This window comes from Achromobacter sp. 1L-A-4-B-C2 (assembly GCF_057291955.1).
Window position 1 is genome coordinate 1,530,873 of sequence record NZ_JBXAWP010000001.1, and the last position, 57,671, is coordinate 1,588,543.

At 65.2% G+C, this 57,671-nt stretch carries 49 protein-coding genes (2 of these 49 cut by a window edge); 14 read left to right on the plus strand and 35 right to left on the minus strand.

Going from position 1 to position 57,671, the window contains the following annotated elements:
• Positions 1–954, minus strand: the 5' portion of a protein-coding gene (gene aroB, locus AC0Z35_RS07050) for a 3-dehydroquinate synthase (protein ID WP_046802912.1). Its footprint begins 123 nt before the window's first position; 954 of the gene's 1,077 nt are visible here — the first part of the coding sequence; the start codon lies at positions 952–954; the stop codon falls past the left edge of the window.
• Complete coding sequence (locus AC0Z35_RS07055; protein WP_046802911.1) at positions 951–1,592, minus strand: shikimate kinase; 642 nt, start codon at positions 1,590–1,592, stop codon at positions 951–953. Before AC0Z35_RS07055 ends, aroB begins: the two co-directional genes overlap by 4 nt.
• 114 nt (positions 1,593–1,706) lie before the next feature.
• On the opposite strand from AC0Z35_RS07055, the gene AC0Z35_RS07060 reads away from it, so the two are divergent.
• Positions 1,707–4,154, plus strand: a complete 2,448-nt coding sequence (locus AC0Z35_RS07060) for a penicillin-binding protein 1A (protein ID WP_485131047.1) — start codon at positions 1,707–1,709, stop codon at positions 4,152–4,154.
• Between the two features lie 58 nt (positions 4,155–4,212).
• On the opposite strand, the gene AC0Z35_RS07065 is transcribed toward AC0Z35_RS07060, so the two are convergent.
• The 6 genes from AC0Z35_RS07065 to hydA all read right to left on the minus strand — a co-directional run bounded on the left by AC0Z35_RS07065 (position 4,213) and on the right by hydA (position 12,334).
• Positions 4,213–5,865 (minus strand): ABC transporter ATP-binding protein, encoded by a 1,653-nt coding sequence (locus tag AC0Z35_RS07065; protein ID WP_485131046.1) that lies wholly within the window; start codon positions 5,863–5,865, stop codon positions 4,213–4,215.
• Position 5,866: 1 nt separating this feature from the next.
• A complete protein-coding gene (locus AC0Z35_RS07070) occupies positions 5,867–6,763 on the minus strand; it encodes an ABC transporter permease subunit (protein WP_314359256.1) in 897 nt (298 codons plus the stop codon).
• Positions 6,764–6,773: 10 nt separating this feature from the next.
• Positions 6,774–7,715, minus strand: a complete 942-nt coding sequence (locus tag AC0Z35_RS07075) for an ABC transporter permease (RefSeq protein WP_104142492.1) — start codon at positions 7,713–7,715, stop codon at positions 6,774–6,776.
• 6 nt (positions 7,716–7,721) lie between these two features.
• The gene (locus AC0Z35_RS07080) at positions 7,722–9,326 is read right to left on the minus strand and encodes an ABC transporter substrate-binding protein (protein WP_104142491.1); all 1,605 of its coding nucleotides are present in this window, start codon (positions 9,324–9,326) and stop codon (positions 7,722–7,724) included.
• A 68-nt stretch (positions 9,327–9,394) separates the two neighbouring features.
• Complete coding sequence (locus AC0Z35_RS07085) at positions 9,395–10,837, minus strand: amidohydrolase family protein (RefSeq protein WP_485131045.1); 1,443 nt, start codon at positions 10,835–10,837, stop codon at positions 9,395–9,397.
• A 48-nt stretch (positions 10,838–10,885) separates the two neighbouring features.
• Entirely contained in the window at positions 10,886–12,334 is a 1,449-nt protein-coding gene (gene hydA, locus AC0Z35_RS07090; protein WP_485131044.1) for a dihydropyrimidinase, read from the minus strand.
• A gap of 329 nt (positions 12,335–12,663) precedes the next feature.
• Between hydA and AC0Z35_RS07095 the strand changes: the two genes are divergently transcribed.
• Complete coding sequence (locus AC0Z35_RS07095; protein WP_046802905.1) at positions 12,664–13,344, plus strand: GntR family transcriptional regulator; 681 nt, start codon at positions 12,664–12,666, stop codon at positions 13,342–13,344.
• Positions 13,345–13,478: 134 nt separating this feature from the next.
• On the opposite strand, the gene cyaY is transcribed toward AC0Z35_RS07095, so the two are convergent.
• Positions 13,479–13,808, minus strand: coding sequence for an iron donor protein CyaY (cyaY, locus tag AC0Z35_RS07100; RefSeq protein ID WP_046802904.1), 330 nt, complete (start codon positions 13,806–13,808; stop codon positions 13,479–13,481).
• Between the two features lie 55 nt (positions 13,809–13,863).
• On the opposite strand from cyaY, the gene lptM reads away from it, so the two are divergent.
• Entirely contained in the window at positions 13,864–14,016 is a 153-nt protein-coding gene (gene lptM, locus AC0Z35_RS07105; RefSeq protein ID WP_082134345.1) for an LPS translocon maturation chaperone LptM, read from the plus strand.
• Positions 14,013–15,305: a diaminopimelate decarboxylase gene (gene lysA / locus AC0Z35_RS07110; RefSeq protein ID WP_046802903.1), complete on the plus strand. Its 1,293-nt coding sequence runs from the start codon at positions 14,013–14,015 to the stop codon at positions 15,303–15,305. The genes lptM and lysA overlap by 4 nt, the downstream gene beginning before the upstream one ends.
• Before the next feature lie 87 nt (positions 15,306–15,392).
• Here the strand turns inward: lysA and AC0Z35_RS07115 are convergent, their stop codons facing one another.
• Genes AC0Z35_RS07115 through tssJ form a run of 6 tightly spaced genes read right to left on the minus strand, consistent with a single transcriptional unit; the run spans position 15,393 to position 24,497 of the window.
• Positions 15,393–16,898, minus strand: a complete 1,506-nt coding sequence (locus AC0Z35_RS07115) for a serine/threonine-protein kinase (protein ID WP_485131043.1) — start codon at positions 16,896–16,898, stop codon at positions 15,393–15,395.
• A 26-nt stretch (positions 16,899–16,924) separates the two neighbouring features.
• Positions 16,925–17,641: a type VI secretion system-associated protein TagF gene (gene tagF, locus AC0Z35_RS07120; protein WP_046802901.1), complete on the minus strand. Its 717-nt coding sequence runs from the start codon at positions 17,639–17,641 to the stop codon at positions 16,925–16,927.
• A 13-nt stretch (positions 17,642–17,654) separates the two neighbouring features.
• Positions 17,655–21,281 carry a type VI secretion system membrane subunit TssM gene (gene tssM / locus AC0Z35_RS07125; protein ID WP_485131042.1) on the minus strand — a complete coding sequence of 1,209 codons (3,627 nt, stop codon included), beginning with the start codon at positions 21,279–21,281 and terminating at the stop codon, positions 17,655–17,657.
• A complete protein-coding gene (locus tag AC0Z35_RS07130; RefSeq protein WP_485131041.1) occupies positions 21,278–22,570 on the minus strand; it encodes a DotU family type VI secretion system protein in 1,293 nt (430 codons plus the stop codon). Before AC0Z35_RS07130 ends, tssM begins: the two co-directional genes overlap by 4 nt.
• A 14-nt stretch (positions 22,571–22,584) precedes the next feature.
• Positions 22,585–23,919: a type VI secretion system baseplate subunit TssK gene (gene tssK / locus AC0Z35_RS07135; protein ID WP_485131040.1), complete on the minus strand. Its 1,335-nt coding sequence runs from the start codon at positions 23,917–23,919 to the stop codon at positions 22,585–22,587.
• Positions 23,920–23,954: 35 nt separating this feature from the next.
• Positions 23,955–24,497, minus strand: a complete 543-nt coding sequence (gene tssJ, locus AC0Z35_RS07140; protein ID WP_485131039.1) for a type VI secretion system lipoprotein TssJ — start codon at positions 24,495–24,497, stop codon at positions 23,955–23,957.
• Positions 24,498–24,643: 146 nt separating this feature from the next.
• Here tssJ and AC0Z35_RS07145 point away from each other — a divergent pair, with 146 nt between their 5' ends.
• Together AC0Z35_RS07145 and AC0Z35_RS07150 are read left to right on the plus strand one after the other, a co-directional pair.
• Positions 24,644–25,015 (plus strand): TssQ family T6SS-associated lipoprotein, encoded by a 372-nt coding sequence (locus AC0Z35_RS07145; RefSeq protein WP_120157313.1) that lies wholly within the window; start codon positions 24,644–24,646, stop codon positions 25,013–25,015.
• A gap of 27 nt (positions 25,016–25,042) precedes the next feature.
• Positions 25,043–25,816 (plus strand): FHA domain-containing protein, encoded by a 774-nt coding sequence (locus AC0Z35_RS07150; RefSeq protein WP_485131038.1) that lies wholly within the window; start codon positions 25,043–25,045, stop codon positions 25,814–25,816.
• A gap of 4 nt (positions 25,817–25,820) precedes the next feature.
• Here the strand turns inward: AC0Z35_RS07150 and tssH are convergent, their stop codons facing one another.
• The 10 genes from tssH to tssA all read right to left on the minus strand — a co-directional run bounded on the left by tssH (position 25,821) and on the right by tssA (position 37,409).
• The gene (tssH, locus tag AC0Z35_RS07155; protein ID WP_104142476.1) at positions 25,821–28,445 is read right to left on the minus strand and encodes a type VI secretion system ATPase TssH; all 2,625 of its coding nucleotides are present in this window, start codon (positions 28,443–28,445) and stop codon (positions 25,821–25,823) included.
• Positions 28,446–28,460: 15 nt separating this feature from the next.
• Positions 28,461–29,528 carry a type VI secretion system baseplate subunit TssG gene (gene tssG / locus AC0Z35_RS07160; RefSeq protein WP_104142475.1) on the minus strand — a complete coding sequence of 356 codons (1,068 nt, stop codon included), beginning with the start codon at positions 29,526–29,528 and terminating at the stop codon, positions 28,461–28,463.
• A gap of 4 nt (positions 29,529–29,532) precedes the next feature.
• Positions 29,533–30,189 carry a DUF3540 domain-containing protein gene (locus tag AC0Z35_RS07165; RefSeq protein ID WP_485131037.1) on the minus strand — a complete coding sequence of 219 codons (657 nt, stop codon included), beginning with the start codon at positions 30,187–30,189 and terminating at the stop codon, positions 29,533–29,535.
• A 29-nt stretch (positions 30,190–30,218) separates the two neighbouring features.
• On the minus strand, positions 30,219–32,159 hold the full coding sequence (tssF, locus tag AC0Z35_RS07170; RefSeq protein ID WP_314359294.1) for a type VI secretion system baseplate subunit TssF: 1,941 nt from the start codon (positions 32,157–32,159) through the stop codon (positions 30,219–30,221).
• Positions 32,159–32,653, minus strand: coding sequence for a type VI secretion system baseplate subunit TssE (gene tssE / locus AC0Z35_RS07175; RefSeq protein WP_120157674.1), 495 nt, complete (start codon positions 32,651–32,653; stop codon positions 32,159–32,161). Before tssE ends, tssF begins: the two co-directional genes overlap by 1 nt.
• Positions 32,654–32,745: 92 nt before the next feature.
• On the minus strand, positions 32,746–33,615 hold the full coding sequence (locus AC0Z35_RS07180; protein ID WP_104142471.1) for a type VI secretion system accessory protein TagJ: 870 nt from the start codon (positions 33,613–33,615) through the stop codon (positions 32,746–32,748).
• A 12-nt stretch (positions 33,616–33,627) separates the two neighbouring features.
• On the minus strand, positions 33,628–34,113 hold the full coding sequence (locus AC0Z35_RS07185; RefSeq protein ID WP_046807432.1) for an Hcp family type VI secretion system effector: 486 nt from the start codon (positions 34,111–34,113) through the stop codon (positions 33,628–33,630).
• 50 nt (positions 34,114–34,163) lie between these two features.
• A complete protein-coding gene (gene tssC / locus AC0Z35_RS07190) occupies positions 34,164–35,666 on the minus strand; it encodes a type VI secretion system contractile sheath large subunit (protein WP_046807433.1) in 1,503 nt (500 codons plus the stop codon).
• A 31-nt stretch (positions 35,667–35,697) separates the two neighbouring features.
• Entirely contained in the window at positions 35,698–36,246 is a 549-nt protein-coding gene (gene tssB / locus AC0Z35_RS07195) for a type VI secretion system contractile sheath small subunit (protein WP_046807434.1), read from the minus strand.
• 41 nt (positions 36,247–36,287) lie between these two features.
• Positions 36,288–37,409 (minus strand): type VI secretion system protein TssA, encoded by a 1,122-nt coding sequence (gene tssA / locus AC0Z35_RS07200; protein WP_485131634.1) that lies wholly within the window; start codon positions 37,407–37,409, stop codon positions 36,288–36,290.
• 546 nt (positions 37,410–37,955) lie between these two features.
• Between tssA and AC0Z35_RS07205 the strand changes: the two genes are divergently transcribed.
• The 5 genes from AC0Z35_RS07205 to AC0Z35_RS07225 are packed head-to-tail and all read left to right on the plus strand — an operon-like array spanning position 37,956 to position 44,898.
• Complete coding sequence (locus tag AC0Z35_RS07205) at positions 37,956–40,343, plus strand: type VI secretion system Vgr family protein (protein ID WP_046807436.1); 2,388 nt, start codon at positions 37,956–37,958, stop codon at positions 40,341–40,343.
• 7 nt (positions 40,344–40,350) lie between these two features.
• Entirely contained in the window at positions 40,351–40,803 is a 453-nt protein-coding gene (locus AC0Z35_RS07210; protein WP_485131036.1) for a hypothetical protein, read from the plus strand.
• A 3-nt stretch (positions 40,804–40,806) separates the two neighbouring features.
• Entirely contained in the window at positions 40,807–43,434 is a 2,628-nt protein-coding gene (locus AC0Z35_RS07215; RefSeq protein ID WP_485131035.1) for a DUF2169 family type VI secretion system accessory protein, read from the plus strand.
• Positions 43,431–44,489 (plus strand): pentapeptide repeat-containing protein, encoded by a 1,059-nt coding sequence (locus AC0Z35_RS07220; RefSeq protein WP_485131034.1) that lies wholly within the window; start codon positions 43,431–43,433, stop codon positions 44,487–44,489. Before AC0Z35_RS07215 ends, AC0Z35_RS07220 begins: the two co-directional genes overlap by 4 nt.
• Before the next feature lie 25 nt (positions 44,490–44,514).
• Positions 44,515–44,898 (plus strand): DUF4150 domain-containing protein, encoded by a 384-nt coding sequence (locus AC0Z35_RS07225; protein ID WP_046807439.1) that lies wholly within the window; start codon positions 44,515–44,517, stop codon positions 44,896–44,898.
• A gap of 15 nt (positions 44,899–44,913) precedes the next feature.
• On the opposite strand, the gene ccsB is transcribed toward AC0Z35_RS07225, so the two are convergent.
• The 3 genes from ccsB to AC0Z35_RS07240 form a co-directional block, all read right to left on the minus strand.
• Entirely contained in the window at positions 44,914–46,281 is a 1,368-nt protein-coding gene (ccsB, locus tag AC0Z35_RS07230) for a c-type cytochrome biogenesis protein CcsB (RefSeq protein WP_223264736.1), read from the minus strand.
• Between the two features lie 8 nt (positions 46,282–46,289).
• Complete coding sequence (locus AC0Z35_RS07235; RefSeq protein WP_046807441.1) at positions 46,290–48,368, minus strand: cytochrome c biogenesis protein ResB; 2,079 nt, start codon at positions 48,366–48,368, stop codon at positions 46,290–46,292.
• A gap of 119 nt (positions 48,369–48,487) precedes the next feature.
• Positions 48,488–49,189 (minus strand): c-type cytochrome, encoded by a 702-nt coding sequence (locus tag AC0Z35_RS07240; protein WP_104142798.1) that lies wholly within the window; start codon positions 49,187–49,189, stop codon positions 48,488–48,490.
• Positions 49,190–49,410: 221 nt separating this feature from the next.
• Here AC0Z35_RS07240 and yihA point away from each other — a divergent pair, with 221 nt between their 5' ends.
• Entirely contained in the window at positions 49,411–50,034 is a 624-nt protein-coding gene (gene yihA, locus AC0Z35_RS07245; RefSeq protein WP_006216506.1) for a ribosome biogenesis GTP-binding protein YihA/YsxC, read from the plus strand.
• A complete protein-coding gene (gene hemB, locus AC0Z35_RS07250; RefSeq protein ID WP_104142463.1) occupies positions 50,031–51,047 on the plus strand; it encodes a porphobilinogen synthase in 1,017 nt (338 codons plus the stop codon). The genes yihA and hemB overlap by 4 nt, the downstream gene beginning before the upstream one ends.
• Here the strand turns inward: hemB and AC0Z35_RS07255 are convergent.
• The 3 genes from AC0Z35_RS07255 to cutA form a co-directional block, all read right to left on the minus strand.
• Positions 51,044–51,919 carry a DMT family transporter gene (locus AC0Z35_RS07255; protein WP_104142797.1) on the minus strand — a complete coding sequence of 292 codons (876 nt, stop codon included), beginning with the start codon at positions 51,917–51,919 and terminating at the stop codon, positions 51,044–51,046. The two genes, hemB and AC0Z35_RS07255, sit on opposite strands and share 4 nt — an antisense overlap.
• Positions 51,920–52,048: 129 nt before the next feature.
• Positions 52,049–53,875, minus strand: coding sequence for a protein-disulfide reductase DsbD (dsbD, locus tag AC0Z35_RS07260; RefSeq protein ID WP_319309254.1), 1,827 nt, complete (start codon positions 53,873–53,875; stop codon positions 52,049–52,051).
• A 98-nt stretch (positions 53,876–53,973) separates the two neighbouring features.
• Positions 53,974–54,321 carry a divalent-cation tolerance protein CutA gene (cutA, locus tag AC0Z35_RS07265; protein ID WP_046807443.1) on the minus strand — a complete coding sequence of 116 codons (348 nt, stop codon included), beginning with the start codon at positions 54,319–54,321 and terminating at the stop codon, positions 53,974–53,976.
• 178 nt (positions 54,322–54,499) lie between these two features.
• On the opposite strand from cutA, the gene AC0Z35_RS07270 reads away from it, so the two are divergent.
• Positions 54,500–54,937, plus strand: a complete 438-nt coding sequence (locus AC0Z35_RS07270) for an HIT family protein (RefSeq protein WP_104142460.1) — start codon at positions 54,500–54,502, stop codon at positions 54,935–54,937.
• An 81-nt stretch (positions 54,938–55,018) separates the two neighbouring features.
• Here the strand turns inward: AC0Z35_RS07270 and rplQ are convergent, their stop codons facing one another.
• The 4 genes from rplQ to rpsK form a co-directional block, all read right to left on the minus strand.
• A complete protein-coding gene (rplQ, locus tag AC0Z35_RS07275; RefSeq protein ID WP_006216513.1) occupies positions 55,019–55,411 on the minus strand; it encodes a 50S ribosomal protein L17 in 393 nt (130 codons plus the stop codon).
• Positions 55,412–55,594: 183 nt separating this feature from the next.
• Complete coding sequence (locus AC0Z35_RS07280; RefSeq protein ID WP_006216514.1) at positions 55,595–56,581, minus strand: DNA-directed RNA polymerase subunit alpha; 987 nt, start codon at positions 56,579–56,581, stop codon at positions 55,595–55,597.
• 213 nt (positions 56,582–56,794) lie between these two features.
• Positions 56,795–57,418, minus strand: coding sequence for a 30S ribosomal protein S4 (rpsD, locus tag AC0Z35_RS07285; RefSeq protein WP_006216515.1), 624 nt, complete (start codon positions 57,416–57,418; stop codon positions 56,795–56,797).
• An 11-nt stretch (positions 57,419–57,429) separates the two neighbouring features.
• On the minus strand, positions 57,430–57,671 hold the 3' portion of the coding sequence (gene rpsK / locus AC0Z35_RS07290; protein ID WP_006216516.1) for a 30S ribosomal protein S11. The gene runs 160 nt beyond the window's last position; 242 of the gene's 402 nt are visible here — the last part of the coding sequence; its start codon lies off the right edge, out of view; its stop codon occupies positions 57,430–57,432.

The following is a 57,671-nucleotide window of genomic DNA, read 5'->3' on the forward strand; positions in this document are numbered from 1 at the left end:
CTGCATCAGGTCCAGCCAGCGGTCGGCGCCCAGGTCGGGCGCCACCACGGGGCAGCCGATAGCCGCCACCAGCGCGCGCACGCGTTCCACGTCGGCCCGCTGGAAACCGGCCACATCGGCCGACAACTCTGCCGCCTGCACCATGCCGCAACCGACGGCCTCGCCGTGCAGCCAGGCGCCGTAGCCCAGCCCCGATTCAATGGCGTGGCCAAAGGTGTGGCCCAGGTTCAGGATGGCGCGCAGGCCGGATTCGCGTTCATCCTTGCCGACCACCTGCGCCTTCAGTTCGCAAGAGCGGCGAATGGCGTAGGCGACGGCCTGCGGGTCCAGCGCGCGCAGCTTTTGCACATTGTCTTCGCACCAGGTCCAGAAGTCCGGGTCCAGGATCAGGCCGTACTTGATGACTTCGGCCAAGCCGGCGGACACTTCGCGCGCGGGCAAGGTGTTCAGCACGTTGGTGTCGATTTCGACGGCCACCGGCTGATAGAACGCGCCGATCATGTTCTTGCCCAGCGGATGGTTCACGGCGGTCTTGCCGCCTACCGACGAATCCACCTGGGCCAGCAGCGTCGTGGGCACTTGCACGAAGCGCACGCCGCGCATGTAGACGGCGGCGGCGAACCCGGTCATGTCGCCGATGACGCCGCCGCCCAGCGCCACCAGCACGCAGCGGCGGTCCAGGCGATGCGTCAGCAAGGCGTCAAAAATCAGGTTCAGCGATTGCCAGTCTTTATAGGCCTCGCCATCCGGCAGTTCAATGCGCAGCACGCGCTTGCCCGTGCGGGCCAGCGCGGCCTCGGCACGCTCGCCGTACAGGGCGGCCACCGTGGGGTTGGTCACGACCGCAATCGCGGTGGCGTCGGCGGGAATGCACTGGTCCAGGGCATCAAGGCGGCCGGGGCCGATGTGGATCGGATAGCTTCCGCCCGGGGTGTCGACGTCAACAACGTTCATATGCGCTTCTCGAAGGCTTGTAATTGCGGCAGCAGCGCCTTGACCAGCGTGTGGATGGGCATGGCCCCGGTTTCCACGACCAGGTCGGCGACTTCTTTATAGAGGGGTTCCCGCAGGGTCATCAGATCCCGCAGGGTGCCGCGCGGGTCGGCGGTGGCCAGCAACGGGCGGTTGCGGTCGCGGCAGGTACGGCGGAACAATTCGTCCACGCTGGCCCGTAAATAGATGACGATTCCGCGCTCGCGCAGGCGTTGGCGGTTTTCACTTGCCAGGATGGCGCCGCCACCGGTAGCAAGAATAATGTTGCGCCGTTGGGTACACTCCTCCAAGGCGGCGGATTCTCGGCGACGAAAACCGGCTTCGCCCTCGATTTCGAAGATAACCGGCACCCGAACGCCGCAACGCGCCTCGAGCTCATGATCCAGATCCATAAACTCGCGCCCCAGCGCACGCGCCAGGCTTCGGCCTATGGTGGTCTTGCCCGCGCCCATCATTCCCACCAGGAACACGGGCAGGTCATGCGGCAATGGCACGGTCTTGCCTGTGCACTCGATGGCGCAAGGCACGTGGTCAGGCCCCTGGTCGGAGGGCGCTGGGTCCGGGTCAGCCTCCGGACATGAGTGGGCGGAAAAGTTCATGTCGGCATTATCACATCTGCCGCCAGTTGCCCGCGCACCACACAGAACAATCTTGTTACAGAAACCGATCCCTCGCGCTGAGATGGGACCGGAGATACCCGTAAAATCGCCGCGATGAGCAAGCCCCAGAATTCCTCCAAGAAAGACAAGCCCGCCAAGAGCGGCTCCCCGATCCTGCGATTCTTCGTAAAAACCGGCATCCTCTTTGCCGGCCTGTTCCTGTGCGGCGTATTGCTGGCCGGAATGGCGCTGGCGCTGGCCTGGCCGAACCTGCCCGACCTGAACGCCATGACGGACTACCGCCCGCGGGTGCCGCTGCGCGTGTACACGGCCGACCGCGTGCTGATCGGGGAATTTGGCGAAGAACGCCGCAACGTGCTGCGTTTCAACGAAATTCCCGACGTCATGAAGTCGGCGGTGCTGGCGGCCGAAGACGACCGCTTCTACCAGCACGGCGGTATCGACTGGACGGGCGTGGTGCGGGCGGGCCTGACCAACCTGATCAACATGTCCAAGACGCAGGGCGCCAGCACGATCACGATGCAGGTGGCGCGCAACTTCTACCTGTCGTCGGAAAAGACCTATTCGCGCAAGTTCTACGAACTGCTGCTGACGTTCAAGATTGAGTCCGAGCTGACCAAGGACCAGATCCTTGAGCTCTATATGAACCAGATCTACCTGGGTCACCGCGCCTACGGTTTCGCCGCCGCCTCGCGCACGTACTTCGGCAAGCCCTTGTCCGAAGTGACCCCGGCCGAAGCCGCCATGCTGGCCGGCATCCCGAAGGCGCCTTCGCGCTTCAACCCGATTTCGAACCGCCCCCGCGCCGAACTGCGCCAGCGTTACGTGCTGGGCCGGATGCAGTCGCTGGGCTACCTGACCGAGCCGGAATACAAGCAGGCGATGGCGCAGCCCATCATCATGAAGTCGGCGGAAGGCACGCCGGCGGGCGGCTATTCGATTCACGGCGAATACGTGGCGGAATTGGCACGCCAGCTGCTCTACAACGTCTACCAGGACAACGTCTATTCGCGCGGCATCAACATCTACACGACCGTGCAGTCCAAGGACCAGGAAGCCGCGTATCGCGCCGTGCGCGAAGGCGTGCTGGAATACACGCGTCGCGCGCCCTACCCCGGCCCCGAAGAGCAACTGGACCTGCCCCCGGGCACCGAAAACAATCCGGCCGCGCTGGATGAATTCCTGGACGGCGTGTTCGACAAATTCAGCGACAGCGGCGACTTGCTGACCGCCCTGGTGTTGTCGGCCAGCCCCACCGAAGTGAAGCTGGCGCGCAGCTCGCGCGAGATCATCACCGTCACCGACAAGAAGGTGCTGGGCGTCGTCGCCCGCGCGCTCACTGACAAGGCCAAGCCCGAACAGCGCATCAAGCGCGGCTCGGTGGTCTACATCCGCAAGTTCGGCGACAACTGGGAAATCATCAACCTGCCGTCGGTGCAGGCCGCCTTCGTCGCCTTGTCGCCGCAAGATGGCGCCATCCGCGCGATGGTCGGCGGTTTCGATTTCTATCGCGGCAATTTCAACCGCGTAACGCAAGCGTGGCGCCAGCCGGGCTCGAACATCAAGCCGTTCATCTACGCGGCCTCGCTGGAACGCGGCCTGACGCCCGCCACGCAGATTTCCGACCAGCCGTTCGAACTGACGGCGGCGCAAACCGGCTCGAAGGCCTGGAACCCCAAGAACTACGGCAATCAGTACGAGCCCATGCTGACCTTGCGCCAGGGCCTGTACAAGTCCAAGAACATGGTGTCGATCCGCATCCTGCAAGCCATTGGCCCGCAGTACGCACAGGACTACCTGACCCGCTTCGGCTTCGACAAGGCACGCCAACCGGCCGTGCTGCCGCTGGCCCTGGGTGCAGGCAGTGTCACGCCGCTGCAACTGGCCGGCGCGTTCTCGGTATTCGCCAACGGCGGCTACCGCGTCACGCCCTACCTGATCGACCGCGTCACCGACAGCAGCGGCAAGGTCATCATGCAGTCCAAGCCCGTGGTGGCCGGCGACGCGGCGGCCCGCGCCATCGACCCGCGCACCGCCTGGGTCATGGACGACATCCTGCGCGGCGTGGCCACCTACGGCACGGCCGCGCGCGCCCGCGCACTGCTCAAGCGCAACGACATCGCCGGCAAGACCGGCACCACCAACGAATCCGTGGACGCCTGGTTCTCGGGCTACACACCGAACCTGGTGGCAACGGCGTGGCTGGGCTTTGACCAGCCCAAATCGCTGGGCTCGCGCGAGACCGGTGGCGGCGTCGCCATGCCGATCTGGGTCGACTACATGCAAGACGTGCTCAAGGGCGTGCCGGAAGAAAAGCCCCGCCCCCGCCCCGATGGCCTGATCGTGGAAAACGGCGAGTTCTACTTCTCTGAATTCCCGCCCGGACAGGCCGTGGCCCGTCTGGGGTTGGCCGAAGCCGACACCCTTGGCGAGTTCCTGAACGGCCTGGGCGGCAGCAGCAGCCCGGATACGAAGATCAAGGTGGCGCCGGGCGTGGGAACGCAAAACGCGGCTCCGTGGTCGCAGAAGATCCCGTTCTGACGAACAAAGGCCGGCCTGGATAGGCCGGCCTTTCAGTTTTTGGGCAGACCCCGGCGGTTCACTGCAACGCCGCTTGCGCCGGCCTGAACCGCTTGAAATCCCAATGCCGACCCGGCGCGGCATCCAGCAGCTGGCGCGTGTAGCCATCCTGCGGTCGAGTCAGCACCGCAGCCGCCTCCCCCGCCTCGACGATCTGCCCCGACTTCATCACGACGATCGAATTGCATATCTGCGCCGCCACGCGCAGGTCGTGTGTGATGAACAGCACCGCGGTGTCAGTGCGGGCACGTATGTCTTCGATCAGTTCCAGCACCTGTGCTTGCACCGACACATCCAGCGCCGAAACCGCCTCGTCGGCGATCAGGATGTCGGGCCGCAGCGCCAACGCGCGCGCGATGCAGATGCGCTGGCGCTGCCCGCCCGAGAACTGATGCGGATAGCGCTCCATGGTGTCCGCGCCCAGCCCGACAATATCCAGCAGTTCGATCGCCCTCGCTTGCGCCTCATCTTGCGGCACACCGAAGTTGCGCATGCCCTCGATGATGGAATCGCCCACGCGAATGCGCGCATTCAGCGATCGGTACGGGTCCTGGAACACCACCTGGATGCGCTTGCGCACAGGATGGAATTGCCGTTTGCTGGCCGTGGCGATCTCGATGCCGTCCAGACGCACGCTGCCGGAACTGGGATCGATCAAGCGAGCGATGCAGCGCGCCAGCGTGGACTTGCCCGACCCCGACTCGCCCACGATGCCGACGATCTCTTTCTTGCGCAGCGTGAAGCTGACGTCGCGCACGGCGTGCACCGCGCGCTTTGCCTTGAAGAAGCCGCGCTCGTTGTAGGTCTTTTGCAGACCGTTGACCACCAGCACAGGTTCGCCTTCGGGCGCCTGCCGAGCGGACGGCGCAAGGCCCGGCACCGATGACACCAACATGCGCGTATAAGCCTCTTTCGGACGCGCCAGCACCTCGTCGCGCGTTCCCACCTCGACCAGTTTTCCGCGGTTCATCACCGCAATACGATCTGCAATTTCCGCCACCACGCCAAAGTCGTGCGTGATGAACAGCACCGCGGTGTTGTGCGACTTCTGCAGTTCCAGTATCAACGCCAGGATCTGCTTCTGGGTGGTCACGTCCAGCGCGGTGGTGGGCTCGTCGGCAATCAGCAGCTTGGGGTTCAGGATCAGCGCCATGCAGATGACGATGCGCTGGCGCTGTCCGCCGGAAAGCTGATGTGGATAGGACTGGTAGATGCGTTCCACCTCCGGCAAGCGCACCGATTCCAACATATCCAGGATCTTGCGCTTGCGCGAGGCCGCGTCCATCGCGCTATGGGTGCGCAGTACCTCGTCGATCTGCCAGCCAACCGTGCGCACCGGATTGAGCGCCGTCATGGGCTCCTGGAAGACCATGGACATGCGGGTGGCGCGCAGCTCGCGCAGGCGCTCCGGCGTGCATGCCAGCACGTCTTCGCCGTCAAGCAGGATGCGGCCCGCGCTGGGACGCAGCGCATCCGGCGCCAACAGGCCCATTACCGAAAACGACGTGACGGACTTGCCCGATCCGGACTCTCCGACCACACACAGTGTTTCACCGGCGTGTATGTCGAAGCTGATGCCTTCGACCACGTGGCGCGGCTCATCCGCCGGCGTGCCGACGAGCGTCACCGACAGATTCTGCACTTGCAGCACGGGCATTGTGGAATTGTTCATGTCAGACCCTTCGCGCCATCTTGGGATCAAGGGCGTCGCGCATGGCGTCGCCCAGCATGTTCACGCTGAGCACGGTCAGCGCCAGGAACATGCCCGGCAGCAGGATCAGCTCGGGCTTGATCTGGAAGTACATCCGGCCTTCGGCGATCACGTTGCCCCAGGACGGAAACTCGGGCGGCATACCAACGCCCAGAAAGCTCATGACCGCCTCGGACAGCATGGCGGATGCAAAGATGAAAGTGCCCTGCACGATCAGCGGCGCCACCGTGTTGGGCACCAGATGGCGCCGCATCAGCACGTGCGTGGGCGTGCCCAGCGAAATGGCGGCTTCCACATAGGGTTCGTCGCGCAGGCTCAGGATCAGGCCGCGTACCAGGCGCACCACGCGCGGGAACTCGGGCACGGCAATGGCGATCAGCACGGTCAACATGCTGGCGCCCGTCACCGCCACCAGCGCGATGGCAAGCAGGATGCCGGGCACGGACATGATGCCGTCCATGACGCGCATGATGACCATGTCCGCCGTGCGAAAGTAGCCTGCGACCACGCCCAGCGCCAAGCCGGGTATCAACGCGGCCACGGCCGTGCCCGCCCCGATCATCAACGAAATGCGCGCGCCATGGACCACGCGCGACAGCACGTCGCGGCCATACGCATCGGTGCCAAACCAGTGCTCGGCGGAAAAGCCCTTCAGGCGCTGCATGGGATCGATGGCCATGGGATCGGCCAGCCCCAGCAGATTGGCCGAGATGGCGGCCAGGACGATGACCCCAAGCACAGCCAGTGCCGCCATGACCGGCCACGTGGACAGCGTGCGCACCAGCGCGGACGCGGGTCGCTTGCGGATGGCGGGCGCAGCGCCGGCCCCACCCGCGATCGAGTGTATGGAAGTAGACATGCAGGTTCCTTCAATAACGGATGCGCGGATCGAACACCGAATACAGGACGTCGATAGTCAGGTTCACCCCGATGTAGACCAGCGAGAACAGCAGGATCAGCCCTTGGATCAGCGGATAATCGCGCGCCAGCACCGACTCGACCACCAGCCGCCCCAGGCCGGGCAGGTTGAAGACCGACTCCGTGACGACCACGCCGCTGATCAATAACGCGATGCTCACGCCGATCACGGTGATGATGGGCACGGCCGCGGTCCGCAGCGCGTGCGCCATCATCACGGCGCGTTCGGTGATGCCCTTGGCGCGCGCGGTGCGGATGAAGTCCTCACCCATCACCTCCAGCACGCTGCTGCGGGCGATGCGCGCGATCAGGGCCACAAACCCCGTGCTGAGCGCGATGGTGGGCAGCAACAGGTGCATGCCGAAGGCAACAAGACCCGCCGAAGGCGACTTATAGCCCTGCACGGGTAGCCAGCCCAACTTCATGGCAAACAACAGGATCAGCGCATAGCCGGTGACGAAGATGGGCACCGAAAAGCCCAGCACCGAAAACGCCATCACCGCCCGGTCAGTCCGGGTGCCGCGCCGCCACGCCGAGAACACACCCAGCGGCACGGCGATCAACGTAGACAGCAGGATGGTCGACAGCGCCAGCGCCAGCGACGGCCCCACGCGATTGCCGATCATCGCGGTGACGGGCGTGCCCGAATGCAGCGACACGCCCAGATCGCCTTGCAGCACCTGGCCGCTCCACAGAAGGAACTGGGTGGCCAGCGACCGGTCCAGCCCCATGTGCTCGCGAATCTGGGCCAGCTGCGTTTCGGTGGCGGCATCGCCTGCCAGCATCAGCGCCGGATCTCCCGGCGTCAGGCGCAGCAGGCAAAACACCAGCACGGCCACCGTCAGCACCACCGGAACGGTCGCCAGGATGCGCCTGAGTAGGTAGCTGAACATGCTGGCTTACCGGCTGGCTTTCTTGATATTCCAGAACACCGGCGCGGGCGATTCCAACACGCCGGACAGCTTCTTGCTGTAAGCGGCGGCGGTCTCGATCTGGCCCAGTGTGACGGCCACGCCTTCGTCCAGCATCACGTCCTGCAACTGGTCGGCGATCTGCTTGCGTTCCGGTTCCGTCGCCGCCACCAGAAACTGGTCACGCAGCGCTTCGACCTTAGGCACGGTTGGCCAGCCGAACCAGGCCTTCTCGCCGTTGGCGGACACGCCATAGTTGCGCAGCGGGTCCATGATTTCGCTGACGTGCCACGTGGTCACGAAAATGCTCCAGCCGCCCTTGGCGGGCACGTCGCGGTTGGCGCGGCGCGACAGCATGGTCATGAAATCCATGGCCTGCAATTGCACGTTGAAGCCGGCCTGGCGCAGCTGCTGCGCCATCACCACGGGAATGGCGGACGCCATGGCAATGTCGGTGGCATGCAGGATCACGACAGGCGCGCCGTCGTACTTGGCCTCCTTCAGCAACGCCTTCGCCTTCTCGATGTTGGACGGCACGATCATGTCGGCACGGGTATCGCTGGAATACGGCAGGCCGCAGCCGAACACCGCGCCGCAAGTCTTGAAGAATTCCGGGTCGCCCACTTGCGCCTTCAGGATGTCGCCCTGGCCGACCGCATACATGGCCGCCTGGCGCACCAGCTTGTTGTCGAACGGCGCATTAAGTTGGTTGAAGCGGTACATGGGCTGGTAGCCCATCTTGTCCAGCACACGCAGCGTCAGGTCCGGTGAACCTTTCACCATCGGCACCAGGTCGAAAGGCACGGTCTCGATGTAATCGACCTCGCCGCCCAGCAGGGCATTCACAGTCGTCATCGGGTCGGCCATCGCCACCCATTCCACGCGATCCACGTTGACCACCTTGCCGCCCGCCGTCCAGCTGGGCGCTTCCTTGCGCGGCACGTAGTCAGTGTTTTTTTCGTAGACCGTCTTCACGCCCGGCTGGAATTCCTTCTGCACGAACTTGAAGGGACCGGACCCGGTGTAATCGCTGATGGCCTGTGCCACCGGCGTTTGCGCGACCCGCTTGGGCATCATGAAGCTGGGCAGGCCGCTGGGCTTGCCCAGTGCCGACAGCACGTCGGCAGGGGCCGTCAGCACGATCTTGAATGTCTTGTCATCGATGACGTCCATCGAGGCAACCAGCGGCATGAGCTGGCGACCGGTCTTGTCCGACTGCGCCCAGCGCTGGATCGACGCCACGCAATCCTCGGCCTTCACGGCGGTGCCATCGTGCCATTTCAACCCGTCGCGCAACGTGAAGGTGTAGGTCTTGCCGTCCGGCGAGATCTCCCACTTGTCCGCCATCTGTGGCTGGACTTTGTTGTTCGCGTCTGTCGCCAGCAGCGTGTCGTAGATCATGTAGGCGTGGTTGCGCGTCTGGTGCGACGCCGTCAACACAGGGTCCAGCACCGTCAGCTTGCTGGCCATCACCACAGTCAGCGTTTCCGCCTGCGCGGGCGCCCAGGCCAGGGCAGCGGCGCAAGCCACTGCCGCGCCAACGCGGCCCAGGCCATAGCGGGCTTCAAGTCTTTCAGCATTCAGATAAGCCATGTCATTCCCTTGTAATGTTATGGACGAACGGGGCCTGTGCCGGCCCTTCGGATGGAGTGTCGATCAGGTCACACGACGTCGAATGACAGCGGCGACATCTGTTGCGCGCTGCGGCCGGCCACCAGGTCGCGCGAAGGCACCAGCGCCTCGGCGCGGCGCTGGGCCTCGTCTACCTGCTCGGCGGCCTTGCGGTAATCCAGCGTATGCACCTGTCCCTCGTGCAGCACGCGGCGGCCGTCGATATACACGGTGTGCACAGCGCGGTCCGCAGCGGCGTAAACCAGGCTGCGTACCGGATCGCGCGACGGGCGCATCAGGTAATGCGTCATGTCCACCATCACCAGGTCGGCGCGCGCGCCCACCGCGATGCGGCCCAGGTCTTCGCGGCCCAGCGCCTTCGCGCCACCGACCGTCGCGGCGTGGAACACTTCGCCGGTGGTGACCGCGCGCGGCGTTTGCGCCATCAAGCGAGCCAGATAGCCCACGTGGCGCATTTCCTCGATCATGTTGTGCGGATAGGTGTCCGTGCCGATGCCCAGGTTGATGCCCGCGCGGCGATAGCGTCCAAAGTCGCGCAGCGCCATGCCCCGGCGCATGAAGACCGTGGGGCAATGCGCCACGCTGGCGCCCGTCTCGGACAGGATGGACAGGTCGGTCGCCGTACCCCAGTGCGTATTCGGGTGGTCGTCCACGAAGATGCCGTGGCCGACAATGCTGCCCGGGTCCAACACGCCCAGGCTATGCAGCCACTGGACCGGTGTGAGGCCATGGCGGCGCGTGATTTCGTGAAATTCCGGCAGCGACTGCGCGGCATGAGTCTGCCAGCCGATGCCGCGACGCTTTGCCTCTTGATGACTGGCCTTCAGCAGTTCGGGCGTGCAGGTGTCGATCTGCGCGGGCACCAGCATGCCTGTGAGGCGGCCGCACGCGTGCGCCTCGGCCTTGTCGATCAACGTCAGCGCGCGCTCCATGCCCGCCTCGCCGGCCTTCTCGTTCCAGTCGTACTCCACCACATGGCCGTTGCGCGTGTACCAGCGCGCCGAGCGGAACATGGGCGCGATATACGCCCGCAGGCCGCTTTGCACCATGATGTCGATCCAGTGCTCGTGTGCCACCGACATGTCCACCACGGTCGTCACGCCTGACATCAGCAGTTCGGCGGCGGCCAGCGTCAGCTGCGCGGGCGCGGCCTCGTCGTCGCCTTCCATGGTGGGCATGTACTCGTACAGATTCGAGTTGTACAGGCCCGGTGACCCGGTTTCGTCCGTGTAGCCCTTGTTGATGGGCTCATGCACCAGATGGCTGTGGATGTCCACCAGGCCCGGCATCACCATCATGCCGTTGCCGCTGACGATTTCCGCATCCGGCGTGGCCGCCTGCGCCCCCGCCCCGACGTGCGTGATACGGCCGTCCTTAAAGGCCACGTCGGCGTTCTTCATGTAGACGTGCTGCTGGCGCGAGGCGTCCCAGGCAACCACAACGTCGGCGTTCTTGATCAGGGTAGTCTTCAACGTTATTTCCTCTGAAATGAAGGGCGGATATCCATGTGGCGCGCTGCGTTAGCGCCAGTCTGGCCGCGAGCCCTGGCGGGCGCTGGGCGGCGCCAGGCTGGGCAGCCCGCGCGGCAAAAACTTTCCTTGGCCCGGCGTGCCCGTAAAGCGCTCGCCATCCCAAACGACTTGTCCGCGCAACAACGTCATCGCGGGCCACGCCCGCAGCGTCGTGCCCGCGTACGGCGTGTAGTCCACCGCGTGGTGCAGATGTTCATTGGTGAGCGTGAACTCGCGCTCTTCCCAGATCACCAGGTCGGCATCGCTGCCGATGGCCAGCGTGCCCTTTCGCGGGTACAGGCCATAGGCGCGCGCCGGCTGGGTTGCGGTCAGCTCCACGAAGCGATTCACGCTGATGCGGCCGCCCAACACCCCTTCCGAATACAGCAACGGCATGCGCGTTTCGATGCCGGGAATGCCGTTCGGAATATGACGGAACGCCACCTCTTTGCCGCCGGGCGTCTTGCCGTCCTCGCCGGTCAGGTTGAAGGGCGAGTGGTCGGACGAAAACACCGTGAAAAGGCCGTCCGCCAGCCCCTGCCAGATCTGCTCCTGGCTGGACTTGTCGCGCGGCGGTGGGCTGCACACGCAGCGCGCGCCGAAATAGCTGTCGTCCACGCCTAGATCCGCGGCGGTCAGAAAAAGGTATTGCGGGCAGGTTTCGGCATAGACGTTCAAGCCCTTGGCACGCGCCTCGCGGATTTGCGCGACCGCTTCGCCGCCCGAGATGTGCACCAGCAAGATGGGAACGTCGATAAGTTCGGACAGCGCGATGGCGCGATGGGCGCCTTCGCGCTCCACCAGCATCGGCCGCGAAACGGCATGAAAGCGCGGCGCGGTGCGGCCAGAGGCCTCCAGGCGGCGCGTCAGCCATGCGATGCAATCGGAGTTTTCGGCATGAATCATCGCCATGCCGCCATGCACGCGCGCCACGTCCAGCACGTCCAGGATCTGGGCGTCGGACAACTTCAGCGCGTCATACGTCATATACAACTTGAACGAGGTGTAGCCGGCCGCTATCAGGCGCGGCAGCTCGTCGGCCAGCACGGTGGGCGTGGGGTCGGTCAGGATCAGGTGAAAGGCATAGTCCACGCAGGCTCGGCCGTCGGCGCGCTGGTGGTAATCGTCGATGGCGGCCTGCACCGTGGCGCCCTTGCGCTGCGCCGCGAAGGGGATCACGGTGGTCGTGCCCCCGCAGGCGGCCGAGCGCGTACCCGTGAAAAAGTCATCCGCTAACTTCACGGGCGGCGCCATCGGCTGGTCCAGGTGGCAATGGGCGTCGATGCCGCCCGGCGTGACCACGCGTCCGGCCACGTCGATTTCACACATGCCCGCCGCCAAGCCGCGGCCGATCTGCACAATGCGGCCGTCCACGATCCCCAGATCCGCGCGACAGGTATCGCCGGCCGTTGCCAGCACCGCGTCGCGCAGCACCAGATCAAAACCTTGCTTCGTCATATGCGTCAGCCCGTCTGATCCGCCCTTTCCCTGCCGCGAAAGCGTGGCGGGATGGGCATGTTGTGAGCGGATTCTAGGCCGAATACAAAAATGATTACGCTAGTGATTACCCTGAAATATACATTTCAAGGTCAAATTGTTAACATTATTTTTGACGCTGGCTTCTGGACCTTGCCCAATGCCGACGAATGATCGGGTATCTTCACGTTCATCCGCCAAGTTGCGGCCAACGTGCAGTCTATAAGCAACCTACAAGCGGCAAGAGACCGCTCATTACCCGTGGCGGCGATCCCGCCCCGGCTTCCTACGCGCAAACCAAGAACGAGCCCATGGCATCAGACAAACGCGAAAACTCGGTCACCGGCATCTACGAGCGCATCTACCGCGCCATCCTGGACAACCGCCTCAAGCCCGGCACCAAGCTGGTCGAAGAGCGCCTGGCCGAAATCTTTGAAGTCAGCCGGCCGCGCATCCGTGAGGTTCTTGCGCGCCTGGCCCACGAACAGATCGTCGAACTTTTCCCCCAGCGCGGCGCCTACGTCGCCAAGCCGTCCATCGAAAAAGCGCGCGACGTCTTCGAGGCGCGCAGGCTGATCGAGCCCGCCGTCGTGCGCCGCCTGACGCAGAACCTGACTGCCGAGAAGCTGGCGCGCCTACGCGAACACGTGCTGTTGGAACACGATGCCCGCAAGCGCGACGACAAGCGCGCCATCATCCGGCTGGCCGGCGAATTTCATATTCTTCTAAGCGAGCTGGCGGGCAACGGCGAACTGGCACGCACGATGCGCGAGCTGTCCACGCTGACCTGCCTGGTCATCTTCCTGTACAACCTGCCCACCGCCACCAGCTGCCGCGACGACGAACACGAGCTGATAACCGAAGCCATCGCGGCGCGCGACGCCCAGCGCGCCGAGGAATTGACGCTGCATCACCTGGAGCACATCGAACAAAGCGTGAAGCTGGAATCGGTGGAAGAATCGGTGGACCTGGAAGAAGTCTTCAAGTTCTGACCCACATTGACCGAACCCCAAGCGAAAATAAAGAAAAGCCCCGGGGTGTAAAACCCGGGGCTTGGTCGCATCTGAAGGGCTGGCCCATGACGGCCGGCCTTATCAGTCCTTGTTACTTTGCGAGTACGACGGCTTTATAGTTTCAGCGTAACCGGCACGCCGGCCGCGGCCGAGCAGATTTGCGAGAGGGCGTCCGGCAGTTGCGGGCCGCCACGGGTGTCGTTCCAATGGTGGCCGTCGTAGCGGTAGTGGAAGCCGCCACTGCGGGCGGCTACCCACAGTTCCTGCATGGCGGCCTGGCTGTTGACGACGACATGGGTGTTGTCTTCGAAAACCATGGTCAGGACATTGCCGCTGCGGGTGGTTTCCACGTCGACGTCGAGCGAAGCCGCCCAGTCGTCGGCCTGGCTTTCGATGCTGTCCAGCACCTGGTCGATCAACGCAAGAAATTCGGTTTCGGTCATAATCGAGCCTGCAAGAATTACGGAGTTCCCAGTGTTCCAATTGGCATTCAGCCGCATGGCTCTTCGCATTGTAGCCACGCTTGTGGCCTCCGGCATGGTGGCGGCATGCGGCTATAAGGGGCCTTTATACATGCCGACGCCTGACGGCAAGCCGCCGTCGCGTTCGCAGCCCGCGCCGCAGATCCCTCCCCCTCCTTCGATCCCATGACGACAGCCTTTCCCCTGCCGCCGGAGTTGACCGGCCATCCCTATTTCCAGTACCGCAATAACGTACTGTACGCCGAGGATGTGCCGCTGGACCATCTGGCGCATGGGCTAGGCACCCCGCTGTACGTGTACTCCCGCGCGGCGCTCAAGGCCGCTTGGGAAACCTATCGCAGCGCCATCGGGCCGCTGCCCGTGCTGGTCTGCTACGGGATGAAGGCAAACTCCAACCTGGCGGTCCTCAAGGAATTCGTGCGGTTGGGCGCGGGCTTTGACATCGTCTCTGGCGGCGAGCTCAAGCGCGCGCTGGCGGTGGGCGCCGAGCCCTCCAAGATCGTGTTTTCCGGCGTGGGCAAGCAAGCCTGGGAAATGCGCGACGCGCTGGTCGCCGGGGTGAAGTGCTTTAACGTCGAATCGGAAGACGAATTGCGCCGCCTGTCCGAAGTGGCGCAGGACATGGGCTTGCGCGCGCCGGTGTCACTGCGCGTGAACCCCGATGTGGACGCGCAAACGCATCCCTATATCTCCACCGGCCTGAAAGAGAACAAGTTCGGCATCGCCATTGAATCGGCGCTGGACGTTTATCGCGTCGCGCGGGAGCTGCCGGGCCTGGAGATCGTGGGCGTGGACTGCCATATCGGCTCGCAGTTGACCGATATCAGCCCCTATTTCGATGCGCTGGAAAAGCTGCTGGACCTGATCGATGCGCTGGAACGCGAAGGCATCCGCATCGCCCATCTGGATTTGGGCGGTGGGCTGGGCATCCGCTATACGGACGAGACGCCGCCTTCACCCAAGGCGTTGCTGGACCGGGTATTTGAACGGCTGAACGCGCGCGGCCACGGGCATCTGCATCTGGTGCTGGAGCCCGGCCGTTCGCTGGTGGGCAATGCGGGCATGCTGCTGACCACGGTGCAATATCTGAAGCATTCGCCGGCGCGCAATTTCGCGATCGTCGATGCCGCCATGAACGATCTGCTGCGTCCCGCGCTTTACGAGGCCTATCACGGCGTGCAGCCGCTACGCCCGCGCGCCGGTGATCAGGTGGAATACGACATCGTCGGGCCAGTATGCGAAAGCGCGGACTGGCTGGCCAAGGGGCGCGCACTGGCCATCCAGCAAGGCGACGTGCTGGCGGTGGAATCCGCGGGCGCCTACAGCATGACCATGGCCAGCAACTACAACACACGCGCCCGCGCGGCCGAAGTCATGGTCGATGGCGACCACTACCACGTGGTGCGCCAACGCGAGACGCTGGACGATCTGCTCAAGGGCGAGTCCACGCTACCTTGAAGGCGCGCCGGGGCGGCGGCAGGCGTCGCGCCGCCAAGCCGCTTGTCATCCGCCGGCGCGATTTCCGTCGCACGCAACTTTTGCGTATCACTTGAACTCGTGCGAGATCGCGGCCGGTTTGTCGGCCGCAACCGTCAAGGTCATCCGATGCTCGCCCGCCGTCGCATTGCGCACGGTCACCTGGTAGCGTCCTGGCGTCAAAGACAGTTCCCGCAAGGGCGGGCTGACCCCGCGTGAACGGCCGTTGATCAGGACTTCGCCCCAGGGACGCACGGCAACACGCACCGAAACAGGCGCGGCCTTGGGTGGCGCGATTGAGACGGGCGCGGCTGCGGATGCGGGTGCGGGTGCGGGTGCGGGTGCGGGTGCGGGTGCGGGTGCGGGTGCGGGTGCGGGTGCGGGTGCGGGTGCGGATGCGGATGCGGCGTCGATATTGCTTGCACTGCCATCAGACGCCGGCGCAGGCGCGCCGCCGCTGGAGGCCGCTTCAACACGAGCCGACGGCGTTGCAGGCGTGGGCTGAGAAGCCTGCGATGGCTGAGTTGCAGGAACAGGCGAAGACCCCTGCGACGCCTGGGTCGCGCGCGTGGACTGAGAAGCCTGTGGCGGTTCAGGCGCCGTCGCCAGAGGTTGCTGCGGCGCCGGCGCCCTATCCGGGGTCGGCGCGGGGGCAGGCGCGGGAGCGGAGGCTGTCACGGCAGGCGACGCCTGGGGCGTACGTGCCGACGCTTCGGGCGTACCGGCCAGTTCAACAGGCGTAGACGTCATGCGAACCCAGGCGTACCCGCTGCCCGCCAGCAGTAAGGCGCACGCCAAGATCCAAGGCAAGACGCGCGCGCGTTCACGCGGAAGTTCGCGTGCCATCCGCGCTTCGGTCGGCGGTGCTTCGGGCGGCGATGCTGCGGTCGGCGGCGTCTTGACCTCAGCAGGGGTAGCCACCGTCGGCAAGGCCGCGGGCAATATCGGCGACGTACGCAGCAGCGGCGTTCCTATCGCTGCCGCGAACGCTTGCGCCGTTTGCGGTCTTGCGTGCATCGTCATCGCCAAACCGCTATCCACCGCGTCGCAAAACGCCCTCTCGTACTCGTTAGCGCCCCATTCCTCCAGCGGCAAGCAGTCATCGCGCACGCGACGCGCCAGCGCGCTTGGTGGCGCGCTGCCGGTTGCCAGAAAGTAAGCCAGCGCCGCCAGTCCGTACACATCGGTCCACGGCCCACAGGCATACGCCGGATCATCCGTGTATTGCTCGAACGCCGCATAACCGGCATGCCGGGGCGCGTCCTCGGCGTCGGGCGCCGGTGCTACGGGCGGCGGCGTCAACGTGGGCGCGCCCGTTGCGGCCCTGCCGACGATCGGGTCCCACGGCCCGCCCCCATCAAACGCAACCGCCCCCGGATGGATACCGCCATGCACTCGACCCGCCGCGTGCAACGGCGCCAGCGACGCGGCCAGCCCCGCGACGATGCGCGTGATCTCGTCTTGGCGCTTGCGACCCGGCGGCAAGCGCATCAGGTCGGCCAGGCGCGGGTGGCAAGGCGCGGCAGGTATGCCAGCCGTGCCCGGGCTCGGTGGCGTGATGGAAGCGGTAGTCATGCGCGGTCCTCCGGGGTCGATCAGACTCATGGCCGCCACGTGGGCAGGGACGAGAACAGCCTGGCGAACAACGTGGCGTTCAGCGCGCCGCCATGCACATAGGTTTGCAACGCCGCGCCGTCCGCCTGGTTGGTCCACCAATAGCTCGTGTGCGAACTGGGGTTGAAGCAAAACGGCAGATCGGGCCACGCATTCAACGCGCGGCGCGCCAAGGGCGCGGATTCCGCGTCCAGCCCCGCCCGCAAGATGTCCATGATGTCGTTGCCCCCTCGCGGCGCGGCAGGGCCGGGCGCGGCAGCGGGCATGCGCACTTGCTGAAGACTGCGGTCAAACTGTTCGGGCGCGCAGCCATGGCGTACGGCGGCCAACATGCTGGAGCCCACTTGACGGTAGTAGTCGCCGGCGCCATCCAGCATGCTGCTGTGATATTGCGCGGGCGGCAGCGCCGCGACGACACACAGCGGATACCCGCGCCCCACGCGGTCGCGGCTGGGGGTGATGCAACCCAGCTGCGCCACGCCGGCGCCGGGCCCTGCCGGAATGGCAAAGTTCCAGATAGGCGCCGAAGCAAAACTGCGCGCCGCGGCCGCGTCCGGCGCCTGCTTCAACGCCACCAGCCCGAACTGCAACCAGTGGTCCCACCACGCAATCAGTTCACGCGGCAGACGCCGATGCACGAAGTCGCCCGCGGCCGGGATCTTTCCGTACCAGCCCACCTGCCCGTTCTCCACTCCAAGCTCCATGTCGATGTCCTGGTCACGACGCGCCGGGGCAGGCGAAACCCTGCATCTCGGCTAGATGAAAAGGGCTTTTGACGCTGCTGGCCGTGATCTCCAACACCACCTTGCGACCGCCCAGGTCGAAGGTGGCCAACGTGATCTCCGGCGAGGGGCCGCGTTGCAATTGCGCGCGGTCCAGCATGCGATTCAGCGCCCATGGGCCCGACGTCGTCAGGCCTGCCGCGCCGACTTGCGGCGTCAATTCGATACGCACCTGGTTGCTGCCACGCGGCCCGGGCCATTGCACCGTGGTCGCCACCTGCGGGCCATGCGCGTAGCGCACCGATTGGCCATCCACGTCCATCACAAACTGCGTGATGCCCGCGTCCATCTCCACCGGCCGGATCGCCACGCGGTACGACGGCATGGGGTTGCCCGCCATGAAGTACACATCGCGGATGACGCCCGCGCGCTGGAACGCGTCCAGCGTGGCCGAGCTGCCCCCCGAGCGGCCATCGACACCGGGCTTGAAGCGCCAGCGCGGCCCGGACACGTCGATCTGCGTCGCCAGGTTCTTCTGAAAAAAGTCGTCCATCATGCCGTTCGGCCCGAATAACCTGGCCATGTCGTTGGGGGCAACGTCACGCGTGGAGCGGCTGGAGAACGGATAACGGCCCGCCACCGATTGCCCGCAGAACACGCCGATCGTGGCCGACACCGTCTCGCCCATGCGCGCGCGGGCCACGTCCGACACCTCGCCTGACGCGTTCACCGACAAGGCGTTGAGCACGTCACGCAACGGGCCGGGCAGGCGTCCGGCTTCGGCGCGCAGCTTGGTCACCGAATCGGAACTCGGGGTCGGGCTGCCGCTACGCAGTGCCGCGTCCGCCGCCGTCAGATAGGTGTAAAGCTCATTGATCAACCCCGTGGTGGCGGCAATGGGCGGCGCGGCGCCCGCCGCCCCGCCTTCGTTCTGCGCCAGCCGGCGCCACGGCTCGAAGTACTGGTCAACGATGCGCTCCAGCTTTTCATCCGACGCATCCGCGCGCGCGGCGGCACCCGGCCCCGTCGGGCCGAACATCTGCTCCAGCGCCTCGCGCGTGCTGCCGACACGATCGCGCGCCTGGTCCACCAGCGACCGCTCGTCCTTGGCCGAATCGCGCAGCAAGGAAGTCTCGCGCGCGACCCCGCGCACCAACTGCACCAGCGGTGATTCCGGCGCGGACAAGGTACGCGCCATCTGGATGTTTTGCAGCAACGACTTGCTGGGCGCCAGCTGCAAGTCGTTCAGATAGCCATCCCACTGCGCCACATAATCATTCATGTACAGGCGCTTGATGCCCGCCACCAATTGGCGCTGCGCCGCTTGGTCCAACATGCCGGGGGCCGGAATGTTCAAGATCCACGCATCGTCCGACCGCAGCACCTCGGCCACGCTGGACACGCGTTTGTTGAACACGTCCCAATAGCCACGATAGCTGTACAGCGACGGGATGCCCTGGCTTAACGGCTTGCCGCTCTTGCGCACGAACACCGCGCTGGCCTGTGCCCCGCCCAAGGTCACGGCGGTGTTCTCGGGCGCGATATCGGTATTGGCAAGCGTGCGGCGCAAGCGGCTGTAGGCGCGTTGCGCCAGCGTATAGCGCGCCAGCTTCTCGCGCGCCTGCGCCACCAGCGCCTCGTCCTTCGGAAAAGGCGATGCCAGCACGTGACCCTGTGTCAGGTGGCGCAAATGCAGCGACAACTGTTCGTACTGGCGGCGCGTGTACCCGTCAGGCAACGTCGATTGCATATCCGACAACAGCCACGCATGCATGAACTCGGCGTCGTAGCGGTCGGCCTCGTACAACATCAGATAGGCGCGCAACGCCTCGTACGAATACTCCAGGTCGCTTGCCGACGCATCCCGCAACGCGGCCTCCACGCGCCGCGCCACCTGCGGCAACAGCACCTGATCCAGCGTGTTGTCATACACGCCCTGCGCGGCCGCTTGCAGCTTGAAGCCCTGATAAAGCCCGAAGCGGTACGCCAGTGGCGGCGAGTCGATCTCAAAGCGTTCGTGGCGCGGCAGATACCAAAGGCTGTCCAGAAACGGCATCAAGCCCAGCAGGTCGCCCGTGCGCGTGATCTTGATGTCGCGCGTCAGCTTTTCCACGGCCGGCACGCGCCGCGCCACTTCATCCACATAGGCCGAGTTGTTGCGATAGCTCAATGCCCAGCCGGCAATCAGCGCCACGAACATCGCCGTGACCAGCCCGTAACCGGCCCAGTGCAATTGCCGATAGCGGCGTTCCCAACGCAGGTTACGGCCTGCCAGGCCCGCTTCCCGAAAGATGACGTCGCGCAGCAGGTTTTTCAGGAAGTAGCTGCGGCCCTCGCCCTCGCCCGGCACGCTGGGCGCGGGCGACGGCGCACCATCGATGCGCAGGTACCGCTTCAGATGGCCGGTCACCTGGTCGAAGGTTTCGCCCCCTTGCGTGCCGCTGGTGAAGTACACGCCGCGCGGGATGACGCGCGCTTCAAACTTCGACGTGGCGAACACGTCGCTAAGGAAATGGCCCAGGATGTTTTGCAGCCCGGCAAATTGCTGCGGCAGCATGTAGGCCAGTGCGCGCCGCGCAGGGTCTTCCTCGGCGGCCACCACTTCCGGCAAGGCGTCATCCAGCCGCCGTTGCAGCAGCGCGTACTCGGCATGGAAGGCGTCGTACAAATCGAAGTCAGGCTCCTGCGTGCGCGCGTAGGGCAAGGTAAAGCCCCACACCTGCGCCAGCTCATCGCGGCTGAACGACGCAAAGTACTCTTCGAAGCCGGACAACAGATCTGTCTTCGTCACCAGCACGTAGACAGGAAACGCGATGCCCAGCTGCTCGCGTAGTTCCTGCAAGCGGCGCCGCAGCACCGCCGCGTGCTGCGCACGCTGCGCATCGGATGCCGACAACAGGTCTTCGACACTGACCGTCAACATGGCGCCGTTGATCGGCTGCCGGCCACGGTACTTGGTCAGCAGGCGAAGAAAGCCGCGCCACTCTTCCTCGTCGCCCGTGGGGTCGCTTTCGTGGGTGGTGTAGCGCCCCGCCGTATCCAGCAGCACCGCGTCGTCGGTAAACCACCAATCGCAATTGCGCGTGCCGCCCACCCCGCGCAAGGCGACCTTGCCGTAGCGCTCGGCCAACGGGAAGTTCAAGCCCGAGTTCACCAGCGCCGTCGTCTTGCCCGCCCCCGGCGCGCCGATGATGACGTACCAGGGCAGCTGGTACAGATACTGTTTCGAGAATCGATCCAGCGGACGGCGCTTGCCGCGATTCTCAAAGCGCGTCTTGCGCAGCAGTTCGACGGCTTCATCAAACCGCGCTTCCAGCTGGCGGATCTCGTCGTTCTCGGCAACGTCTTGCACGGCCTTTTCGGCGCGCGGCCGGGGACGCAACTGGCCGAGTAACTGCGCGTTCAAGCGCCCTTCCCGCCACTTGCGCCACACCCAGCGCAGCAGCCATATGGCAAACATCGCCACGATGACGATGATGCGCACCGTCTGGCTTTCCAGCGGCCGCACGGCACCCACCGCGATCAGCGGCCCCGCAATCCAGATCAGCAGCGCCAGCGCCACCAGGCCCAGGAAATTCCACACACGCCGGCTGAAGAACCATCCGAACAATCGGTAGATCATTCTTTGCCTCCTTGTGCATCGCCCTCATGCGGGGTGGGCGGCACCAGCACCGTGATTTCCACGCGGCGGTTCAGCGCGCGGCCTGCCGCCGTATCGTTGGGTGCGACCGGGTCCGCATCCCCACGCCCTTCCGCCCGGACGCGCGCCGAAGCCGATTGCCCCAGGCGTTGTTCCAGCATGTCCTTGACGGCGTCCGCGCGGGCCTGCGACAGATGCCAGTTGGACGGAAAGCGCGCGCTGCGCATCGGTATGTTGTCGGAGTACCCGCGTACCAGAATGCTGCCCTGCGTCTCGCGCAACGCGTCCGCCACGCGCGACAGCACGGGCAGGTACTGATCGCGAACGGAACTGGCACCGGACTCGAACACGCCGTCTCCGCGCAACACCACCACGCTGCGGTCCACCTCGTCGCGCACGCTGACCAGCTGGTCGCGGATTTCGGGCGCCAGGAACACCGCCAGGCGCGGCGCGGGCGCGGGCCGCTTCACCACCGCCGGGGCGATCTGCACGACAGGCGGCTTGAGCTGGCTGATGGACGCAAACACGCCGTCCGACTGGCTGCCCAACCGCCATCCCAACCCCCAATACAAAGCCAGCGCCAGCACGGCAGCCAACGCGCCGAAGACCCACAGCGGCACGGGCAACCGCCGCAGCGGCGTTTGCGCGGGCTCATCGCGCCAATGGGGCGACAGCGCAAGCGCGTACTCCCCACGTGCCCCCCGCAGGATGCGCAGCAAGCGCTGGCGCAGCGTTTCCAGTTGCGAACGGCCGTTGTCCATCACGCGGTAGCGGCCTTCAAAGCCCAGCAGCAGGCAGTAATACAGCAGTTCAAGCAGGTCCAGGTGTTGCGCCGGGTTTTGCGACAGCTTGGCCAGCAGCTGGAAGAATTTCTCGCCGCCCCAGGTCTCGTTGTGAAAGGTCACCAGCAGACTGTGGGCCGACCACACACCGCCCCCGCCCCACGGGGTCAACGCGGCGGCTTCGTCCAGCGCGGTGCACAGGCAGTAGCGCGCGCCCAGGATCGTTTCGTTGGGAGTGCCCGCCTGCTGTGCGCGCAACTCAAACTGACGGATCTCGTCCAGCAAGTGCTCGCGCAGCATCGCGGGCGACGGGTGCGACGCGGTGGCGCGGATTTGCGGGATCAAGTCCAACAAGGGGTTGGCCGCCGCCACCAGCGGGTTGGCGCCGCTGATGACGTAGTCATGAGGCCGCAGCCGGCTGGAGGCCTGGCCGGGCGTGTCGCCCAGGCTTCCCGGCGGGGCGGACAGGGTGTGGTCTGATGCATGCATAGCTGTCTCCGCGTTCAATCCCGCAACGCCCAGAACTCCATCGTCAGGCCGGGGAAGTCACCCGCCAAATGCAAGGCCAGCGCGCCGGTGCGCTCCAGTTGCTTCCAGAACTCCCCGCTTTTATCCAGCTCGAAATACACATGCCCCGCGCTGTAGGGAATCTGGCGCGGCGCCACCGGCAGTGCACGTACCGCAACGCCCGGCAGTTGCAAGTGCACCAGATCGCGGATGCGTTCGACCGGGCCGATCTTGACCTGCGCGGGAAAGCGCGCGCGCACGGTGTCCGTGCCCATGTCCGCATGCACCGCCAGCACGAAGCCGGCGGTTTGCAGCAGCTCGGCGTCTGCAATCTGCGCCACGCGTACGCCCTGGCCCCGGTCTTGCAGCGGGATCTGCAACGCGCGCTGCTCAAGCACTGCCGACAGCGACCGGCGCAACTCGTGCATCAGCGGCGCGAACGTGTTTTGCAGATCGTCATGCACGTACTCGGGCAACACCTCTGGACGCCGTGTCGTGGACGTGAAGGTGGCCAGATCGCAGGCCAGCATCAACCAGTCGTGGAACAGCCGCTCGGGATGCTGGCCGGCGCTCTGGCGGGCATGCCAAAGCGCCCCGACGTAGCGGTTGACGGTTTCCAGCAGCATGAAGTCGGAGACCTCGGACACGCCGCCACGACCGGGCTGCGACAGCCGCGCGGCCAGGGCTTCGCTACGCGCACCCAGCAGGCCATACAGTTCGTTGATCCACCCGCGCAGCACAGGGTGTTCGCCGGCCGCCAGCCACGGCGCCACGTAGCCGTCGTCCAGCACGATGCGGTTGTCGGGCCGGCGCTCCACCACGCGCGCAACGCCCAGGCCCAGCCAATCGTCGGTGAGCTCGTCTTCCAGCATCAGCCGCAGTCGCAGGCGGCCCAGTTGCAGCAGGGCGGGCTCCAGCGCCACCGAGCCGGTGTCGTGCACATCGGCCTCGTGCACGAGATAGCGGGCCAGGGTGTCTTCTTCGCCTTCGTAGACAACATCGGTCGCGCCGGGACGCGTACGGGGAATCGCCAACATGACGCGCGCGTCGCGCGCCCGCGCCGGCACCTCCAGCGCGGCGGGTGCGGCGGCCGGACCGGCAAAGTCGAACGGGGTGCCGTCGGGCATGACGCCTGACGCGTCAGTCAACACCAGCTTGCCGATCGCGAGTGCTTCGCGGTCCACCGACAGATGCGAAAACCCCCAGAAGAACCCTTGCGCCGCCACCGCACGCTGCGTCGCCGCGTGCAGCAGATGACGCTCCAGCTGCTGGAAATGCTGCGGCCGCAGGAACATGCCCTCCGACCAGATCACTTTGTCTCTGCTCACCATGCTCAGGTTCTCTTGTTATCGTTTGATTTGTGCTGCTAGAAAGGCCACCACGAACGGCTTCGGTCCACTTCTTCCAGGCCAGCGCGCGTCACGGCCACTTTCACCGTCTCCTCGTTCGGTGAAAACTGCCATACCTTGTAGATGTTCGTGTTCTGCGGTTCGGGCAGCGACACCAGCAAACGCCATTTGCTCTGCTCAAGATCCCGGTACGCGGCCACCACGCCCACCACGCGCGCGTCCGCGTTGCCGGGGTAATGCAGCACCTTCGTATCCCCCGGCCGCAAGATGACCTGTTCGGTGTTGAGCAGCTCGGTGCCCAGCGCCGCGCGCGCATCGACCTGCAAAGTGAAAAAGTCGCTGGCCTGGAAGGTGCTGGCCGACTTCAATTCATAGATGGTCACCTGCACCGGCGAGGGCCTGCCACTGGCGCTGGCGTTTACCTTCGGGTCCGCGCGCAGTTCGATGGCGTAAGGCGCGGGCACGCGCTTGGCGGTGGATGAACATCCGACGATCAGCGCCCCCGCCGCCAGACATGCCGCGACGCGCGGCCAACGCCCCCGGGGACGCCCCGTGGGCAAGCTTGTCTCGTAAGAAAACCGGTTCATAAGTCCTCGGAAATAAAACACACACGTCTGTTACGCCACGACGCAACCGCCACGCGCCGGGCCGCTATCATCGGCGGAACAACCGAGCCACTTTCCTTGTGCATCGACACGCCCGCGCCATGAAACAGCCCGTTCGTCTTAGCCTGATTGCCATTCTTGCGGTGCTCGCGGCCTGTAGTTCCTCGCCGTCCCCGCAAGCCGCCGACGCCTTGCAGCAGGTGCGCAACGAATACGCCGCCAGCCGTTTCGGTGACGTCGCGCGCACCGTGGCCACGTCCGACGCCCTGGCCACCGCGCCGGTGCCCGTACGCGTCGAGGCCTTGAAGCTGCAAGCCTTCAGCTACTGCGTCATCGGCTACCACCAGCTTTGCGAGGACAGCTTCACCCGCATCCTGCAATTGCAGCCCTCGTTCGACCTTGCGCCCAACGAAGCAGGGCATCCCCAATGGGGCCCGGTTTTCAAGTCGGCCAAGGCAGCCCAGGCCCGCTGACGCGCCGCCGACGCCAAGGAGAAAGGCATGAAGCTCACGGTGTTCCAACATGCCGGCGATCCGGCTTTCGCTCCCATCCAGACCGAATTCCGGGCGCCCGGCGGCACAATGGGCCGCAGCCCCGTGAATCAGCTGGCCCTGCCCGACCCCACGGGCGACATCTGCCGAGTGCAGGCAGTACTGCGCGTCCACGACGGGGACACCACCGGCTTTCTGATGAACTTGAGCAGCATGAGCACCGTGCGCATCAATGGGCAGCGCGTTCAATGCGATCAGGAACTGCCCTTGGTGCCGGGCGACGAACTGGAAATAGGCACCTACCGCCTGCGAGCAGATTCGGCCGCGTCCGCCGCAACCGATGCCCAAGCCCAGCCGGCCGCCGCCCCGGTCATCGAAGACATCTTCAGCGACCTGATCGGCCCCGGCACCTTGCCCGTGGGCAGCGCCCCGGACGTATCCACCCACCCTTTCGATCTGGATTCCGCCGCCGCGCGCAACCCCGACGACCCGCTGCGCCACCTGCCACGCGGCGACGCGTCCGTCTCGCGCCCGGTCACCGACCCCCTGGCGTTGTTCGACGCAGCCCATGAGGGCTCGCCCAGCGTCTTCGCCGACGGCACGCCGTCCACGCTGCCCGCCCACGACCCGCTGGCCGACCATCGGCGCCATCCCGTCGACGACGCCCTGCGCGGGCCGCGCGATGCCACGGATAGCCGCGCCGCCGCCGACCACTTGCGGGAAATCGGCAGCTTCATGCGGCCCGCGTCCGTGAAGAAAGTGCCGGACGACACCGACCGCTAGCGATTCACGCGTAGTCATAGTCATAGCGAAATTCCCCGCCATTGGCCGACAGGCGCACGCGTTGCAGCTTGCGGCCCTGCATGGACGCGCCCAGCAGTTCGCGGCTGATTTGCGGCAGGACCGTGTTGGTAAGAATGGCGTCAACCATGCGCGCGCCTGACTCGACTTGCGTGCAGCGCGTCACGGCCAGCGCCGTTGCTTCCCGCGTGACCTCCAGCGCTACGTCGTGGTGTTCCTGCAAACGGCGGCGTACTCGGTCAAACTGCAACGCCACGATGCGCGCCAGCATGTCGTCCGACAGCGGCAGATAGGGCACCGCCACCAGCCGTCCCAACAGCGCCGCCGGAAATGCCTGCAACAGGGGTTCGCGCAGCGCGGCCGCCAGCCCTTCGGCATCCGGCATCAACGCGGGATCGCGGCACAGCGTGGCAATGCGCTCGGTGCCGACGTTGGACGTCAGGATGATGACCGCATTGCGAAAGTCGATATAGCGGCCCTCGCCGTCTTCCATCCAGCCCTTGTCAAAGACCTGGAAGAAAATCTCGTGCACGTCGGGGTGCGCCTTCTCGACCTCGTCCAGCAGCACCACGCAATACGGCCGCCTGCGCACGGCTTCGGTCAACACGCCGCCTTCGCCATAGCCCACGTAACCCGGCGGCGCACCCTTGAGGGTGGAGACGGTGTGCGACTCCTGGAATTCGCTCATGTTGATGGTGATCAGGTTCTGTTCGCCGCCATACAGCGCTTCGGCCAGGGCCAGCGCGGTTTCGGTCTTGCCGACCCCGCTGGGCCCACAAAGCAGGAACACGCCCACCGGCTTGGCCGGGTCGGTCAGACCGGCCCGTGATGTCTGGATACGGCGCGCCACGGCTTCCAGGGCGTCGCGCTGGCCGATCACGCGCTTTTCCAGCGTGTCCGCCAGCGCCAGTACGGCGTGTGCCTCGTCGCGCACCATGCGACCCACGGGGATGCCGGTCCAGTCGGCCACCACGGCCGCCACCGCCGCCGCGTCTACGGCGGTGTGTATCATCGGCGCCTCGCCCTGGCCGCCCGCCAGTGCCTGTGCGGCGCCCGCAAGCGCCTGCCGTGTCGACGCGTGGTCAACGCCCGCCGTTGCCGGCGCGCTCAAGGTTTCGCGCAGCGAGAGCACCTTTGCGGCCAGCTCGCGTTCGGCCTCCCAGCTGGCGGCCAGCTGGGCTTGCGCCTGCGCGGCTTGCGCCCGTTCGGCCTCCAGGCGTTCAACGCGCTGCGCGTCGCCCGCGCCAAGATGTGTTTCATGCCGGGCAATGCGCAGCGCCGTTTCCAGCGCCTGGATGCGTCGGCGTGCATCCTCCAGCGCGGGCGGCACGGCGTGCTGGCTGATCGCCACGCGCGCGCACGCGGTGTCCAGCAACGCCACCGCCTTGTCGGGCAATTGGCGCGCGGGAATGTAGCGATGCGACAAGCTCACCGCCGCCGTGATGGCCTCGTCCAGCAGCAGTACGCCGTGATGCGCCTGCAAGGTTTCGGCCAGGCCGCGCAGCATGTCAAACGCGCGCGCCTCGTCCGGCTCGTGCACTTGAACCACCTGAAAACGGCGGGTCAGCGCGGGGTCCTTTTCAATGTGCTTCTTGTATTCCGACCACGTGGTCGCCCCGATGGTGCGCAACTGACCGCGCGCCAACGCGGGCTTGAGCAGGTTGGCCGCGTCCCCCGTGCCCGCCGCGCCGCCCGCGCCCACCAGCGTGTGGATCTCATCGATGAACAGCACGATGGGCCGGTCGCTTGCCTGGACCTGATCGATCACGCTGCGCAGGCGTTGCTCGAATTCGCCCTTTACGCCCGCGCCGGCTTGCAGCAGCCCGATGTCCAGCAGATACAAAGACACGTCGCGCAGGGGCGGCGGTACATCGCCCGTGGCCAGTCGCAGTGCCAGACCTTCCACGACGGCGGTCTTGCCCACGCCGGCCTCGCCCGTCAGCAGTGGATTGTTCTGTCGCCGACGCATCAACACATCGACGATCTGGCGGATTTCTTCGTCGCGCCCCGACACCGGGTCGATCTCGCCCGCGCGGGCCTTGGCGGTGAGGTCAACGGCAAACCGCTCCAACGCGGCCAGGTCCTTGCGCGGCGCCTGCGCGTCGTCGCCGGCGGCGGTCGTCGCACTGACGCCTTCCGGCGACCCCTGTACCATCTCGTCCATCTGCTCAAGCAGCTTGTCGGGCACGATGCGCGCAAACTGCGGCGACATGCCCAGCAGCACATGACGCAGCGCGTACGTCCGGACCAGGCCCGCCAACAGATGGCCGCTGCGAATGCGCGCGGCGCCATAACGCAGCGAGCCCAGCACCCACGCGCGTTCCACGGCGTGATCAATGTGTTCCGACAGATCGGACACCGATCCGGCGCCGGCCGGCAGCCGATCAAGCTCTGCCGTCAGGTCGGCCTGCAACTGCCCCAGGTCCAGTTCGAACGCGCGCGCAATACGGTGCACATCGCTATCCTGCGCGTGCAGAATCTGATGCACCCAATGCACCAGTTCCACGTAAGGATTGCCGCGCAGCTTGCAGAACGCCGTTGCGCCTTCCAGCGCCTGGTAGAGCAGCGGATTTAGCTTTCCGAACAGTTCGATGCGACCGATATCCGACATGGCGTCATGGCGCGATCAAGCGCGCGGTGTCCTGGAAGGTTGGGCCTGCAAGCGGCCACGTGCCGGCGTCTGTTCGCGGCGTTCATAGTCCAGCAGCAAATCGTCGGCGTCGCCCTGCGCGGGCCGGCGCCTTCCCAGCCACGCCGACAGGCCCAGCGGCCGCTGCGCGCCCAGGCGCACGCCGCCGGCCTCATCGGCGCGCAACACCGGACGCACGTCCCACGCCAGTTCCACGCCGATGTAATGCCTGACCCAATGCGTCAGCTGTCGCGCGCGCAAGCCGCCCGGCAGGAAGCTCTGGTAATCGTCGAACGTCAAGGGACCGACCTCGATGCGGAACTTGTGCTGGGCATCGCGCACCGCCACGCCCAGCACCGAGTCGCGCCCCAAGCCCATCGGGCTGCCCAGCCCAAGCCGCTGCTCGGGCTCCAGGCGTATCCATTGCGGCACGAATTCGCGGATGCGCACCGGCAGGCCGAAGAACGCTTGCAGGATGTGCTTGAGCCCTTCGGGGTTGCGGGTCTGGCGCACCAGGTGCCCCGCCATGAAGTACTTGGCATGATCCAGCACGGCATCGCGCCGCTGCATCGACGGCTCGCCCATATGCAACAGGCTGGCCACATAGCGCGTGAAGCGCGCGTCCTTGCGGTCCAGGCTGACCGTGCTTTGCGCATCTGCCCAGGCGCGGTAGAACAACAGGATCAGGCGGTGATGGAACACATCGGCAAAGGCGGCCAGCGTGCGGTCGCCGTAGTGCGCCATGCGTTCGTGCGCATGCTCCGTCAGGTGCAGCGGCAAGGGGCCGTTGGGGCCAAACAGGCCGAAGCCATAGATGGAAACTTCAGCCGGCCGGCCGTTCTGCGCCGGCCGCACGCGCGCCACCGTGGACGGTGCGAACGCCATCGACGGCTCTTGCCGCAAGCGCACGGGCTCGTAACGCGCCACGGTATCGCGCCCCAGCGGCTTGCGCGCGCCGCAATGCGCATCGATCCAGCGCAGGGCGTGGAACAGATCGTGCGCGTAGGGCTCGCGCTCCAGGGCACGCCACCACTGCGCGTCGGCGACGGGATGCGTGACGTCCATCCCGTCACCCCATGTGAATCTGCTTGGCGTCAACCTTGACCAGGTCGGCGCCGGTTACCAGCGTGTATGACGCATGCAGCCGCGCGCTTTGCTCGGCCTGGAAATCGATGGAGCCCGCACGCACCTGGTCCACGTCACTGACGCTGCGCATGGACACGCGCGCCATGAGCGTCATGCGGTCCAGCACCGCTTCGTAGTTGCGGCCGACCAGCCGCGTCTCGCCGATAGTGGCGTGCAGCTGCTCGGCCACCATGCGAATGCGTTTGGCGGCATGACGTTCTTCGTCGGCGTCCACGGAATATTCGGGCGTGCGGACGTGCACGGCGTCCCGGCCTTGCAAGGTCACGTCGCCCGCGCTTTCCACGCGCACGTTGCCGCCCTGCGAGCGCAGCACCAGATCACCCTGGGTCTCCAACACCGTGCCGGCGGATACCGCCTGCACGGTGACCGCGATGAGATACACGCGCGACGGGTCCGGCCCGCTGATCAGCACCTCATCACCCGGCTGGGGTGCCAGCAGGCAGCTGGCGGCGCGACGCGCCAGCCAGGTGCGGCCATCGCACGCGACGGCGTAGCGGCCGTCGGCTTCGACATGCAGCACCTCACCCAGCAAATGCACCGGGTCATAGGCAATTCGGTTCAAGCTTGCGACGGATTTCATCATGCGCTCCGGTTCGTGGGGGTGCCTGCCTAGACCGCGGGCCGGCGTCCCATGCGGGGCTTGAAGCGGGCGACTTCGCCGCGCTGCAGGGTCGACAGGACCAGCTCCGACATCATGTTGATCGACACATGGCGCGCGAAAAACTGTTCAAGCACGGCGCCAAACAAATACGGGCTGATGCCGGAGAAGGCCGCCTCGTCCACTTGCAGCGCGATGCGCACGCCGCGCCCATGGACGATGGGACCCGGCACCGGCAAGCGGTGATACACGGGCTTGGCGCTGACGTGCCGCAGCCCGGAGATGTGCTTGCGCACCACCGGATCGGCCAGGTTGCCGTACACGTGCAGCATCTCGCGCAGCGTTTGCGCACCCTGCTCTGTGTCCAGGTCCGTCAGGCTCAGGTAGTTCAGCCCCAAGTGGCTGATCAGGTGCCAGGTGGCGGCGTTCTCGGCCAGCGCCGCACAGGGGCGCGTGGGGCCGTGCAGCACCTTCACCGCGCGCACGGGCGCCGACACGCGCAGCGTCATGTCGGTGTCGGTGCCCAGCGGCAGCAGCATCGCCAGGTCCCGATTGGTGCATAGCGTTTCCAGCGACACATGGCGCAGCTGGCCGGAGAACGGCGCTTCCTGGCGGTCCACCAGCGACAGGAACACTTCACTGCCGGTGTAACCGGTGCGCGTGCCGTTGCGCTGCGCGGTGTCCGAGATCAGCCGGGGCTCGCGGCGCACGGAGTAGTACGCGCCGTAGTCGTCCGGATCGCTGCCCAAGGACCCGTAGAACGGACGGAACTCCTGCTCTTGTTGCTGCGCCGACGCGTGCCCGGTGACCCGCGTCACGCCGAACACTTCATAGTCCAGCGGGCGGCTGCGATCCACCACCACGTGATATTCCGACGTGCGCGGCGTGATCGCCACTCGATCCGCGCGCTTGGGAAACAGGTTGATGACGGGCGCGCAATGCAGCGCAAGATTGGCGGCGGAGATCGCGCCTTCCAGTTCCGGGGCGGCCACCGAGAACAGGAAGGTCAGATCGAATGCGCGGGTCTCGCGTGGGGTGGATGACACCGGCAGCGCGCCGCCGGCGCCCGCATCCGATGCGGACCTCGGCCCCGTTTTCAATCCCGCTTTCAAGCCATTCACGCTGAAGAACAGATAGCGCTGCGCAAAGGCAAAGTACTCCTGTAGCAAGCGATAGCCCTGGAATACGCGCGCATCGCCCGGCAGCAGCGCCTGGTCGTCGGCAAAACCTTCATGCCGCACCGCGCCTGCCGGCAGCTTGTTGATCCACGCCACCGGCCGGGCCGTGTCGTGGCCCAGCACTGCCACCGTGTGCCCCATCAGCACTTCCAGCAGGCGCTGCATCTGCAAATCCTGCCCGTGCAGATGGAACACCAGTTGGTCCAGGTCCAGGTCTTCCAGCCGCTGCCCGCCGCCGATTTCGATCCGTATGCGCAATGCGCTCAACACGCGCGCGGCGCGGCCGGCAAGGCCCAGCCGCGCCAACGGCAAGTCTTGCGGAGCCGCGGTGAAGTCGGCGTGAGTGACTTGCAGCGGCCACAAGCGCACGGCGTGCCCGGTCGTGAATTCGCACGGCGTCTGCTCGCCACGCGGTACACGGCCGCGCAGCAGCGTGCCGCGCGGCAATTCGAAGCCACCGGCCAAGGTGCCCTCGTTCATGCTGGGTGCAAACTGCACGATCGCCATCGACGGCGTGGGCGCCAGATAGTTCGGGTACACCACTTCCAGCAAGCGCTGCGAGAAGCGCGGAAACTCCGCGTCCATCTTCATCTGGATGCGCGCCGTCAGAAAGCTGAAGCCTTCCAGCAGGCGCTCGACGTAAGGGTCGGCCACTTCCGTCGCGTTCATGCCCAGCCGCCCCGCGACCTTGGGATGCGCCTGCGCGAATTCCGCCCCCAGCTCACGCAGATACACGAGCTCGCGGTTGTAGTAGTCCAGCAAGCGCGCGTCCATCAGAGCCCACCCAGATCGCGCAGATCCATGTGGCCGCTTTCCAGATCGATGTCGGTACGGAACAGGAACTCAAGCGGGTGTGGCACGCACCACAGCATGCCCCGTATCTCCAGGCTGAGCACATTGTGATGTTCGAGCGTGCCCGTGTCCGTTACGCAGCGCACCTCGACCGAGGAATCCAGGATGCGCGGCTCAAACGCGGATATCGCATCGCGTATGGACTCTTCGACGTCGATCCAGTCGATCTCCGACATACGCTTGCCGGCCATCGCGCGCACGCCGAAATTCACGGTCGATGTGGCAACCTGACGATGCGCCGACAAGTCCTGCGAGGTCTGCAAGTTGACGGTATTGAGCAGCCAGCGCAGATCCCGCAACACCGCCGCGCGCAGCTGCTCATGCGTGAGCATGGCGCTGTCGCGAGGTTCTTCGCGACGCGTGGGGTCGTTGTCCATCAAGCGGTCCAGCAACGACGGCTGCAGGCGATCCCGCATGGCGCGCCGCGTACGCTCGGCAGGCGCACTTTGCGCGCTCTGCGAGCCTTGCACGGCCGGCTTCCAGCGCGCGGTGTCGTCGGCGTGGCCCATCACGCGAACTCCACGCTGCGCAGGTCCAGCAGTGCGAACTCGCCCGCGTCGGTCAGCCACATCTTCTGGCCCACGCCCGCGTAGGTGTCGGCATACAACGGCCGCCACTCCGTCACGCGCCCCAGCTTGACGGGATCGGGCTGGTCGATCATGCGTGCGCCCGGCGCCGGCGGGTAACGGGCCGGCACCAGGCCTTGCAGCGTACGGCCGCCCACCAGTTCGATCTCGGCGCGCGACCACACCAGATCGCACAGCCCCTCGGGGGCCAGCAGGCGCAGGCATTTAAGCGCCGTGAAGGGCAGCCACACGTAGCGCCCCGCGCCCAGGAACTCGAACACCGGCCCCAGGCGGCTGTCGCCGTCGCACATCCACTGGAACGGCAGTGGGGTATCCTGCCCCACCCCTTGCACCCCCTCCTCCTGCACACCCCCTCGCCCAACCCCCTGCATAACGCCTTGCACGGTGCCCCCGCGCGCATCGGCGTCCTGCAGGGCGCGGGAACGCTGCTCGGCGACCTCGTCCTTCGGACCCTGCCCGTCCCGATGCAGCGCCGACAGCAGGGCCTGCATCCACGCATCAGGCTCGCTCAACATGACGGGCTCGCCGTCGCCCGCCAGCACCGCCTCGCGCTCGCGCTCCGCCGCGATGGCGCTGGCATACAGCGCGACCGTCGGCCGCGCCTGCGCACTCAGCGCGCCACACACGCTGAGCTGTTCAGCGGCACGAGCCCAGTCTCCCTGCACCACCAACAGTTGGAACAGTTGCGCGCGCAAGTCCGCATCAGCCGGTCGGCGGCGAATCTGCGCCTGCACTTCTTCCAGCTGGCCGGACAGGCTGATCGCGCCGAATGGAACGGCAACCATAGACATCGTGGCCCCGCCCTAGCCGACTTCCTTGTTCTGCTTGATGTCCCAAGCCACGAGGCTTTCAGCTCCCTTGCCGCCCTTCTCCGTCTGTTCCCAGTACTGCTGCTTGACCTTGGCCGCCTGGAAAGCGTAGTTCACCACCACGCCCTCGGCGCTGCGGTCACCGGAGATCTGCACCGAGGACACCAGCACGTCTTCCAGCGTGATCTTGGAATATTCGATCTGCTCGCCGCCCGCCTTGCAAAGCGACAGCTCGATCTTGCCCAGGTGCTTGCCGCTGGCGCAGTGCTTCATCACGGCGGGCGACGCCTTGTCGATGCGCGCCACCACGTGCAGGTCGTTGAAGCTTGCCTTGCCGGCGCCCAGGCCGCCGCCGCTGGCCAGGTTGCCCGGCTGCGTCGCGCCCCACGAGAAGGACACGATATCCGTCCAGTCCTTATGGTTGGCGTCTTTGGATTCACCGTTGGCGCCATCGATTTTCATGAACATATCCACAGCCACATCTGTCTCCTGAAGTTATCGGGCGCGGCTGCGCCCATCTTGTCTGACGCTCAGCCTTCGTTCTGCTTGAGCGAAGGCAGCTTGGACACCAACCGCAGCGACACCGTCAGCCCTTCCAACTGATAGTGCGGCCGCAGGAAAAACTTGGCGGAGTAATAGCCCGGGTTGTCTTCGATTTCCTGCACCTGCACCTCGGCCGCCGCCAAGGGCTTGCGCGCCTTGGTTTCCTGCGACGAGTTCACCGGGTCACCATCCACGTAATTCATGATCCAGTCGTTCAGCCAACGCTCCATGTCGTCGCGTTCGCGGAATGAGCCGATCTTGTCGCGCACGATGCACTTCAGGTAATGCGCAAACCGGCAGCACGCAAACAGGTACGGCAGGCGCGCGGCCAGCTTGGCATTGGCCGATGCGTCGGCCTCGTAGTACTCGTGTGGCTTTTGCAGCGACTGCGCGCCGATGAAGGCAGCGAAGTCGGAATTCTTGCGATGCACCAGCGGCATGAAGCCGTTCTTGGCCAGCTCGGCCTCGCGCCGATCGCTGATCGCGATTTCCGTCGGGCACTTCATGTCCACGCCGCCGTCATCGCTGGGAAAACTGTGGCACGGCAGGTTTTCCACCGCGCCGCCAGACTCCACGCCCCGGATCGACGTGCACCAGCCGTACAACTTGAACGAGCGGTTCACGTTTGCCGCCATCGCATACGCCGAGTTGGCCCAGGTGTAGCGGTCGTGGTTGGCGCCGTCGGTGTCTTCTTCAAAGTCGAATTCATCCACCGGATTCGTGCGCGCGCCATACGGCAGGCGTGCCAGAAAGCGCGGCATCGCCAGCCCGATATAGCGCGAATCCTCGGACTCGCGCAGGCTGCGCCACGCGGCGTATTCGGTGTTGGTGAAGATCTTGGTCAGGTCGCGCGGGTTGGCCAGCTCCTGCCACGAATCCATCTGCATCACATTGGGCGATGCACCCGCAATGAAGGGGCAATGCGCGGCGGATGAGATCTTGGCGATCTCACCCAGCAGCTCCACATCCGGCGGGCTGTGGTCGAAGTGGTAATCGCCCACCAGGCAACCGATCGGCTCGCCGCCGAATTGGCCATACTCTTCTTCATACACGCGCTTGAAGATGGGGCTTTGGTCCCAGCCCACGCCCTTGTGGCGCTTGAGCGTGCGCCCCAGTTCCGCCTTGGAAATACTCATCACGCGGATCTTCAACAGCTCGTCGGTTTCGGTGTTGGTGACCAGGTAATGCAGGCCCCGCCACGCGCCTTCCAGCTGTTGGAATTCGGGATGGTGCATCACGCGGTTGATCTGCTCGGACAGCTTGCGATCAATCTCGGCGATGATCGCCTGGATGGTGCGGTAGGCGTCGGACGACAGGCCGACGCCGCTGTTCTCAAGCGCCTGATGCGCCAGGGTGCGCACGGCGTGTTCCACCGCCTCGCGCGCCTGCTCGGTCTTGGGTTTGAATTCTTTCTTCAGGAGCGCGGACAGGTCGTCGGCTTCCAGGGTATCGACAGCGCGCGCGTCGGCGCGTTTGGCCACTGCGGTCATGGCATTCTCCGAAAAGCGATTCCAGCGGAAACTAGGCGGCCGGGTCCGTGCCGGCGGGGTCGGATGCGGGTGGGGCTTCCGGCTTGGGCGCCGCCGCCAGCGCGTTCATCAGCGCCGGGTTCTTGAGCACGTTGCCGATCAGTTCCTCGGCGCCCGTCTTGCCGTCCATGTAGGTCAGCAGGTTGGCCAGCTGGGTCCGCGCGCTTAACAGCTCGTTCAGCGCGCCAACCTTCTTGGCAACGGTGGCCGGCGAAAAGTCATCGATGCTCTCGAACGTGATGTCCACGTTCAAGTTGCCTTCGCCGGTCAGCGTGTTCTCGACCTGGAATGCCGCGCGCGGTTGGATCGAGCGCATGCGTTCATCGAAGTTGTCGATATCGATATCCAGGAACTTGCGCTCGCCCACTTCCGGCTGGGGCGTTTCGGACTTGCCGGCCAGGTCGGCCAGCACGCCCATCACAAAGGGCAGCTGGATTTTGCGCTCGGCGCCGTAGATCTCCACGTCGTACTCGATCTGCACGCGCGGCGCGCGGTTTCTGGCGATGAACTTCTGGCCGCTTCCTTTCAGGCTGGTCGCCATGGTGTTGTCTCCTCTTGTTGGTCTCTGGGGGCTGCGCCGCGCTACGAATCCGGCCGGCTGTCGGTGTCACGCGGCAGCCAGGCCTCGAATTGCTCGAGGCCCTGGGGCGCCAGGTTTTTGATGATGTCGTGAAAGCTCAACGGAATAAGCTGCTGGGTGCGTCGAATGAGATACGGCGCCGGATGCCCGGGCTCGTTGGCTTCGAAGTACGCGCACACCTTGCTCAACATGGCCATGGCGTCATCGCGCGACTGGATGCGGGCGTCCTGCCAGCGCACGCCGGCATGCGTGGCGGCAAGGCCCCGCGCTGTGTCCGCCGACTGCCCGGCTTCGTCTTGATGATCGCCTTGCTGCGCGCCAGGCCCATGGCCGTTGCCGTTGCCGCTGCCGGCGCTGGTCGTGTGCGCCTCGGCAGCCATTCCAGACGCGTCCGCAGAGGTCTGCTGACCGTCGCGCGCGGCGTCCAACACAACGTTCAACGTGCGCAAGACTGCGCTGTAATCCGGCGTCCACGTGGCGCCCAGTTTGTCCGTCACCAACTTCTGGATGCGTCGCAACGCATCGCATGCGGCGGCCAGCGCCAGCACATCGGCGTCGCGTTGCGCCCAGGCCTCACGCAGGCGCGCCACCACACGGGGACGGCCTCCCGGATAGCAGTCGGCGTCCTGGCGGCTGCCATCCAGCAGCGCCTCGGTATCACGCAGCGAGAGCTGCCCATGCACACCATTGACCAGGCTGGCCGAGCGCACGCTGCGCGCGCAGCCCTGCATATCGCCGAACGCGGCCAAGGCGTTCATGCGCGGCATGGGGTCGTCCTCGCCCACGCTATCCAGGCGCGGATGCACGGGTTCCCAATAGCGTTCAAGGGTGTCGACGGCCAGCGCCAGACCGTCCGCGTAGCCGGGTATCCCGCGGATCTCGGTCCAGGCACAGGTCAACAGGCTGATCACGCGCAGGTCTCGCGTGCGCTCAAGCAAGGCACGGGCCAGGCGTTCGACCTCGCGCCAGTCGGGCGGCTGCGCAGCGATGATGGTCGAGCCGAACTGCTGTTCGTCCCGGCCGGCCGCGGCTTGCTGCAACTGCAGAAAGTCAGCGTCGTATTCGAGGTCTTCCCCGCAGGGCAGACGTGAATCGAGTGTATTGAGGATATCGGCGAAGTCCATAGTCATTGCTTAGATGCCTGGGGATGCTGCCTGGAACCTACCACTACGCTCCGCGCTGCTTCACGGAAGGGAGAATTCTAGGCACGTCTTTCCGTATGCAACGGACAACTCACAACTTCAGATTTTTCTTACAGAAACCTAACAAGCCACTAAACAAATGCACACTTCTTGCCCTGCTACGTTGATGTTTTGACATATTCCTTACGTGATACGGGCCGACCTGCAAGTGTTGTTACGGAAGCGTAAAAAACACAAAAGCATGTGATCGCGCTTCGTACCCGCTTTGCGCGGTGCCTACAATCGGCGCTCACGCTGGCAGCAGACCGGCGCGTAAACAGATTCACGAGACAGACGTCCCCGGCATCGGCGTTTTTCGCTTTGCGCTTTTTGCACGGCGGCGCCCGCCCTTTGCAAGCGGCCCCAGTGTGGCCGGCCATCCCATTGCAGTCGTTACGACGCGCGCCGTTTGCGCGTCCGGTGCATCCCAACCCAGCAAGCGCAGCAGCAGCAGCAGCAGCAGTTGAATTCTCATAAGGAGACGATGAGATGGACCGCAACGTGCCAAGCGAACGCGTCGTCAAGGCGCATACGCCCCTGCCGCCCGAGCAATTGAAATTTCGCGGCATGCACGGCGCCGAAAGCCTGTCGCAGCTATTTGAGTTCGAGGTTGAGCTGGTCTCGGAGTCCTATTCGCTGGACATGAAGTCGCTGCTTGGCAAACCGCTGACGCTTGAAATCGAAACCACGCCGGGCGCGCCGCGCTATCTCAGCGGACACATCACCCGCTGCGTGCTGGTGGGCCGTGAGAACAACACGTCCCGCTACACCATCTACCGCGCCACCGTACGCCCGTGGCTGTGGTACCTGACGCAAACGTCGGACAACAAGATCTTCCAGAACAAGAACGTGCCCGACGTGATCCGCGAGGTGCTCAAGGATTACAGCTACCCCGTTGAGTTCAAGCTGACCGAGACCTATCGCAACTGGGAATACTGCGTGCAGTACCAGGAAACCGACTACGCCTTCATCTGTCGGCTGATGGAACACGAGGGCATCTATTTCTGGTTCAAGCACGACAACGGCAAGCACACGCTGGTGCTGACCGACGACATCACGCAGCACGAACCGGTTGCCGACTACGAACAGATTCCGTATTACGGCCCCGACCGCATCACGGTGCCGCGCGAAGACTACATCCACAAATGGGAAGTGGCCGAGCAGATCACGCCGGGCGCCTTCGCCACCACGGATTACCACCCGCTGACGCCCGCTGCCAGTCTGGAAGCGCGGCGCAACAACCCGGGCGCCTATGACCACGGCGACCTGGAAATGTACGAATGGCAAGGCGGCTACACCAACCCGGACGATGCCGAGCATTACACGCGCGTGCGGCTGCAAGACCTGCAATGCCGACAGGAACAAAGCACCGGCGCATCCAATGCGCGCGGGCTGTCGACCGGGCATCTGTTCACGCTGCGCAATCATCCACGGCAAGCGGAAAACCGCGAGTATCTTGTCGTCAGCACCTACTACCGCATTCGCGAAACGGGCTACGCAAGCGGTCAGATAGACCCCGGCGATTTCGATCTGGAATTCGTGGTGCTGCCCTCCAGCACGCAGTTTCGCGCCCCGCGCGTCACGCCGATCCCCCGCACCCACGGGCCGCAGACGGCAACGGTAGTCGGTAAGCAGGGCGAGGAAATCTGGACCGACAAGATGGGCCGCGTCAAAGTGCAGTTTCACTGGGACCGCTATGGCAAGAAGGACGAGAACAGTTCGTGCTGGGTGCGCGTGTCGAGCCCCTGGGCGGGCGGCGGCTTTGGCGGCATCCAATTGCCGCGTGTGCGCGACGAGGTCATCGTGGATTTCATTGGCGGCCAACCCGACCGCCCCATCGTGATCGGGCGCGTGTTCAATGCGAACAACCTGCCGCCGTGGGACCTGCCCGACAATGCCACGCAAAGCGGCTTTCTTAGCCGCTCGAAAAGCGGTACGCCGGCCACCGCGAACGCGTTGATGTTCGAAGATAAAAGCGGCTGCGAGCGAATCTGGCTGCACGCAGAGCGCGAGCTGTGCACCGAGGTCGAAGCCAACGAGACGCACTCGACCGACCTGAACCGCAACACCACCATCGGCCAGAACGACACCACCAAGATAGGCGGCTTTCGCGACATCAACATCACCGGCACCGACAACTTGAAAGTCGGCAAGCGCCGCGACGTGTACGTCACGGGGCACGAGGAATACACCGTCAAGGCCTCGCGCACCGTCAACGTGAAAGACGGCCTGATGGATGAGAAGTTCGACAACGGCTTGAAGACCACCGTGGCCGCCAAGGGCGAAGAACGCGAGATCACGGGGCTGTTCAAGGAGACCTTGAAGACGGGCCAGGAGGTCAACGTCACCGGCGGCAACTCGCTGCATCACGTCAAGGACGGCACGCTGACTGAAAAGGCCAAGGGCAAGGTCGAGGTGCTGTCCACCGATGCAAACATGGACGTGAAGGCCAAGACGGCGATGTTGGTGCAGTCCGAAACCGCCACGATGGACATCAAATCCAAAGGCAAGGCGCACATCGAATCGGAAGGCTCGACGGTGATGGTCAAGGCCCAGGGCAACATCACGCTGCAAACGCCGGCCGACGTGGTGATGGACGCTGCCAACGTAAAGGATTTGTCCAAGGAAAGCTGGTTGCAGGCCACACCGTTCTCGATCGGCCTGGCGGTGGCCAAGGCCGAATTCGGGATGCATCGAATGGCGTTGTTCCGCACCACCGTCATGCTGAACCTGTCGTTCACGAACTACGCAGCGGTCAGCAGTATTGGCCAGTTGGTGTCGTACCGCACGACCGGGTCCAGCTACGCGTTCGACCTTCAGAAGGCCGAGCAGGTCGGCCTGGGCGCATCCATGGTCGGCCTGTGGTCCATCATTTGAGACGCTCATGTCGGACTTCGTGACGGCCTGGCCGGACTGGGGAAAATGGGTGGTGCTGGGCTTGCTGTTGTCCGGCGTGCAGGCGGCCTTCATGCTTCGGCGCGAACGCCGACGCCGGGCGGCCGGGCGCGCGGAAACCGAACGCCTGGACGCGGTCCGCGCCACGGGCGTGGCCAGCACCGCGCGCGTGATGGCAGCGCGCGACACGCGTACCCGCATCGGCGAGACGCTGTATTTCGTCATCGAGCTGGAGCTGGAGGTTGCCGCCACCGATGCCACGCCGGCGTTTACGCGCACGGTACGCGTGCCGCTATCGCCGCTGCACCTGGCCGAGTTCGGTGCGGGCAAGACCGTGCAGGTGCGCGTGCAGGCGCGGGAGGGGTCCGCGCAACGGTCGCGCGAAGGGTCGCGGGACAATGCCGCCACCTATGACGTCGCCATTGATCAGCCCACCGGATAGCCCATGAAGACCATCAAGCCTTTCCGCCTGGGCGTCCTGACGCGGCCCTACCGATGGCAGCGCCGCGATCTGTTGGGCGTGTCGGTCTTCGCCCTGGTCGACATCGCGCAGTCCCCCACGTTGTTGACCGACCAGGACCTTTGGAAGCTTGCCGCCGAAGAAGGCATCGGCGCGCTGGACCTGGCCACGCCCAAGCAGTACCCGGAAGTGCTGGTTTCGGGCCATGCCTACCCCCATGATGCCAAGCAGCCCGGCGCGTGCGGCGTGCGCGTGCAGGTGGGCGCCATCGACAAGTCATTGGTGGTCTTTGGCGACCGCTACTGGATCGACGGCAAGGCGACCGCGCCGCAGCCGTTTGCGCGCATGCGCCTGGACTGGAGCCACGCCTATGGCGGCCCGGACGTCGCTGAAAACCCGCTGGGTATCGGCGCGCAGGACGAGGTCATCAATGGCGTGCGCACGCGTCGGCTGCCAAACATTGAACACCCCTTGCAGCGCATCAGCGCCCCCGGGCAACGCGTGGCGCCTGCGGGCGTTGGCGCACTGCCCGTGGAATGGCCGCAGCGCGCATCGCACATGGGCCGTGACTACGGACAGGAATGGCTGGAGCACGACTATCCCGGTTTCGCGCGCGACATGGACTGGCGCTTCTTCAACGCGGCGCCGCCCGACCAATGGGGGCCGGCCAACGCCGAGCTTGCCGGTGGCTCGGACTATGCGCTGTGGAATCTGCATCCTGAACAAGCGGTGTTGCGCGGCCAACTGCCCCGCTGGCGCGCGCGCTGTTTTGTCAGCCGACAGGCGGACGGCAGCGCGCTTGAAGAGGTACCGCTGCGCCTGACCACCGCGTGGTTTTTTCCCGATCACACGAAGATGGTCCTGATCTGGCACGGCGCGGTGCACGTGCGCGAGGATGACGCAGCGGATATCCGCCACATCATGCCTGCGCTGGAACACGCGGACCAGCCGCGCGAAGTCAGCCATTACCGGGACGTCGTGCGGCAACGCCTGAGCCCGGAGCTGGGCCCCGTCTATGCCCTGCTGGACGCGCAACTCGTGCCGGAAGAGCTTTGCGACGGCGGGTTGGAAGGGGACGCGCAAACCTTGGCCGTGCGTGCCACCAACAGGAACGTTCACGCCGGGCTGGCGCGCCGCCACGCGCGCGAACGCGAGTCGCTATTGGCGCAGGGCCTGGACCCCGATCTGTACATGGCGCCGTTGGACCCGCCGCCTACAGCGCCCAGGCTTGCCGATTTGCCACAAACGATATTGCGCATGCAGCAAGAGCTTGAAGAGGCCAAGCGCCTGTCCGGCGGGCCGGGCGCGCGCGCGCTGGCGGATCCCAACCTGCCGCAGATGGCCGAAGTGGCCGGCGTGGACATGGACGCGCTGCGCCGGCCGGGGCCGGACGGCACACTGCCGGCCGGCTTCGATCCCCGCAGGATCAAACGACACATTGCCGAGTTCGATGCCAGCCCGCATGCGCAGGCCGGACGCGCATCGGCGGATAGCCCGACGTCCCTGCCGCCACTGGCCGACACGCTGGGGCCGCAGGTGCATCAGGCGTATCAACAGTCGGCCCATCATTTTGCCCCGCCCCCGCCCATGCCCCCGTTGCGCGCGCAGCGCACGCGCCGCAAGCTGGACGCGCAGCTGAAAAACAACCGCGACTGTCGCGACATGAACCTGACCGGTGCGGATCTATCGGGCATGGACCTGTCGTGCGTCAATTTTCAGCGCGCGATTTTCGCCGGCGCAAAGCTCGCGGATACCCGGCTGGATGGCTGCGACCTGACCGACGCCGTGCTGACCGGCGCGGACTTGACCCGCGCAAGCCTGTGCGGCGCGAACCTGACGCGCGCCAACCTGGGCCGCACGCAATGTGTGAGGACCAACTTCGCGCAGGGCCAGTTCAAGGAATGCACGTGGGACCACGCGCAGGGCGAAGACTGCAATTTTGCCGACAGCGCATGGCAGCTGGGGCGCTTGCACCAGGCGCGGTTGATACGCTGCGACTTCCGCCGCGCCAGCTTCAACCAGTGGGCGGCGATGAGCGGCACATTCGAAGACTGCGGCTTTCGCGACACGCGCTTCGAGCAGTGCGTGTTCATGCAAGGCGCGCTTGCCGATGCGGACTTTGCCGGCGCGACGTTGGTGCGGCTGAGCTTCATGGACGTGGCTTTCCCAGGCCGCTTCAGCATGGAAAATGCCACGCTGGACGGCTGCGCCTTCGCCGGGCGCGTCGAGCTGGCGGGCGCCCGGCTGCGCGGCATGCAGTTCAAGCACGGCAGCGCGCGCGGCGCCACATTGACGGGCGCGGACTTGCGCGGCGCGACCCTGAACGCCTGTGACTTTTCCGAGTGCCAGTTGCAAGATGCCGACCTGAGCGGCCTGACCGCCCCCGACACGCACTTCGTGCGCGCGGATTTCACCGGCGCCTGCCTGCGTAATGCCAACCTGATCAACAGCTTGCTGGGCAAGGCCATCTTCTTGCGTGCCGATCTTACCGGATCGAACTTCTTCCGCGCCGATGTCGCGCAAACGCAAATGGACGACAGCACCGGGCTGGACCATACCTACACGCAAGGCGCCAAGCGCTGGCCCGCCAGGCAGCCGGAGCAGCCCGCATGAACATCGACAAGCTGCTGGACAGCGTGCGCCATGGCGAGCCGATACAACACATCAGCCTGGCAGGCGCCGATCTGGCCGGGCTGGATCTGGCGGGTGGTTTTTTCGATCACGTTGATTTCACGGGTGCACGGATGGCCGGCTGCCAGTTGCAGGACAGCCAGTTCATCAGCTGCGCCATGGGCCACGTGGATGCCGTCGGCGCCAACCTGGACACTGCGCGGCTGCTACGCTGCCAGGCAAGGGAAGCAAGGTTCAGCGGCGGCCGCTTTCATGGCGCGAGCTTCACGGAATGCGACCTGACGGGCGCCCGGCTGGACCAGGCCGCCCTGTACGAATCGTCTTTCACCGCCACGTCGCTGGAGCGCGCATCGTTGCAGGCCGCTTGCGTGGAACGCTCGGTGTTCTCGCGCGGCACCTTCGCCAACGCCGATCTGACGCAAGCGCAGCTTGGCTACACCCTGCTCCATCAGCTGGACCTGCGCAGCGCCACGCTGACGGGCGCCAACGCCGCCAGCACGATGTTCACGGAATGCAATCTGACAGCGCAGCGCTTCGCCGGGCAGTCGTTTGCGTTGTGCCATTTCACGGATTGCCAGCTGGACGCCGCGGACTTTCGCCAATGCGATTTGCGTCAGTCGGGCTTCAAGGGATCATCGTTGCGGGGCGCGCGCTTTGCCGGCGCTTGCGCACCGCAGGCTCTGTTTCCCCAGGCGGATCTGACTGGAGCGGACTTGCAGGGCGGTCGCTTTGACGGCGCCATCTGGGCCGAGGCCACGCTGGACGGCGCGAACTTTCGCGGCGCGAGCCTTTGCCTGTGCATTTTTCAGCGCGCGCGCTGCGCCGGTACGGACTTTCATGGCGCGCAACTGGCGGACGCGGATTTTTCGCTGGCGGACCTGGAGGGCGCTGATCTGCGCGACGCCACTTTCCTGCGCACGCGCATGCATCGCGCGCTGACCGGCGGTGTGCGCTGGTCGCAGCGCCACGGCATCATCGAAAACGACGCGCCCCTGCTTGAAGCCGAACTGTGGTCGGCAGCGCGCGCAAATCTTTGACCCCATCGCAACAGGAGTGCAAACCATGCAAGTGCTCTGCCAGTTACCCAGCGTCGGCTTGGGATTTCCCGACGTCTGCAAGACGCCCGTGCCGCCGGTGCCGCACATTGACGTGTCGACGTCGTCCATGGGGATTCCGGTGGTGTGGAACGTGTGGTTAAGCTGCATGCCCATGCACAACATGGTCACAACGATACCGGTGACGCTCGGCGACACCGCGGGCGTGGGCGGTGGCGTGATATCCCAGACGTTCATGGGGCAGGCGCGCTACATCACCGGGGCGTTCACCGTGCTGGTGCGCGCCGCGCCGCTGGTGCGCGTGACCAGCCTGACGTTGCAGAACACGATCAATACGCCGGGCTTCAAGGCGGCCACGCCGCAAAAATCGATGTTTGCGTTGGCGGCGTGACGCGCTTGGCGTGAATTACAGCTGGCCGTAGGAGTGCAGGCCGGACAGGAACATGTTCACGCCCAGGAAGGCAAAGCCGGTGATCAGCAGGCCCATCAGCGCCCAGTAGGCGGCCATGGTGCCGCGCAGACCCTTGATCAGGCGCATGTGCAGCCAGGCCGCGTAGTTCAGCCAGACGATCAGCGCCCAGGTTTCCTTGGGGTCCCACTGCCAGTAGGCGCCCCAGGCGTCCGCCGCCCACAGCGCGCCCAGGATCGTGGCCACCGTGAAGAAGGCGAAGCCGATGGCGATGGCGCGATACATGATGTCGTCCAGCACCTCCAGCGAGGGCAGCGCCGCGGCAATGCGGCGGCGGCCCAGCAGGATGGCGCCCACGATCACCGCGCCCACGCCGAAGTACAGCATCCACGTGGCCGACAAGCCGTCGGTACGGAACACCATCGGCTCGGCGCACAGCAACACACCCAGGATGAATAGCGGCGCCAGCTTGGCCCACGACGTGGTCTGGCCATGCTGCTTGATCAGATAGGCAAAGCCCACCATCGCGGCCAGCGAAAACGTGCCATAGCCGATGAAGTTGGCCGGCACATGCAGCTTCATCCACCAGCTTTTCAGCGCGGGCACCAGCGGTTGGATCTGGCCGGCATCGCGCGTGAAGGAATACCACAGCAGGAACACGACGGCCGAGGTCACCACCAGCAGTACAAAGCCGCCCAGCGCGCGCGTGGCGTACTTGCGTTCGTAATACAGGTAGAACAGTGCCGTGATCAGCGAGAACAGCACGAAGACTTCGTACAGGTTGCTGACGGGAATATGGCCCAGGTCAGGGCCCATCAGATGGCCTTCGCGCCAGCGCACCAGCAGGCCGGTGACACCGGCGAACACCGCGCCCCACGTCAGCGCCGTGCCCAGCCACGCGGCGGTCGGGCTGAATACGCCGATCCAGTAGCAGACCATGGCCAGCGCAAACAGCGCGCACATCCACAAGATGGCCGACTGGGAAGAAAACAGGTATTTCAGGAAGAACACCTGCTCGGCGCGGGCCAGGTCATTGCCGTACAGCATCAAGGCCAGCCCCGCCGCGATCGCACAGGCGACCATCAGGCGGCGCAGCGGACGCCACAGCCAGCCCATCCAGGCCAGCGCGGGCACGGTGCCGCACAGGATGATCTTCTCGTAGTAGTCCATCGCGTTGCCGTGGCGGGTCAGCGCGAAGCCGGCGCCCACTGCCAACAGCAGGAAGAAAACAACGTCGGTCCAATCCGGCTTGCCGCGACGGGCGCGGTTATCGCCCGTTTCGGACAAGCTGTCTTGCCACAGGGTATCGGGCGACGCGTTCAACGTGTCCGGCGAGGAGGGGTGCGGGGTGGTCGTAGTCGACATAAATAACCTTAAGGCCTCTTCTGGCGCAGCAGCGCCTGCTTGAAGCGTTCAAACTCCTGATTGAAGTCGAGTGTACGCTTCTGGGACGTCATGGCCGCCAGGACGCTGCTGCCGCTGCCTTGCGGCTTGACCCAGATCCAGACGCGGCGGTCGCGGATGTAGAACATCGAAAACACGCCCAGGACCAGCAACAGGCTGCCCAGGTAGACCGTGTTCTTGCCCGGCGTGCGGCTGACCTGGAATACGCTGGCCTGCACGTGGTTGAAGTCCGCCAGCGACAGGAACACCGGCGCCGGATAGACCGTCAGGTCGGACAGCGCCGCCACGGCCAGGCGCGACCAGACGGCCGCGCGTTCGCCATCCGGGCCTTCCACGGCCACGGCCGGCAAGCCGGCGCGCTCGCGCTCGATGGCGCGCAATTCGTTCATGCTGGCCCCGATCAGCCGGATCACCACATCCGCGGCGCGTTCCAGGTCGGCAGCGGGCGTGTTGGCTTGCAGGAATGCGGCCACCGCTTGCAGGCCGCCCGAGGCAAAGGTTTCCAGCGCGCGCTCGGCGGCAGTTTGCAAGGGTTGGCGGTCGGCGCCGGACGGACTGTTGCGCTCGGCGAAACGACGGGCGGCTTCCCGGCGCGCGGCCGGGTCGGCCAAGGTGGCGCGCAAGCGCATGAATTCACCGATGGAACTGTCGTCGTCGGCAGGAATGCGCAGGTAACGGAAGGGCTCCGACGCATTGTTGCGTACCCCGGCCAGGAAGACGGTTGCGCCGTCCAATTCCATGGGCAGCATGTAGTTCTGGAATTCGTGCGCCTGGCCGGCATCGTCAATCAGCTTGTATTCGACGCTGGGGCCCACGTTGCGCAGGTTTTCGTTCTTCTTGCCCGCCGCGCTGCCGGACACCGAGGCCACGTGCTCGGCAAAGCTCTGGTTGGCGCCCTTGGGGTCACCGCGCGTCAGGTCCTCGACGTTGATCGGGCGCATGGCGGTGATTTCGACGCCCATGCTGCGCGGGCCACCCGACGTTTGTGCCGTCACTTCGCTGGTCTTGCCCACCGTGCCGTTCACCGAGAAGGTCGCGGCATTGGCGCCGACCAGCGGGTAGCCCTTCAAGACCACCGTGCTGCCGCCATCGTCAAAACTGGACTGGTACACGGTCATGCCCTTGAAGCGCAGCGGCTCGTTGACCTCGATGGTGGAATCGAAGGTCTTGCCCGTGTCCGGGTCGGTGACTTCAACTTCGCTGGCAAAGCGACTGGGCATGCCGGTCGAGTAGTAATCGACCACGAATTTCTTCAGCTTCAGTGTGAAGGGCATCGGCTGCACCAAGGCGCCGTCGCCCACCATCACCACCGCCGTGCTGGCCTGCCCGCCTTCGGGCACCAGCACGCTGGCACGGAAACTGGGGTTGTTGACCGACAAACGGCCGCTTTCGGGTACTTCCGAAATCAGCATGTTGTCCACAATGGGCTGCTTGCCGCCGAACATGACCTGAAGCCGCACCGGCAATTCGCTATCGAGCAGCCCGCCGATGCAGATGATGACCATGGCCGCGTGCGCGAAGACGTAGCCCAGGCGGTTGGCGCTGCCCTTCTTGGCGGCCAGCAGCACGCCGTCGGCGTCCTGCCGCTGCCGCACGGCATAGCCCAGCCGCTCAAGCAGCGCTTTCAGCCCGGCCGATGTCTGTGCCACGTCGGTGGGTTCTTCGGTTTCCACACGATGCGGGAAGGCGCGCAGGCTGCTGGCGCGCACGTGCTCGCGGAAGGAGCGCGCATCGCGCAACATCTTGGGCGCGTTGCGGATCAGGCACACCGAGGTCGACACGACCAAAAAGCCCATGATCAGCAGAAACCACCAGCTGTTGTAGACGTGCCAGATGGAAAATTTGTCGAACACCTCGTACCAGAACGGCCCGAACTGATCGATGTAGTTGCTGGACGAACGGTTCTGCTGCAACACCGTGCCCACCAGGCTCGCCACGCAGATGAACATCAGCAGGCTGACGGCAAAACGCATCGAACCAAGCAGTTCGAAGAAGTCGCCGGGCAGGCTGCGCAAAGAGGGGCGGGTGTGGGTTCGTGTTGAATTCATGAAAAAAGGGGGGCCGCGCGATCGGCTACCCCCCTCATAGACAGCGCGCAACGGAATCAGGTTCCGTCACGCTCAGGTTGCATGAACGCGGACCAGCCGCGCGTGTTGCCGGCGTTGGCCTACCGCAAGCCCGCTGCGTAGTCGGACACGGCCTTGATATCGGCGTCCGACATGCGGTCTGCGATCGCGAACATGATTTCGTTCTTGCGGTCGCCGCTGCGGAACAGCTTGAGCTGCTCTTCGATGTACATGGGGAACTGCCCCGACAAGCGGGGGTACTGGCTGGGCATGCCCGCGCCGTTTGCAGAGTGGCACGCCGCGCAGGCGGGCACATTGCGTTCCGGCAAGCCGCCGCGCCAGATCTTCTGGCCCAGGTCGACCAACTTTTCCTGGCCCGCCGTGGCGGGTTCTTTCAGGGGTTGTTGCGCCAGGTACAGCGCAATGTTCTGCATGTCGGCCGGCGTCAGGTTCTGCGCCATGGCCGTCATCGGGGTCGGATTGCCCCCCGCGCCATTGCGCACGGGCAGCTTGGCGCCCTGCTTGATCTGGAAGTCGGCCAGTTGCTTGGCCAGGTATTCGTGGGGTTGCGCGGCCAGGTTGGGGTTCACCGGGATGGTGCTATTGCCCGCCGCGCCATGACAGGACGCACAGGCAATGATGCCCCGCGAGGCGTCGCCCTGGTCAAACAGCTGACCGCCCTTGGCGGCATCTGGCTTGGCCGGGCCCGCTGCGCCGTCGGCGGCGAAACTGGGTGTAGAGAAGGCGGAGGCGCCGAGCAACAGCCCGCTCGCAACCAACATCCGGGACAGCACACGCTTCATGAAGACCTCGACGATCACATCGATCAAGGCGCAAAAAGGCGCCCACGCCTACCCCGCACACCCTGGAAAACCGTATCGAACCTCTCTGCCCGTTCTGCCTGCCAAGTTGCCGCAGGCACCTAAACAGTAAGCAAAAAAGACGGCTCCGCGCACGGGGACCACTGTTGCAAACGCCGGATTATACAATAGGGCTCGAAACCAACCGTATCCAAAGCCCATCCGTGTCCCTCCTACATCGCGCCTCCTTCCTTACCTCCGCAGCTCGCCTCGACCAGTTGCCGGCCGCCGGCGCTCCCGAGGTCTGCTTTGTCGGCCGCTCCAACGCCGGCAAATCCACGGCCATCAACGTGCTGTGCAACCAGCGCCGTCTTGCGTTTTCCAGCAAGACGCCGGGCCGCACGCGCTTGATCAACATGTTCGGCTTGCCCGACCCGCTGGATCCGGAAGGCCACATCGGTTTTCTCGTTGACTTGCCCGGCTACGGCTATGCGTCCGTGGCGCGCAACGAAAAAGAAAAATGGGCGGACATTCTTGGCGGCTACCTGCGCGACCGCGAGTCGCTTGCGGGCATCGTGCTGCTGATCGATATCCGCCGCGGCGTCACCGAGCTTGACCGCCGCCTGGCCAACTTCATCGCCCCCACCGGCCGCCCCGTGCTGGCGCTGCTGACCAAGGCCGACAAGCTGCCCTATGGCCAGCGCATGCGCACCGTGTTCTCGGTCCGCAAGGACCTGGCCGACATCGGCGCCCTGCACACCATCCCGTTTTCGGCGCCCGAGCGCATCGGGCTGGAAGAAGCGGGCGCCCACATTGAGAATTGGATTTCCCCCAAGGTCGAATCATGAACCCGCAGATCATCACCCCTGAATTTCCGGTTTCCCGCCCCCGCCGCCTGCGCCGCGACGACTTCACCCGCCGCCTGGTGCGCGAGAACGCGCTGACGGTCAATGACCTGATCTACCCGGTGTTCGTGGCCGACGGCACGGGCATCGAGCAAGCCGTGCCGTCCCTGCCCGGCGTGGTCCGCTATTCGCTGGATACGCTGCTGCCCGTGGCCGAGAAATGCGTCGAACTGGGCATCCCGGTGATGGCGCTGTTCCCGGTCATCGACCCGTCGCTGAAGACGCCCGACGGCGTCGAAGCGACCAACCCGCGCGGTCTGATCCCGCGCGTGGTGGGCGAATTGAAAAAACGTTTCCCCGAGCTGGGCATCCTGTGTGATGTGGCGCTGGACCCGTACACCAGCCACGGCCAGGACGGCGTCATCGACGAGAACGGCTACGTCATCAACGAAATCACGGTCGAGATCCTGGTCAAGCAGGCGCTCACGCAGGCCGCCGCGGGCGTGGACATGGTGGCCCCCAGCGACATGATGGATGGGCGCATCGGCGCGGTCCGCAAGGCACTGGAAGCCAACGGCCACATCCACACGCAGATCATGGCCTATTCGGCCAAGTACGCCAGCGCGTTCTATGGCCCGTTCCGCGACGCCGTGGGCTCGGCCACCAACCTGGGCAAGTCCAACAAAATGGCTTACCAGATGGACCCGGGCAACCTGGACGAAGCGTTGCGCGAAGTGGCCGCCGATTTGCAAGAAGGCGCGGACATGGTCATGGTCAAGCCGGGCATGCCGTACCTGGACGTGCTGCGCCGCGTGAAGGACACCTTCCGCGTGCCCACGTTCGCCTACCAGGTCAGCGGTGAATACGCGATGATCAAGGCCGCCGCCGCCAATGGCTGGCTGGACCACGACAAGGTCATGATGGAAGCGCTGCTGGCGTTCAAGCGCGCCGGCGCCGACGGCATCCTGACGTACTTCGCCATCGAAGCCGCCACGCTGCTCAAAGCGCAGCGCTAAGCACTTTTAGGGTCAGGCGCCGGCGTGGTCCGGCGCAGCCCCAGCCACGTTCCCCCGAGCACGCAGGCCAGCCCCAACACATGGGTCAAGGTGACGTGTTCATCCAGGAACAGCGAGGCGAACAACAGCCCGAATATCGGCAGCCAGTTCACGAACAAGGCGGCGCGGCTGATGCCCAGCCGCGCGATGCCGGCGTTCCAGATGATGTTGCTGACGCCCGAGGCAATCACCGCGGAAAACAGCAGCACCAGCCACGGCCACCAGGTCATCTGCCAGGTGTCGGTCTGGTACGACGACGGCGTCACCAACGCGTGCGCCACCAGCATCAGCCCGCCAGCCAGGTACATGTACCAAAGCATGCCCAGCGGGTCCATCGTGCGCGACATGCGCTGGATCACCAGGCCGCCGAACACGAACACCAGCACGGCCACGAATACCACCGCGTCGCCCCAGCCATTAAGCCCGAATTGGGCACCGCTGCCGGCCACCACCATGCCCACGCCCAGCAGCCCGAGCAGAGCGCCGCAGATGCGTACCAGGGTCAGTTTTTCGCGATAGAACAGCGCGGCCAGCAGTGCCGACAACAAGGGGCTGGTGGCCATGATCAGCGTGCCGTTGGCGGCGGAAGAAAAGCGCAGCCCGGAGACCAGCGCCACCTGGTGCGCGTAGACCACCAGAAAGCCCGCCAGCGCCACCCAGCCCAATTCCACGCGGCCCAGCTTGGGCACGCGGCCACGGCGGGCCTTGATGATGAGGGTGACGGTGATGAACGCAACCACGATCCGCACGGCGGCAAGCGCCTGGATGTCCATGTGCTGCGTGAGGTACTTGATGGAGACGATGTTCAGGCCCCATGTGGCCATGACGAACATCAATTGAACATAGATCAGACCGTTGCGGTCCTGGCTTGCATCAACTGTCGGGGACGTCACGGGCGCCGGCCTGGAGGGAGTGGGATGCGCCGCCCACGCAGCGCAGCCGCCATGGTATATCGCCCGCCGTCAGCGCACCAGCACCTTGTCCAGCGATTCCGTGAAGCGCTTGGCATCCTGGAAACCCACTACGCGCGCATCGGGAAGTTCCTTGCCGCCCGGCTCGAAGAACATGATTCCCGGCGGCCCGAACAGCCGGAAGCGTTTGAGCAGCGCGCGGTCGTCGGCGTTGTTTGCCGTGACGTCGGCCTGCACCAGCAACATGCCCGACATGCGCTGTGCGACACCGGGATCGGTGAACGTGAAGCGCTCCATTTCGCGGCAGGATACGCACCAGTCGGCATAGAAATCCAGCATGACCGGCTGGCGGCTTTGCGCCAGCAGCGCGTCCAGCTCGGCGTTGTTGCGCACACGCGTGAATTGCATGTCGCCCTTGGCGACGGCCGTGCCCACCGTCGCGTCGCCACGTGCGGCCAGATGCGATAGCGGTTGCAAGACATCGCGCCCCCCGCTGGCCGCGCCGATCAGCCAGGCGGCGGCGGCAAGCGCCAACAGCAGCCCCAGCCCCTTGGCAAACATGCGACCGGCACCGGCGCCCGCGGGCAAGGCGTCAAACGCGCGCAGCATCACGGCGGACACGACGGCCAGGAAGGCCCAACCCGTCATCTGCACCCAGGTCGGCACCACCGGGATCAGCATCCACCACGCGGTCCCCAGCAGCAGCATGCCGAACAGGCGCTTGACGCCATCCATCCACGGGCCGGCCTTGGGCAGCAACGCGCCCGAGGACGCGCCAACGATCAGCAAGGGCACGCCCATGCCCCAGGCCATGGCAAACAGCGCCGAGCCGCCCAGGATGACGTCGCCCGTTTGCGAGATATACAGCAGCGCGCCGGCCAACGGCGCGGCCACGCACGGCCCGACGATCAAGGCGGACAAGGCGCCCATCAGCAGCGCGCCGGTGTAGCGGCCGCCCGGCACGCGTGACGAGCGCTCGGACAGCTTGGCCTGGACGCCGGACGGCATCTGGAACGTGAACACGTCGAACATGGCCAGCGCCAGCACGGTCAGCAGGATGGCGAACAGCGTCAGGATCCAGGGGGTTTGCAACCAGGCGGCCAGACCGGCGCCGCTCAGGCCAGCGGCCACGCCCAGCGCGGTGTAGACCACCGACATACCCAGCACATAGGTCGCCGCCAGGGCCAAACCCCGACCGCGCGTGGGCCGGGGCTGCGCCACGCCACCCAGCACGATCGAAGACAGGATGGGAATCATCGGCAACACGCAGGGCGTGAAGGCCAGCAACAAACCCAGGATCAAAAACACGCCCGCCGTCTTGGCCCAACCCAGGCCGCCCAACGCATCGGCCAGACCGGTATCGCCTGCGTTGACCAGGGCGCCAAGGCCGGTAGCCGCGGGGGCCGAGGTGGCTTGCCCAGGTTGCGATGATTGCCCGGCTGCTGCGAGCAGGCCGCCCGCCAAGGCGTATCCGCCCGCCACCGGCGTCAGCTTGACGCTGCTGTCCATCGGCGGATAGCACAGCCCGGCGTCCGCGCACCCCTGCCCGGTCAACGTCAGGGTGAAAGGCGCGGTGCCCGAGCCCACCGGCACGCGAATCAGGACGTCCTTGTGGAAGACTTCCATGTCCTTTTCGAAGGTCGGGTCGTACTTGACCTCGCCCTTCGGATAGACGGCCTCGCCCAGCGTTGTGGCACCGGCCGGGCTGATCGTGATGCCGAAACGCTCGCGGTACATGTAGTAGCCGGGCGCAACCTTGTAGTGCAGTTCCAGCGTGTCGGGCGCGGCCATCTTCGCGCTGAAGACGAACGCTTTTTCGGGCTCAAGAAAGTCGGCTTCAGCGTGCGCCGCCTGCCAACCCAGCAGCAACAGCATCATTGCCAGCAATGCCAGGCAGCGTCCGATCAGAGTGCGCGCCGCGCGAGGGGCGTGAATCGGGCGCCCGGGCGCGTCGACGATACCGGCAGGTTGAAACATCAGTCTCTCTTGTTTTTGGTGACGGCCGTTTGTTCTCGCACCCAATCCAGATAGGGCGCGGCGCCGCCAATGACCGGCAGCACGATAATTTCGGGCACATCGTAGGGATGCATCTGCGCCAGGGCCTGAACAACGGCTTGATGACGTGCGTAGGTGGTTTTGATATGGATGGGGACTTCTTCCGTCCCCTCGACCTCTCCGTTCCACAGATAGATGGACAGGCCCGGCGCGCCAAGGTTCACGCACGCGGCCAATCCATCTTCCACCAGCACATGCGCGATGCGCTTGGCCAGCAAGAGGTCGGGCGCATTGCTGATGACCAGCACGACGTCGTCATCGCGCAACATGGAGGCTCCTTGAGATAACCGTGTGGGATGTAACTCGGGGTATTTTATCGATATTGCGCCGAAGCCCGGACGCCGGACGCTGGCAGCCGGACCCGGATACCCGCGCTCGAACCTGCCGGCCAAGCGCCCGCAACCATATCGACGCCGCCACCATGCCACCCGCTTTCACGAGGCCCGCATGCCCGACAATTGCCTGTTCTGCCGGATCGCCCGGCACGAGATTCCCGCGCACATCATCCACGAAGACGACCGCTTGATGGCCTTCCTGGACATCCAGCCGGTACGGCCGGGACACACGCTGATCATTCCGAAGCAGCATTACCCGTACTTCGAGGACATGCCGGCCGACCTGGCGGGGCACATCGTAAACCTGGGACAGAAGCTGGGACGCCACATGAAGCGCCTGTACGGGGTGCAGCGCGTGGGGTTCGCGTTCACGGGCATACACGTCGCGCATTCGCACGCGCACGTCATCCCCATGCATCACACGCAGGACGTCACATCCACCGCGTACATCGAACAGCAGGACCTGACGTTCAAGATGCCGCCGCAACCGCCTCAAGAGGTACTGGCAGCCACCGCCGAGCAGCTGCGAGGGGAACTGCACGCCTCGTGACGTCAGTCGCGTGGCGGGGCGCGCAAATAAAACAAGGGCGGGTCCGAAGACCCGCCCTTGTCGCTTATCTAGCAACCGAATTTATTCGGCGCTGTCCGCAGCGGCTTCATCAACTTCCGGACGGTCAACCAGTTCCATGAAAGCCATGGGAGCGTTGTCGCCTTGACGGAAGCCCATCTTCAGCACGCGGGTGTAGCCACCGTTACGGGCCGCGTAGCGCGGGCCGATTTCGGCAAACAGCTTCACCACCGCATCGCGATCGCGCAGACGGGCAAATGCCAGACGCTTGTTCGCCAGCGTGGGCTCTTTGCCCAGCGTGATCAGGGGTTCGATGACGCGGCGCAATTCTTTCGCCTTCGGCAGCGTGGTCTTGATGGCTTCGTGAGTGATCAACGAAACGGCCATGTTGCGGAACATGGCAAGACGGTGACTGCTGGTGCGGTTGAGCTTACGCAAGCCATTACCGTGACGCATGATAAGTTTCCTTTGAATCTAAAGATGGCGTTCGCCATCGGGTTGCCGGCTCTTCTATCAACCTGCAATCAGGCCGCGGTCCGGTAGAAAACGGTGCATTTTACGACGAATTCGCAAACCGCCCGACGGGGTTGCCGGGCGTTGCAGGTGGCGCCCCGTTGCCGGGGTGCCACCCGTTAAAACTTAGGGACGCTCCAGGCCCAGGGGCGGCCAGTTCTCGAGCTTCATGCCCAAGGTCAAGCCACGTGCAGCCAGAACTTCCTTGATTTCGTTGAGCGACTTGCGACCCAGGTTCGGGGTCTTGAGCAGCTCGTTTTCGGTACGCTGGATCAGGTCGCCGATGTAGTAGATGTTTTCGGCCTTCAGGCAGTTGGCCGAACGCACGGTCAGTTCCAGGTCGTCGACCGGACGCAGCAGGACCGGGTCGATCTGCGGCGTGCCGCGAACCGGAGCTTCGTACGAATCACCAGCGCCTTCCAGCGCGGCGAAGACCGAGATCTGGTCCATCAGGATGCGAGCCGACTGGCGCACCGCTTCCTCGGGCGAAATGACGCCGTTGGTTTCGATGTCCAGAACCAGCTTGTCCAGGTCGGTGCGCTGTTCCACACGGGCGCTTTCCACCGCGTAGCTGACGCGGCGAACCGGGCTGAACGAAGCGTCCAGAACGATACGGCCGATGGTGTGGGTGCGGTCTTCCGACAGCGCGCGCACGTTGCCCGGCACGTAGCCGCGGCCCTTCTCAACCTTGATCTGCATTTCCAGCTTGCCTGCGTCCGTCAGGTTGCAGATGGCATGGCCGGGGTTGATGATCTCGACGTCGTGCGGCAGTTCAATGTCGCTGGCCAGCACGGTGCCCGCGCCGGTCTTGCGCAGAACCAGGGTCACTTCGTCGCGATTGTGCAGCTTGAAAACCACGCCCTTCAGGTTCAGCAGGATGTCGACGACATCTTCGCGAACGCCCGGGATGGTCGAATATTCGTGCACCACGCCCGTCATTTGCACTTCGGTCGGCGCGTAGCCGGTCATCGAAGACAGCAGGATGCGGCGCAGGGCGTTGCCCAGCGTATGACCGTAGCCACGCTCGAACGGCTCCATCACGATCTTGGCATGGTGCGTGCCGACCGGTTCGACTTCAATGGAGCGCGGCTTCAGAAAACCTTGAGTGGACATTTACTGTGTTCCTTTTCAATACCCTCGGCTCGTTACACCGATAAGGCTGATGGACAGGTGAAACATGAAACTAGGGCAGCGCGAAAGCGCCGGCCGATACTTACCGCAAAGCCCGCCCCACCAAAAGGCGGAAGGCGGGCTGCTGCGAGACGTGCAAACGGGTCGCGGGACCAGTAGCCGGCACACCTGCGAAGGAGGCGCCGGCCGACCTGATTAACGCGAGTACAGTTCGACGACCATCGATTCGTTGATGTCGCGAGCGACGTCAGCGCGATCGGGGACCGACTTGAACGTACCGGTCAGCTTGGTCGCGTCGACTTCCACCCATTGGGGGATGCCGATGCTGGTGGCCAGGTCGAGCGATTCCTTGATACGGCCTTGCTTCTTGGCCTTTTCACGGATCGAGACGACGTCGCCGGCCTTGACCAGCATCGAAGCGATGTCAGCCGTGTGGCCGTTCAGTTCGATGGCGCGGTGGCTGACCAGCTGGCGAGCTTCGGCGCGCGTCGAGCCGAAGCCCATGCGGTAGACGACGTTGTCCAGGCGCGATTCCAGCAGCTGGATCAGGGTTTCGCCGGTGTTGCCACGGCGACGCTCTGCTTCAGCGAAGTACTTGCGGAATTGCTTTTCCAGCACGCCGTACATGCGCTTGAGCTTTTGCTTTTCGCGCAGCTGCAGGCCGTAGTCGGAAGTGCGGGCACCCGAAGTGCGGCCGTGTTGGCCAGGCTTGGAATCCAGCTTGCACTTGGAATCCAGCGAGCGACGGGCGCTCTTCAGGAACAGGTCAGTACCCTCGCGGCGCGAGAGCTTGCATTTGGGTCCAATATAACGTGCCATGTGGATTCCCTTTAGATACGACGACGCTTCGGCGGACGGCAGCCGTTGTGCGGAACGGGCGTGATGTCGGCGATGGACGAAATCTTGATGCCCAGCGCGTTCAACGCGCGGACCGACGATTCGCGGCCAGGACCGGGGCCCTTGATGCGCACTTCCAGCGTCTTGATGCCGTATTCCAGCGCGACGCGGCCAGCCGTTTCAGCGGCGACTTGCGCGGCAAACGGGGTCGACTTACGCGAACCCTTGAAACCAG

Coding starts and splice junctions, on each gene's coding strand:
- AC0Z35_RS07055 (WP_046802911.1), bottom strand. CDS start 1,592: ATGAACTTTTCCGCCCACTCATGTCCGGAGGCTGACCCGGACCCAGCG.
- AC0Z35_RS07060 (WP_485131047.1), top strand. CDS start 1,707: ATGAGCAAGCCCCAGAATTCCTCCAAGAAAGACAAGCCCGCCAAGAGC.
- AC0Z35_RS07065 (WP_485131046.1), bottom strand. CDS start 5,865: ATGAACAATTCCACAATGCCCGTGCTGCAAGTGCAGAATCTGTCGGTG.
- AC0Z35_RS07070 (WP_314359256.1), bottom strand. CDS start 6,763: ATGTCTACTTCCATACACTCGATCGCGGGTGGGGCCGGCGCTGCGCCC.
- AC0Z35_RS07075 (WP_104142492.1), bottom strand. CDS start 7,715: ATGTTCAGCTACCTACTCAGGCGCATCCTGGCGACCGTTCCGGTGGTG.
- AC0Z35_RS07080 (WP_104142491.1), bottom strand. CDS start 9,326: ATGGCTTATCTGAATGCTGAAAGACTTGAAGCCCGCTATGGCCTGGGC.
- hydA (WP_485131044.1), bottom strand. CDS start 12,334: ATGACGAAGCAAGGTTTTGATCTGGTGCTGCGCGACGCGGTGCTGGCA.
- AC0Z35_RS07095 (WP_046802905.1), top strand. CDS start 12,664: ATGGCATCAGACAAACGCGAAAACTCGGTCACCGGCATCTACGAGCGC.
- cyaY (WP_046802904.1), bottom strand. CDS start 13,808: ATGACCGAAACCGAATTTCTTGCGTTGATCGACCAGGTGCTGGACAGC.
- lptM (WP_082134345.1), top strand. CDS start 13,864: ATGGCTCTTCGCATTGTAGCCACGCTTGTGGCCTCCGGCATGGTGGCG.
- lysA (WP_046802903.1), top strand. CDS start 14,013: ATGACGACAGCCTTTCCCCTGCCGCCGGAGTTGACCGGCCATCCCTAT.
- AC0Z35_RS07115 (WP_485131043.1), bottom strand. CDS start 16,898: ATGACTACCGCTTCCATCACGCCACCGAGCCCGGGCACGGCTGGCATA.
- tagF (WP_046802901.1), bottom strand. CDS start 17,641: ATGGAGCTTGGAGTGGAGAACGGGCAGGTGGGCTGGTACGGAAAGATC.
- tssM (WP_485131042.1), bottom strand. CDS start 21,281: ATGATCTACCGATTGTTCGGATGGTTCTTCAGCCGGCGTGTGTGGAAT.
- AC0Z35_RS07130 (WP_485131041.1), bottom strand. CDS start 22,570: ATGCATGCATCAGACCACACCCTGTCCGCCCCGCCGGGAAGCCTGGGC.
- tssK (WP_485131040.1), bottom strand. CDS start 23,919: ATGGTGAGCAGAGACAAAGTGATCTGGTCGGAGGGCATGTTCCTGCGG.
- AC0Z35_RS07145 (WP_120157313.1), top strand. CDS start 24,644: ATGAAACAGCCCGTTCGTCTTAGCCTGATTGCCATTCTTGCGGTGCTC.
- AC0Z35_RS07150 (WP_485131038.1), top strand. CDS start 25,043: ATGAAGCTCACGGTGTTCCAACATGCCGGCGATCCGGCTTTCGCTCCC.
- tssH (WP_104142476.1), bottom strand. CDS start 28,445: ATGTCGGATATCGGTCGCATCGAACTGTTCGGAAAGCTAAATCCGCTG.
- tssG (WP_104142475.1), bottom strand. CDS start 29,528: ATGGACGTCACGCATCCCGTCGCCGACGCGCAGTGGTGGCGTGCCCTG.
- AC0Z35_RS07165 (WP_485131037.1), bottom strand. CDS start 30,189: ATGAAATCCGTCGCAAGCTTGAACCGAATTGCCTATGACCCGGTGCAT.
- tssF (WP_314359294.1), bottom strand. CDS start 32,159: ATGGACGCGCGCTTGCTGGACTACTACAACCGCGAGCTCGTGTATCTG.
- tssE (WP_120157674.1), bottom strand. CDS start 32,653: ATGCGGGATCGCCTGCAGCCGTCGTTGCTGGACCGCTTGATGGACAAC.
- AC0Z35_RS07180 (WP_104142471.1), bottom strand. CDS start 33,615: ATGTCTATGGTTGCCGTTCCATTCGGCGCGATCAGCCTGTCCGGCCAG.
- tssC (WP_046807433.1), bottom strand. CDS start 35,666: ATGACCGCAGTGGCCAAACGCGCCGACGCGCGCGCTGTCGATACCCTG.
- tssB (WP_046807434.1), bottom strand. CDS start 36,246: ATGGCGACCAGCCTGAAAGGAAGCGGCCAGAAGTTCATCGCCAGAAAC.
- tssA (WP_485131634.1), bottom strand. CDS start 37,409: ATGGACTTCGCCGATATCCTCAATACACTCGATTCACGTCTGCCCTGC.
- AC0Z35_RS07205 (WP_046807436.1), top strand. CDS start 37,956: ATGGACCGCAACGTGCCAAGCGAACGCGTCGTCAAGGCGCATACGCCC.
- AC0Z35_RS07210 (WP_485131036.1), top strand. CDS start 40,351: ATGTCGGACTTCGTGACGGCCTGGCCGGACTGGGGAAAATGGGTGGTG.
- AC0Z35_RS07215 (WP_485131035.1), top strand. CDS start 40,807: ATGAAGACCATCAAGCCTTTCCGCCTGGGCGTCCTGACGCGGCCCTAC.
- AC0Z35_RS07220 (WP_485131034.1), top strand. CDS start 43,431: ATGAACATCGACAAGCTGCTGGACAGCGTGCGCCATGGCGAGCCGATA.
- AC0Z35_RS07225 (WP_046807439.1), top strand. CDS start 44,515: ATGCAAGTGCTCTGCCAGTTACCCAGCGTCGGCTTGGGATTTCCCGAC.
- ccsB (WP_223264736.1), bottom strand. CDS start 46,281: ATGTCGACTACGACCACCCCGCACCCCTCCTCGCCGGACACGTTGAAC.
- AC0Z35_RS07235 (WP_046807441.1), bottom strand. CDS start 48,368: ATGAATTCAACACGAACCCACACCCGCCCCTCTTTGCGCAGCCTGCCC.
- AC0Z35_RS07240 (WP_104142798.1), bottom strand. CDS start 49,189: ATGAAGCGTGTGCTGTCCCGGATGTTGGTTGCGAGCGGGCTGTTGCTC.
- hemB (WP_104142463.1), top strand. CDS start 50,031: ATGAACCCGCAGATCATCACCCCTGAATTTCCGGTTTCCCGCCCCCGC.
- AC0Z35_RS07255 (WP_104142797.1), bottom strand. CDS start 51,919: ATGTTCGTCATGGCCACATGGGGCCTGAACATCGTCTCCATCAAGTAC.
- dsbD (WP_319309254.1), bottom strand. CDS start 53,875: ATGATGCTGTTGCTGCTGGGTTGGCAGGCGGCGCACGCTGAAGCCGAC.
- cutA (WP_046807443.1), bottom strand. CDS start 54,321: ATGTTGCGCGATGACGACGTCGTGCTGGTCATCAGCAATGCGCCCGAC.
- AC0Z35_RS07270 (WP_104142460.1), top strand. CDS start 54,500: ATGCCCGACAATTGCCTGTTCTGCCGGATCGCCCGGCACGAGATTCCC.
- rplQ (WP_006216513.1), bottom strand. CDS start 55,411: ATGCGTCACGGTAATGGCTTGCGTAAGCTCAACCGCACCAGCAGTCAC.
- AC0Z35_RS07280 (WP_006216514.1), bottom strand. CDS start 56,581: ATGTCCACTCAAGGTTTTCTGAAGCCGCGCTCCATTGAAGTCGAACCG.
- rpsD (WP_006216515.1), bottom strand. CDS start 57,418: ATGGCACGTTATATTGGACCCAAATGCAAGCTCTCGCGCCGCGAGGGT.